The sequence below is a fragment of the Spirosoma profusum genome, assembly GCF_014699005.1.
GTDB classification, from domain to species: domain Bacteria; phylum Bacteroidota; class Bacteroidia; order Cytophagales; family Spirosomataceae; genus Spirosoma; species Spirosoma profusum.
This window is the reverse complement of record NZ_JACWZY010000037.1, coordinates 1-57,671: the sequence shown is the minus strand read 5'-3', so window position 1 is coordinate 57,671 and position 57,671 is coordinate 1. Positions and strand designations below refer to the sequence as shown.

Below are 57,671 nucleotides of genomic sequence, written 5' to 3'. Positions count from 1 at the left end.
AAACAAATACTTCACCGCGCTTGGCTTTCCCAACGAAGAGGGCGGCTTTGAACTGCGGAATCCTTTCTTTAAAGGCTGTTTACGGCCTAAAGCCATCAGCTTTATTCGGGGCAAGATACCGAAGCCGGAAGGCATTCACCTTTTTGAAGGCTTCATGGATTACCTGTCGGCCATCACGCAGTTACGCGGCAATGGTTTGGCTGATGATGCGATCATTCTTAATTCATTGTCCTGCCTCAAACAAGCCATCGCTTATATGCAGAATTACGGCTATCGCGTTGCCTATAGCTGGATGGACAACGACGAGGCCGGAGCCAAAGCCACCACCCTCTTGACCGAATTTTGCCAGACGCAAGCCGATTTGCGTCATACGCCGATGAACAAAGTCTACACCCCGCACAAGGATGTCAATGCGTGGCACATGCATCAGCTTAAACTGACGTTGTGAGGTGTGGTCGTGTCACAATTGGCTATTCAATCGCTCTTCACCGTTAACGAAGTTGAAATCAGCTACCGCAACAAAACGCCCTATCAGGATCGCATTCAAATCACCCGCTCGCTCACTGCTTACGAAATCCTGCATCACGCCTGGGATGAAAACAAACTGGAACTCCTGGAGCAGTTTAAAATCCTGCTTCTCGACCGCAAGAATAACTGTCTGGCGATTTCCGACATTGCGACTGGCGGCATGACCGCTTGCATTGTCGATCCCAAAGTCATCTTTGTAACGGCGTTACAGGCCAATGCAGCAGGTATTATTTTGGCGCATAACCACCCCTCCGGTAATCTCCAACCAAGCGATCAGGACTTAGCTCTAACCCGCAAACTCTCTGAATGTGGCAAACTGCTGGACATTGCCATACTGGATCACCTGATCGTCACACCGCGTAATTACTATTCCTTCGCGGACGAGGGATGCATGCCGCGCTGAAGGTTTGCTAGCGAACCAGTAGGTCATGTTTGCCCCATTGGTCGGAGTTGTTTTGGGTCTGTAACCGACGCCACTCGTTCACCAACCACAATTTTCTCCTGCTTCGCATTCCTCGCCCCACCAAAATTCTGGCCGCGCGACGTTCGCTGGTTCTATCGCTAAGCCGCCGTGTTGTTCATCCCCTATAACCCTAACCCCTGGAGCATGACACATGACCAAACCGATTTCCCGCAAAGCGACTGCGATCCCTACCAGACAACCGCAAGAGGATATTTACACTCGTATTACCACCAAGATTCTATCTGATTTAGAACAAGGCAATCTGTCCTGGCGCAAGCCGTGGCATTCCGAGCACATGACCAGTCAGGTCATGCGTCCGCTTCGCTGGAACGATATTCCCTACACCGGCATCAACACACTCATTCTATGGAATGAAGCCAGCGACAAAGGCTTTACCTCGCCCTACTGGATGACCTTCAAACAGGCCACCGACATGAAAACCAATGTCCGCAAAGGCGAGAAGGGGACACAGATTGTCTATGCCGACAAATTCACCAAAGAAGAGGAAGATGCCAATGGCGAACGCAAATCTAGCCAAATCCCCTTTCTCAAAACCTATACCGTCTTCAATGCTTCCCAGATTGACGGATTGTCCAACGCTTTCTACAAAACGCCCGAACCCGTTATTGCCAATCAACAAGAACGTAATCAGGAACTCGAACAGTTCTTTGTCCAAACCAAAGCCGATATTTATACCGGCACCAAGGCGTGTTACACGCAAAGTACTGACCGGATTCAGATGCCGCCGTTTGAAAGCTTTGAAACGGCCATACGTTACTACGCGGTGTTAGCCCATGAACTGACCCACTGGACGAAACATCCGCTTCGCTTGAACCGTGATTTGGGCCGCAAGCACTATGGCGATGAAGGTTACGCCAAAGAAGAGTTGGTAGCCGAACTTGGTGCTTGCTTTCTAGCGGCTGATCTGGGGTTTGAACCGATGCCAGAAGCGCATCACGCGGCTTATATCCAGTCCTGGCTGCAAGTGTTGAAAGACGATAAACGCTTTATCTTCCAAGCCGCATCCCATGCACAAAAAGCCACCGAGTATATTCAGAAGCTGGTTTGCCCGTAATGGCGTGTTTCATCAAAGCCGGACGGGTTGGCTTCTTATGTTTCGTTTGGTGCCTTCATGCTCACGCTTTCCTGTGTGGTTTGATTGGAGATGGCAGCCTAACGCAGCCGCTGGTGATGGCGCTCATCCCGCCTTTTGCAAAGGCTCTAACGACTTCGGCCAAAAATAGACATTGCACATCGATTTTTGGCCTACGGGGAGCTGTCACCGCTTAGCTGCGTCTGATTGCTTCCATCATCAACCAAACAGAAAAGGAGATCTGATGATGACTAACCAAACCGAAACCACTTCGAAAAAACCTACCCATTCGGCTTACATTCTCAAACCGAAAGCTGACTCCGAACAATCGGACTGGATTAAAGTAGGGGCTGCCTGGGATCACGGTGATAAAGACGGAATGAATCTATCGCTCAACATCTTGGGCCAGAACGTTCCGGTGATTATCCGCCGGAACAAACCTAAGACTAATTAACCAACCAAAAGCCGAGCGGCTCAAACCGCTCGGCTTTTTTTGTCTGGCTAAGACGTGTCGGCCGGAAGAGCAGCCAAACGGTAGCTTGTACTTCGACCACCGGAATCATCTTTAATCAATACACCTTGCTCAATCAATTGCTGAATATCCCGCAAGGCCGTATCCTGAGAACATTTGGCGATCTTGGCCCATTTGGATGTGTTTAATTTGCCCTCAAATCCATCTAATTGTTTATTGAGCATTAAGCGTTGCCGGTCGCTGATCTGTTTGGTGGCAAACCATTCCCAATAATGCGCTTTCTGTAAGACGCCAGCGAGTATCTCTTGGGTGGCTCCAACGGCCCGATCCAGACAACCTAAAAACCAGTCTAGCCATTCGGTGATATTCAAATCGCCTTTTTGCGTTTTTTCCAAAATCGCGTAATAGGCGTTGCGCTCTTTGCGAATTTGCGCCGACATGCTGTAAAACCGTTGGGCGCTGCCATCGGCTCTAGCTAATTGCATATCGGCAATCGTGCGGCCAATACGCCCATTCCCATCATCGAAGGGATGGATGGTCACAAACCACAAGTGGGCGATAGCAGCTTTAATAACTGGATCAAGGTTTATCTCACTATTGAACCAGTCGAGAAAACTTTGCACTTCGGTTTCTAACGTATCAGCATCAGGTGCTTGAAAATGCACCTGTTCCCGTCCGATAGCACCCGAAACGACTTGCATCGGCCCTGCATCATTAGTGCGCCAGTCAGCAACCGTAATTTTATGCATGCCGCTACGCCCTGTGGGAAACAAAGCCGCGTGCCAGTCGAATAATCGGGTTTTGGTGAGCGGATAGTCAAACGATTGGGTTGCATCAACCAGCATATCGACGACACCTTCGACGTTGCGGTCGGCTGGCACCAAGCCAAACGTATCAATGCCTAAGCGACGGGCAATAGAAGAGCGGACTTGATCGGGATTGAGGAATTCGCCTTCAATTTCGTTGGACTTGAGCACCTCCAACGTCATCGTTTGCAGCATGGCTTCGGAGCGAAGGGAAAAGCCTAAGCCTGTCATCTGGCCTATGAGCTTGCCCTGTTTATGCCGAACACTCGCCAGTAACGTAATAAGAGCGTTTTGATCCCACTGAAAATGCGGCCAAGCGCGTCGTTGATAGATATACATCAGTTTATTCTCCGCAATATATGCATCGAATATATCAGCTATTCACCGCACTGTCAAGTTTATTCTCCGTGATATATGCGGAGAATAAGCATTTTAATTGGCGTAAAAACCCTATATTATTCGGGTTAAGCTGTGTCTTAATTATTGATTAAAACACGTTTTTGGGTGCAAAATTAGGATTTCGAGCGGTCCTTATGTATCTGGTTGTAACTATAATCCTGCTAAGCAAGGAAGATCAAGTTGCACACTGCAGAAAGCGATATTCATTATCTGATTTACCAAAGATCGAACTATAATTAAAGATGGAATGTTGAAATTTGTATCTAAAATAAGAGATGGAATTTTAATTTTTATATTTAAGATATGAATACTGAACAACTAATTGATCCATTATATTTTGATACCGAAAGAGTAAAACACGAAAAGAAAATAGAAAGTTACTTTCGAAATGAGAATAGATGGAATACTGTTTTTAGGTATCTGCTCGTAGAATTTTCACCCTATAAAGATTTTTTCGCTCAAGTTGAAGTACATGATTTTAACTGGAACGGCGATGGTGAATGGGTTTTATTACTTGAAAAGAGCTCTAGAAAACATTGTTATAGAAATCAGTTTATAGCATCAGCCAAACTTAAATTTTTTGACAATACTGAAACGCATGAGCCTATAGAAATTGCCCATGTCTTCGAATTAAGATGTGAGTACCAATGTGATTTAGATAATGAAGATTCAATCCCAACTTTAGAAATATTTAATAGTAAACGTCAGCTTTTGAAAGATTATAATGATTATATCTTTCAGTTTTATAAAGACCAAAAACTACATGATGATACCTTTGTATTAAATAACCTAAGTTGTGTGGTATGATGTGGAGTAATTAAAAAAGCATGGTTTGAATAGTTTTGAGTCGCCAAACTTAAACTACCGACCATGCTCCACTTCGACACCGACGACCTACGCGATGTGTTCGTATACGCAATGATAGACGACTATCTCAAGACTTGCAACCACTGTCGCTCCACAGGGGCTTCCGCCAGCGGCCAGCCGCCCAAGTTGACCGATGCCGAGGTATTGTTCGTCTTCGTAATCGGCTGCTTAGATCATGGGGGTAACTGCCAGCAAGCCATGCGCGCCATGAAACGTGCACACAACATCACCGCACCGGCGGCCCGGCCACAAACTGAGCCGCTCTCAATTCAACCGCCGACTCCATAAGTTGCAAGACCGATTGTGCGAACTCTTGGCCCTGCTGAGCCAATGGGCCAAAGTGGAAAATACGCAGTTTGCTATTGACTCCTGTCCCTTACCAGTTTGTAAAAACATCCGCATCAGTCGCTGCCAGTTAGTCCAAGGTGAAGCCTTTCGAGGATATAGCGCTAGTAAACGCGAGTATTTTTATGGCTACAAAGTGCATCTAATCACAGCGGCTGATGGGCGTATCGTCGAGTTTGATTTTACACCTGGCAGTTGGCATGACCAGATTGGCTTTGACTTATTGAACTTCGAGTTAGCTGCCAACAGTGTCGTCTATGCCGATAAAGCCTATAACCACTATATGCAGGAAGACTTGCTAGCTCAGGCTGCCGGAATATCATTTGAACCCATGCGGCGCATTAACTCCCGTCAAGGGGACAATGACTACTGCACCAATTGGTTACGCAAGCAGGCACGACGTCACGTTGAAACTGATATCAGTCAGTTAGTGAGTCATTGGCCCCGTCGCATTCATGCGGTGACGGCGAAAGGCTTTCTACTCAAAGTAGTGGGCTTTGTGATGGCTCACAACATTTTGTTCTATTTCTAACCACACAACTTAAGTTTAAATAATGAAAAGCTTGACGAACGATTTAGGCAAGCCCTTTTCAAAGCTAAGTTCTCAGTAGATGTTAACCCGTTTGATTTATGGCTTGAAATCCATTACTGCTTACAGCGAGTACGCTTTTGTACAGCCAACTTAGCTTTATATCATTCATTATTAGACAATCCAGTGTGGCATGGTCATTGGTTTAATGATCATTACGTATATCCAAGTTATGCAACTCTATATGATGAAAGGTATTTCACATTTTGTGAATTTGCCTACCAAGCACTATACAACTTCTGGGGTAGGGTTGGGGATGCTTTATCTAAGACACATATTACAAAACTTAAACCAAGAGATATAGATTTTGCAAGAGTAATTGATGCTATCAACGTAGATCCAAACGTTAATAGTAATTCTCATTTTGTATGGCTGAAGAATTTTAAGGATAATGATTATAATTCAATGAATGATGATAGAAAGCAAACCGTACATTATGAAACAATAACTTCTAAGCTGAAACGAGACCATTTAAAAGCATTTTCAAATCGCAGTGATGTAGAAGTTCGTCAAAATTGGATTGAAAGTAGAGTTGATTATTTTGTCAATCATTTCCAATTATGCCTTGAAGGACTCAGAGAAGTCACTTTGTTTTGGGAAACTAAGTAAGAAGTATTTAATTAAAAAATAATATTCCATGAAATTCCCACTAGGCGATTTTGTTTGATTAATTTTGGATGGAGATGATTATTTATTGTAATAAAATTTATTCATTTTTGGTCAGAATTTCAGTAATGAAACTTCTCTCTACTTGATCTGGAGAATAGTAACGCGAATTGTCGGCCGTGATCGTTTTGGGGGCATGGTTCACTAGTAAATCAAACAGCAAGCTTAACTGATAGCCTTTCAGCGTAACGATTTGTCCACTGAAATAAAGCATCATCACGTTCAAATTATCGGTGAGTACTAAATCGACCGACACCAGATAGGCATAATTGTAAAAAGCCCGTCGCCCATCCTCCCACACCAGACAAAGATTCCGCACCTGACTTTCGGTATCATATAGTTCAACATTACCAACCGCATAGCTTGTCAGGCTATTACTGGCTGTATCCGTCACCTCATTATTCGTGAAATTCGCTCTAAAGTGTTGGACGGGGTGCATGAATAACCGGCTTTCGCTGAAGTGGCTTAGGCTCATTTGGTGTCTCAACACGTTTGATGGTTGGTTTCACGTTTGGCGACGCAGGACGAGAATTTCTTATCATATGCTCGACCGCTTTCTGGCTTGGCTTTGTGCGTTTTACCAACTCCAACGCGGACAGACGATCCCCTAATTCGGAAGCATGAGCCAGCAAAGCCGCTTTGTCATCCGTATAGATATGCACACCGTCTCGCGCTCGTGACACCGAAACGTAGAACTGATTCAGATTGGTGGCGGCAAAGGTGCTGGTCGGTTGTGCGATAAACACCTCATCGACGGTCTTGCCTTGTGCGGCATGAGAGGTCAGGCAATAGCCATGCGCGATATGACCGAAACTGGCCGGTACGTTATAGGTGGCTTTGCTTGCCTTGTTGTGTAGGCGCAAAGCCCCGTTTGATTCAATAGCGATCACGTCCAGCATTTGCCCGTTCGTCAATCGCTTTTTATTTGCATCATACCCATTACGGGTGATACGCACCTTATCGCCTTTGGACAGCGCGATTTCGGTTTTCCGGTACACGTCGAATTGCTCATATCGCTCAAGGGGCAGGGCATCCTTCTTCCCGTAGGCATCCTGAATATCCACTCTCCCATTGGTCATGGATTGGACTGACCAGCGCGAACCGCGCTCAATGCCGGCTACAGTCTGGTTGAACTGAATCACTTGACCGACGCGGTAATTGCGGTGATCGCTTTTTTCGGCTTGGGTCATATTAGTGTTGACTAATTGCGAAACCATTGTTTCCTCTACAGCAATCCGTCCAGCTTCGCGCAGTTTATCGCGAATGGCTGTGGTAACCCGTTCGCCTTCCTGATGCGTCGGTGAAATCACCAACGCGGAGTTTCCTTTTTTCAAGGCAGATAGATAATCATCGGCTAAGACGGCAGAGGGATTAACTGGATCAATGGTTCTGATCGCTCCCATGCTGTCCAGTACAGTGAACGCTTCACTTACCTTATTTTCTGCCAGGGCTTGTACGGCCTTGCGATAGTCCAGATTCCGTTGCCGGAAGATGCGACTCACTTCGGCGGATTTGATCCCCGCAATCGTATTGAGAATTCGCAACGCATCCCCACGGATCACACTGGCATGTTGCCGCGTATCCCCGCTTAAAACCAGCCGTGCCTTTTTCTGGATGACAAGTTGGAGCAGGGCTGTCATCTCTTGGGTGTTCAACAATCCGGCTTCATCCACCCACAACACGCCATCCAGCAGCCTATTTTGCAGTTCTGTTGAGGAGAGCAGTTTGGCGACGGTATCAGCCTCGCTAAACCCTTCCTCCCGCAAGACACCACGTGCGGCTTGAGCCGTTGGTGCTACAACAGTGACCTTACGCTCTGTTTCCGCAATCAACCGAACGGCTTCTTTCATCAGGGTGGTTTTGCCCGTTCCGGCTCTTCCTCGAATAATCGACACACGGTGCAGGGTGGTCAGCACATGAGATACGGCTTCATATTGTTCGCCTTCTAATGCGATTGTGGGAGCAGCCATATAAAGCGGAGGTAGTTTACCTTTGCCTTGTTGGGCTAAAGACACCATATGTTTTTCCTCACGTAACACCTCTTTGGTGGTGCAAAGTGTCTTGGTGCCATCCTTCACCCGAATAATGCGCTTGTCGCTGGCAAAGCGTTCGGTAATCTGATCAACGGTCAGAGATGGATGACCAAGACTCTGCCGATAAGCCACTTCAAGGATGCGCCGATCGTGCATAACTGATACCCGCTCAAACCGCATAGACAAAGCGTGATCGACACACTGTTTAGAGGAGGGAGCTGCCATAGGCTTGATAGAAGCAAAGCGGATGGGTTGCTCATCTTCGCCTTTATCACGCATGCCTAATTCATGTATCTGTTTCCGCCACGCCTGCTTGAGCTGGGTCATGGTCAGACCTTTTTGCTTCTTGGCGCGGGTTCGCGCTCCCAATTGGTCTAATTCGGCTGGGGTGGTAATACCAAGATCTTTGGCAATCTGGCCGATTTCATTGGTGCGTTTGGAAAACAGATCGATGATATGCTCTGGCACACCGGCGATTTCAAACGCTTTATCGGTGCGCCGGATACGGTAACCGAGTTCGACCAACTTATCAGCCAGCCGTTTGTGAAACCGTGCCTGGTAATACGGCATGTCCTGTTTGATCGCCCGGAACTGTCCAGCCTTAAATTGATTTTCGACCGCATCCCATGTCACGTTAAAAACAAAGGAGTGGCAGTGCAGGTGAGGGTCAGGCACAGCGCCATCAACCGGCCTTGCGGTTTGGTGGATAAAATCGGCCCACAGCAGTTCACCCGTTGGCCGGTCTTCGTCTTTACCGTTTTTGCGAACGCGCGTTTGGGCGTCAGTTTCAATATCCAGCATCGTTTCCTGAACACTTGCCTGAAACGCATCTAGGATATGATTGTCGTCTGTTAGCGCGTGAAGGATAGAAACAGATTTGGGACTGTGGAAATTGATGTCGTAGCCGACCGTGCGATTATCTTTTTTACGCGGGGTAAGGGATTTGCCCGTTATAGGATTAATGTGTTCGCAAAGAGCATGAAAGGTGTTTTTTGTAACAGGCCCTTCTATTCCAAGACGAGCCGCAACCCACCCGCACAACAGACCAGGGTGTTCCTGTCCGTTTAAATAATAGTCGGATCGACGCAGAGAGGAGTTGAAATACTCTCTAGCTTGACCGGCAGAACTGCTTTGAATCATGCGTATCATGCATGATTTTATACAGGACAAACCGGCTCAGGTAGGGTAGATAGTCGAGTTGTTAAAGTGCGTAAATAAAGAACAAACTAGCATAGGGAAGTAACATACTGAGAGGCAGCCTGTTATAATACCTGTCAGACATCTTCCCTAAACATTGTTAATAAGAGCTATCCATAATCTTATATAGATACTAATAGTTTTGAATCAGACAAATACATATGAACAGAGGAAATACCTTCAGGCTTACTTTTAAGCTAAAGGTCAAAATCCGAAAATTTTACACTATGCCCTGTAACATTAGCAAATCTAATTCTAGTTGGCGTAATAATAATTATTCCCTCCTGATCACCATGTTTATAATTGATAGCATCAGGATGTTCTAAAAAATATACTTGTTCTAATTGCACAAATTTAGACTCAGACGTCTTGATTTTAGTTACATAACCCTGCACTTGCACATAATCCTCCAAATGGATGAATCCAATAGCAATAGCAACATTGTGATTATCTAATAAAGCATTCCATTTTTGGGTCCAAGTGTTTGTATGCAATATAAATTTATTGTCTTGGAATGTAAACCCCATTTGACATACTAAAGGATCTCCATTTGGTAAGTTGTAGGCAAACGAACATACTTTATAATTGCAAGCATTTATAAAAGAGTTGAGCTTACTAAATATTTCACTTCTTTTCACAATATTATTTAGTTTTAATAAGATTACCTTTTTGTAATCTTATTGTGTCCGTTGCATAATCAAGTATTCGTTCATCATGGGTGGCAAGAAAGACTGTGGTACCGTCTTGAGTATATTTTTTTATGAGTTCAATAGAGATTCTTGCATTTTTCCAATCTAAATTAGCAGTAGGCTCATCGGCAATAAGGATCTCCGGTTGTTTATATAATGCCCTAGCCAATGAAACTCGCTGCTTTTCACCAAGGCTGATTTTACTTGGGTACTTATGCATAATATGACTTATATTAAAATAACTTGCTAGGTCCCTAACTAAACTTATATCAAAATTTAAATCAGGAAACTGAATATTTTCAAAACACATTAAATGATCAAGAAGACCAATGTCTTGAAATACAAAGCCATAATAATTCCGTCTAATTTCTGCAAGTTGAGCAGTAGTTAATTGAGAAAGGTCTTTATCTCGAAAGAAAACATTGCCTTTAGAAGGTTTAATAAGGCCACTAATAGTTTTTAATAACGTACTTTTGCCACTACCGCTTTCACCTAAAATTACTACAAAGGATCCCGCTTTAAATTCAACAGAAATATCATACAAGGCAAAAAATCCAGACTTAGAATCTCCATAAAACTTGTATAAATTTTCTATTTTTATAAAAGAGTCATTCGACATAAGGCGTATCAAATTTAGTGATTGCAATTTGCACCCCTATTAGAAGCAGAAGGTTTAAAATATATGGTACTAATATTAATCTTATTTTATGTAACAAATCTATATTATTGAAAATTGAAAAGTTTAAAAAAAGAAAAACAGAGAAGCCGATAAAATAGCCTAATATGAACATAATAAGCCAACGAAATAAAATGATAAATCCTAAGTATCGCTTTTTAAAGCCAGCAACGATTAAATAAGAAAACGAACGGAGTTCTATATTAGCTTCTCTGTAATAAATTACAGCCGAGATAATCAAAACAAAAAAAATCGCAAGAAAAAAATAGACCCAAATATATGTTTTGTTAAATGATAAACTGGTGACAATTGAGTATATTTGAGCAAATAAAAAGGTGAACATAATGGATGGAAGTAGTTTAAACAAAGAGCTTCGCCACTTTCTTTTGAAAAGAAGAATAGCATGTTGTAATAATACACTATTTAAGATATGATTCATAATCGATCGCTTTAGAAAACAGTAATAGAAACTGCATTATTACTATTATTGGGAAATATGGAATAATATAAAAAAATCCCCCAAGAGAATTAGTAAATTCAGTTTCTGAACTCGTAAAAATGAATAGGAATAATATTGAAATAGTTATTGAAATTACAAAAGAAACTAAATTTTGCAAGATACAATCAATAAATATAATTTTCATATTTTCATCTAAATATCCTTGCATGACAAGTATTGAAAATTCGTTGTGTCTTTCTTGAAAATATAGCACCGAAATATATAGAGTAAACAGTACAGAAAACAAAAACATCAACCTAGAGACTAATCCAGACTCGGAGGATAGTTCAGAACCTAGTATGAAGGCGGAAATTTGATTTTCAAATGAAAAAAAAGCAAATCTATTTTTTGTACCTTTAATATCATATAATATAGCATCATAAGATGAATCTGCATTTATATAGCTGTTTAAGTTTAGAATTTTTGATTCATTATTAAAATCTACTATTTTCTTTGGTATTGTTTTGCTAAAAATTATGAGATAGTTTACAGAGGCAAAATCCCTATCAGGATTTAATTTCCGATTAATTATAGAAAAACTGCCAGATTGTAAATTTGCCAAATAGTAATTTACGATTGAAGGTTTTAGGTAAGGCGTATTACTTAGCTTCCCTTTGTCATCAAATTTTATGCCTAATGGAGAAGTAAGAATAAAATTTGCTCCTTGAAAATAGTTATTATATGTTTGTTGAGCATCACTTTCAATAATAGAGCTAAACGAAAATACTAGTTCTATAGAAAGGTAACAAATGAAAAAGCATAATAATGAAACCAAGTATTTACCTTGATTAAATTTGTAGTACTTAAAGAGGTAATAGAAATATACTTTATACATTATATATCCAAGTTAGGATTTTCATATTTTTTTATTTCTTCTTCAATATTTATTTTTTTTACTTTAGATTCGCTTAGAAAATAAATTAATGCTCCCGAAACAATGAAGAATAAAGATATAATAGTGAGCCATTTACGCCATTCGCTAGCTGGGATATCTGTAGTAAAAGGATTAGCAAAAACAAAATATATAGCAACTACATTAAAAAATATCCCAAAAGTTATTGTTAACCAAAGACCAATTGATTTTCCAGGGATCTTCCAAACTAAATCCAAATTTTGATAGAGAGATCTGTATCTACTTCTTACAATTGGCAAAGCAATATATAAATAAAATAAAGCTGCTACCCATACTACTATTAATGAACCAATATATAATTGAAAAGTGGCTGCTAAGTTTTGTTGCGTTGTAAAAAAAATTATTATAAATATAGAAATAAGACTTTGAATTAAAATAGCAGGTAAAGGTACTTTATTAGCCGTTATATAACTGACTAAAGATGGTAAGCGCTTTTCAATACCAGATACGAAAAGTAATCTAGAATAAGAATTCATATAAGCAACATCTTGTGAAGAAACGGCGAAACATATCATAATAGCTATGATAATACCTAAACTGTGGGATACTGTACTTACTGCATCTGAGATACCTGTTATTGCATTTATGCTTCCGACAGGTAATAACTTTAAGACTCCATAAATGCCTAATATGTAAGCAATTAGTAAGGCGACAGTACCCCATAAGAACATAAAGCCTGCATTTTTTTTATGATCTTTTATTTCTGCGCCCATGTTAAAAGGCACTTCCACTCCCAATAACCACAGTATAGCAGCGGAGTACATTGCACCATGTTTAAAAACATCAAAGCTATTGATTATTGGCTCCCTAAAAGGAGTAGCTTGATTATTAGAGAATAAAGCGCAAAGAAATATAATTATGGCTGTTCCGAATGAAACAAAAAACATTAAGTTTATATATTTTTGGGAGAGAGCTAATCTAAAACATGAAATGATAGTAATGATTACAACTACAATGGCTTGCAAAGTAATATTAACTCCTAAAGTAAATTTAGTATTGAAAATGAACCCTATATGCGCTACAATTGTCGAAGCTCCTAGAGGTAGTAATAAAAATATTGGCACCCATGATAACCAACCCGATATAAAGCCATGAATTGGTCCTAAAGCTTTTTGTGACCATATATAAATTCCTCCTTCTCCTGGGAACAAAGTTCCTAACTCATATGATGCTAAAGCTGTAGGTAATAGGAATGTTAGTGCCGCCAGAAGCATCATTGGTATACCAGCCCAGCCTTCGGCAGTCATTTGTGCTGCTCCGTAAGATCCAAATATCAAAGCAAAGTATAACGACATTAAATCAAAACGCTCTAGCACCCTGTTCAAAAGGCGTTGCGGTATTAATTCAGCAAGCATTTTATTACTTTTCATAAATTATTATTAGCTTTTAAAAAGTTCAATTTCAAGCATTTCTTTAAGGGTCTTTATCGCATTCTGATATGGCATACTAATTATATCGTTGTTACGAGCATTGTCAAGAATTTTGGCAATTTTCATTCCGGTAATATATAACTCTTTAAAACTTTCTCGTTTATTTATAAAGCTTCTACTTTTGTTGTAATAAACTGACCAGATACATGGAATAAACGGATATTTACGCCAAAGGTCTAAAGATGATAGAAGGCTATTATGAACTGGAAGTCCGCCATTATTAATATAATCAATTTGATATCCAGGAGTTAAATATTTGTTAAGGAAATAGAATTTTGTATCTATATTCTCTTTAGAATCATGATTATTGATAGCTGACAACAACCAACATTCTTCGAAGTAGTGGAACGAGGGAGGAACTTCATATATGTATTCATCCTTGGCCCTCTCATTAATTGGAATAGAGTCTGGCCAAATAAATATCAAACTATTTTCTTGTGAAAGAAAAAAATTACTAATTAACGCATCCCAATCATATATATTAGATTTATTCTTATTTTTTGTATTCTCAGTTAAGTTCCTTAACCTTAAATACATCAATGTAGCATCTAGAGATTCTTCACTTATTATAAATTCTTTATATTGCAACAAGCTTTTATTTTCATTTATTTTGTTATGATCTTTATAGTGAAACATGCTTGTAATGGTTTGCCACTCATACCACATAGCAATGTTATTGGGATTACCACATAACAATACATTCTTTAAGAAGTCATTTTCATTATTACAGGCAAGTTCTGCATATTTCAATATATCGTCAGGAGCTTTGAACCCATTAAATTCACGATGAAAATGCTTCCTAAATAAATTTAATAAATTATCCGAGTTTTCAAAATAATCTTTTCTATACACTAGCAATTGAGGTGTAACAAATAGTGGAACTCCCACTACCTCTTTATTGGGACCAAATATGCTATATTCTTTCCATCTTAAAATATTGTGGTTATAATATTCAGGTGTTGTACCTATTAAAGAATCAATAACTTGTATATTTTGTGTGAATTCTTGACTGTTTCTTTTAATGATACTGTTATTACTTACAAGCTCTTTTATTAAATAGTATGGATAAGAAATGTAATCAAAGTCAGATAAATTTAAATTTATGCCTTCTTCTCTATCTTCGATAATTTCGTAAATACCAGATTGTAAATCTGATATACTGTCAATTTTTAGTTGCTTTTTATTTTTAATAAATTTTACTTTTAAAGTATTTTGCTTTATTAGTTTAGCGATATCTTCATGAAGCGCTGCAATTGAAATGATTTTTGTATTACTGAAATGGCTAACTAGTAACTTATAAATTGCATTAAATGGTCCAGAATATGTATTATTGAACTCTATCTTTTCGCCTAGAAAAATGATTTTTTCTAAATTTGAAAATTGAATACTGACTTCTTGCTTTGGTAAAAAACTTTCCTCAATTTGTGTAATTAATCTACTTAATACATTAATAGAAACATTATCTTTTTCATAGAAATGTTCCTTTTGGATTGCATTTTCGATGAATTCTGTAATGAAAATTCTATTTTCCAAATTTTTATTGTTATTAACTAGTACTTCAACATATTTTACTCTTTCTATTTCATCTAACTGCGAGAAGTTCTCATGAGGGTTAAGGGTATTGTTTATGGAAAATTGAAATATTTTGTCTCTAAGGTTATATTGGTTTAAAACTATCCAAGGTTGCATTTCAGTATATACGGAATAATAGCTTTTAACTAAAGCCTCTAAACCTATTTTATTTTGCTCATTAAATCCACCAACCAATATATGAGCATCAGCTAGTGACCGATTTATAGCTGCTGGAATTGATATACCAGCTTGTTGGTCAAGAAATACTCTTATAGGTTTATTTTGAATTTGTCTTTTGGCTTTTATATATTTAACTAAGTTGAATAGAACACAGTCAATTAAGTACAAACCTAGAAATTCATTTATAAAGGACTGCCAATTAAATTTAAGAGCAAAATCATTAAAATGCTTATTTTTTGGAGAACCCGCCACTAAAATGAAAATGGTTTCTGATGTTGCATTGTTTATTTCGACTAAATGATTTTGAGGGTTATAAAAATCATTTTCAAACATATCGAAAACGAATTCTCTAAAAGATTGTATAGCTTTTTTTGAATCGACTTTTATTAATTTTAGAATTTCACTACATTTCTTTTTATATCTATCGTTTTCTATTAATCGTATAAAATAAAATACTAAACCAATTTCGTTTGTGTCTAATTCGTGTTGGATGGATTTATAATTTAATTCAACAGATTTTGAAGTTTTATATCCCTTAATATTTTTATCTTTTAAAAAATCATAGTAATGGATTCCTGGTGCAGTAAAATCAAAATCAATTAATACTGTTACAGTTGGATCTATACCAGCCCAAATAATACCTTCAGAATATAATTTAGCACAGTTGCATAAAGTCATTGTTCGTCCAACTCCGCCTTTTGGAGAGGAAAAGGACAGTATTTTAATAGAGTCTTTCATTTTAAGAAGGGTTACTTTTTATTAAGAGGGGTTCGTCAACTACAGACTCTATTATTGCACGTTCATTATTAAGGTTTAAATCGTCATGAGTTTTATCAATAATCTCTTCTTGTAATAAAAATAATTTATTTGATGTATCTAAAGCTATATATATTGCGAATATAGATAATAATATTTGTATCAACTTTTTACACCAACTATTAAAAGGAGAGTAAATTGTTTGTATTACAAATAATGATGATGAAAATAAATATATAAATAATATACTTATTAATAGCTTCGTACGTATATTATCAGTCGGCAGACCTAATTTTTCTTCTTTTTGCTTATTATATTTTATTAGATAGCCTGAGGCGGCGACAAGTAAATTCACTGCTGTCAGTGGTAGTACACCATTGAATAGTAAATCTTGTAATTTATCTGCTATTTTAGCTTCAATAAATAATATTACTAATATTGATACTGAAACAGTAAAAAGTGGGAATCCTAAGTTTATAAGATTCCAAAGAAATAAAGAATCATTATTTTTTTCTTTTAAGCTATCAAAGAATGATAATTCGTCTTTATTATACATCTTAATATAGTATTAATTTCATTAAAAAAATTCAATAATAGGGGTTAGTAACATACTTACCTATTAACTCTTGCATTTTGTAATATGGCTGTTTTGCAAATATTGTAGGAGGGTTACCATCTAGGAAAGCAAAAATATTTTCCGCTGAACCACGCCTTACTTCATCGGGTGTCACTAATGGTCTTTGATTAGCATTTGCATCTTGTATACCAAACCAGTTACGTGTTGTAATCACATGAGAGGTTTGACCAATGGCCACACTCACATAGTTAGCAGTAAAGTTGTCATTGATGGTGAAGAACTGTCGAATAGCCGTATTGGCTGTAAACGTTTCCCAATTCTCGCCATACAGCCCTTGAAGTTGGATAAGCGATTGCAGGATTGGCCAGACCGTGATCTCAAATCCGGCATACGTACTCAACGCGGTCTCAATTTCAGGCAAATATCCCAGAGCTGCAAATTCATCCAGTAAAAATGTGACACGCTTATTCGGGTTTCTCACGACTGCTCGTAACGTCGTTGTTGCCATGAGCCGCAACCACCGTGCGTGGCTTTGCAATTTATCTGCGGGAATAATAATATATAGTGCCGTATCACCATCGGATAAAGTGGCTGGGTCGTAGCCGGAGCGTAAGGCTTTTTGTAGCGATGGGCTTTTCAAAAAGTCGGTTGCTTGCAGCACCGATGAAATAATACTCCCAAACGTTTCTTCTCCAGCTTCCATCAATTTGACGATTTCGTTGCCGGAATTGCGAATGATTTCCCCGTTCACAGGGTCATTATTCAGCCGCATTCGCGCGACTAATTCATCCCAATCATCACCAGCCAATCTTGCCCACCGCCAGAGCGTTTTCAGTGTCCGATCGTCACCTTCTTGCGTGGTGACAATCTGCATGATGAGGCCCGTCACAATCGACCGCGCCGTATCGGTAAAGAAGCGGTTCTTGTCATCGCGCTCGACGGGCACCAGCATTTCGGCGATCATGTGTGCGTCATCGACAAGGTGAATGCTGCTGGTATCAGCCAGAATGTCTAACGGGTTATAGCTTTCTGCTTCGCCGATATGGTCTTCAAGCAAGCCCCACGGATTGAGAATAACAACCTGCCGCCCACTCTCGCGCTGATACCGCGCCGTAATCGCAGCATTCTCGCCTTTCGGGTCGATGACGACCCACGAGCCGGTATAACCGCCGAGGCCCAGCAAGTTTGGAATAATCAAGTTCGTGCCTTTACCGCCCCGCGTACCGGCGACAGTCAGCACATGGCCTTTATCCTTGAAGACGTACCCACCACCAATATACAGACCTGGCCCCTGCCGGTAGGGGTTGAGTTCATCAGGTCTGGCAAATCGCGCTGAGCCAAACCGATTGCCTTCAATCAGCATGTTATTGATGCCGATTTGCCAGCGCCGGAAAATGCCAAAGAAGACCAGCGTAAAAAGCATATTAAAACCAACGTAAATCATGAAGGCATAGCCGGTTATGCCCATCAGCACGGCTACCTGCGCCATGCTCATCAGCAAGATAAAGAGCGCTATCCAGATCAGGACGCTGCCGACAACCATTGCAAAACGGACAATGGGCCGCAGGGGATAAAGCCGTGGATATTCCTCTAACGGCTTCATGAAGCGGTTGTAAGCGCGGGTGTAGCCCAGCAAGGCTCCTGCTAACGTTATGGGCGTCAGTAAGAGGCCGACCCCATACAGGATAACTTTGTTGAACGTGCTGGAATTCGAATTGAAGCGGAAGAGGTGGTCAATTTCTGCGGAGGTGACGCCAAACCAGTTTGTCGCTGGCCGCTTCACATCCATATTGCCGGATTCAGTAGGCATTCAAAAGTTCAGGTTAAAACAAGAGTGGATTGGCTCACAAAAAGGAAAAAACATCAGCCAATCACAACGGGACTTTTCCCGTATCTGCAACGGGGATTTCGCCCATTCACAAACGCAGTGCCTATAAAAAAGAAAAGAGAAGTCCGCTTAAAACCCGTGGTTTCCTTATCTTGCGGGTAAGTGTTGCAAGACGTGGTTTGTAGCTACAAAAACTATCGTAATTGTCGCTCTCAAACCGTTCTTGTAAGGGTGGGGATGCTCCCTCCCTTAACCCTCCCTGTAAACGCTACAGCGTATGGCACGACCCCAAAAGGACGGTGCGGACAAACGCGATTTGACCATTCGCGTTCGTGTCACGTCTGCCGAAAAACTCCGTATCTGGCAGATGGCAGCAGATAACGGTTACACGCCTAGCGACTTCATGCGCTTGCGGACGATGGCGGCAACGCAACCGTTGCGCCGTGTGCCGACACCGGAGCGTGAATTGCTGCTCAATGTCATGGCGGAGCTTGGCAAGATCGGCAGCAACGTCAACCAGATTGCTCGTCACCTCAACAGCCGTGATGAGACAGGGCACGGTATTGATCCTGAGGACATCAACCAAGCTATGCAAGGGTTGGATGCGCTGACAGCTCAGGTTCTTAAACTTCTAAGCTAATGGTCATCAGAGGAGGCACACGGGGCAATGGCAAGCAACTAGCGCAGTACCTCACGTCTGGTGAGGCCAATGAACGTGTCCAGATCGTAGAGGTGGCTGGACGCTTAAACGCCAAGGCTGATTACCTGCATCAGACTCTACAAAGTATGTCGCTGACCTCCGAACTGACTAAAAGCCAGAAGGGGCTGTATCACGCCCAGATTAATCCGGCCTACAGCGAAGACCGGAAAATGTCACAAAAAGACTGGCTGAAAGCGGCTGACATTCTGGGTAAAGAGTTAGGGTTGCAGGAGCAACGGCGCGTGATTGTCCTCCACACCAAGAAGGGGCGGACACACGCGCATGTGGTCTGGGAACGCTACGACCATAAACGGGGCAAGGTGATTTCAGATAGTTTCAGTCGGTTGGCGCAGGATCGCGCCCGTAAGGAGATGGAGCGCGTCTTTGAACATACGCCAACGCCCCACCGCAATCAACACCGTCCTGAACTGAAAGAAGCCCTCACAAACCTTTGGAACCAGACCAAAACCGGCAGAGACTTTGTGAAGGCCGTTCACGACAATGGCTATCTGTTGGCCGAAGGCGTCCCGCGTTATCCCTTCATGGTGGTAGACGAAAATGGCCGGTCATTTGACCTCGTGCGCCAGCTGAAAGGAGTACGCATTAAAGAGGTTCGCCAGCGTTTGCGCCATGAAAAGCTGATCCCTGAAAAAGAGGCCATCGAATTGATGCGGCAAAAGCAGGAAGGGAGCAGTGAGGCCAGTCATGCCGGACAGCAATGCGATCAGGAGAAGGCGAAACGAACGGCTAGTGTCTTCTGGGATAATAAACTGGAAACGACGGTAGAGAGCACAGAGGCACAGAGCCGCAAAAGAATGGAAGACATGGCTGAAAGCTTTCTTGATTCAAGCCAAGATATGACGAAGCCAACCGAAGAAAGTAATGGCCTTGAAAAGAAAAAAATACGGGCAGGGGAATATTTCAATAACGCGGACGAGTTAACCGGCAAAGTAGAACAGAATACAACTGATGAAAATGAACCACAATCAGTTGAGAATGAAACAGAAATAAAACAAGACATTAGCGCAGAGCCACAGAGTGACGAGAGCCGACAGAGACAACAAAGGGTAGCGGAGGAATTTTCGATCAGTAGAGAGGATACAAGCCAACCGAGCCTAAGCCCTGAGAAGAAACGGCAGCGGGAAAAGTTGAAAGAGTTTATGCACTCAGAAGATGAGCTGGTTGAGCAAGTACAGCCTACAAAAGAAGGAGCAAACATCCAACGTCAGCAGACAAACGCAAAACACTTCTTTGAAAATGAGGTAATGACTAGTCAAGAAACACCCGAGGATGAAAGCGAAATTCAACGACTGATGCAGGAGCAGAGGGCGATCCGAGAGCGCAATCAGCAGAAGGTAAAAAAGCAGGCTCGCTAAAGATATTCGTGGAAAAATCGATTATGCTGCTACCGATGAACCCAAATAGTGCAGGAGTTACACGCTACGTGTTTGGAGCCGACCTAAATTTCTTGTGCAAATCTTGTGCAAACAAAAAAGCACTTACAAGTTTTATCTCGTAAGTGCTTGATTATCAGGCTCCCGAAGCTGGGCTCGAACCAGCGACCCTCTGATTAACAGTCAGATGCTCTAACCGACTGAGCTATTCGGGAGTGTGTCGGTTAATCATGGGGCAAAAGTAGTGGGTTTTGGGCCACTACGCAAATAATCTTGGTGAAATTTTCGCCCCTACCTGCCAAATCCGTGGTAATCAACGATGAAAATATCTAGAATGCATCAGGACGGTGGCTCGGAACATTCTGCAAAATCAGTTCCTTTATCCGACGTGCATCGCCTTTCGTGAAATTTTGAATAACGATTTCAGGACGCGCACGGGGAATTACCCGGATCGTGGCAAAGAACAGACCATTATCTATTTCAACACCCGAAATATCAGAGTAAAATACAAAATTGTCTGTACCGCCAATCAGTTTACGGATACGAAATGTAACTCCTTTCTCATCAAAAATGACCTCATCGTAACGAATCGGGTCTTTAAAACTGCTGCTGCGGAATTTTTCTGCCATCATGTCTGAACCGGGATTTAGTAGATTTAGGGATTTTCTGGATTTTTGTTTTGCTTCTAAGAAGGGCTTAATCAATTAACAAAATCCAGAAAATCAATAAATCGGATAAATCCCGGTTATTTTTTAGGTATATAAATCACTTTCTTCGTTTCAAAAAAAGACTCGTCGAAATAGTCTGAGAGTTCGTAAACACGGTAACGATCAGGTACTTCGGCCAGCTCTTCAGTTAGGTCACCACCTTTTAGGTATAAAACACCATTGGGGCGGTCGTTGTTGCCCGCTTTATGAATTTTGTAACGTACCCATCCTAAAAACGGCTTCAGGCGTGTAACGGCCCGACTCACCACAAAATCGTACGTTGTCTTCAACTGCTCAACCCGAATTTGCTCAGCTTTCACATTAGTCAACCCAAGCGCATCAGCGACTTCCTGTACTACTTTAATCTTCTTACCAATGCTATCGACCAAATGAAAATCGGCTAACGGAAAAAGAATCGCCAGCGGGATTCCCGGAAAACCGCCCCCCGTCCCTACATCCAGAATTTCGGTACCCGGCTTAAACGAAACGATCTTGGCGATACCTAGCGAATGCAGAATATGCCTCTCGTATAGGGCGTCAATATCCTGCCGCGAAACAACGTTAATTTTCGCATTCCAGTCCCGATAGAGGCCATCGAGGGCGGCAAAACGCTCTTTCTGAATTGACGTTAAATCTGGGAAATAATTTAAAATAAGGTCAATATTCATAAATTCGGAGAATTACCCGACATGAAATGAAAGTTAGCATTATCTGCCTATCGTTTATCGCCAGTATATCCGCTTTTTCGGGCGAATAACAAGTGTTTTCAGTGATGCCAGTCCATAATACATTGCCAGTATTACGTCCATAAATGGCATGAATGTCCAGTGAACAGTATGAGCCAGCCGATAGCTGATACGTCCGACAACACCCCAGAAGGTAAGAAGTCGGAAGACAAACACGCCCGTGCCAAGTTGCAAAAGTAGCCATTCATTTGGGGAGAATGCAACAGCTTCTAACTCGTGATATAGGACGACCCCGCCAACCGCCAGTGCAAATATCCATGACAACAGATGCGATCCTACCAAAAAAGCCAGTCGAATCTTATTTCCGGGTTTATAATACCTCCCTACATGCAGGTGTCGATGTTTCTGCTGTCGCCACTCGGACCAGGTTGTTTTGGGCGCAGACCAAACGAACGTATCGGGATGTAGGCAAATCGCGGTGTTACGTCCAGTTGCGACTTCGTTGATGAATAGGTCATCATCGCCACCCGTTACGTTTATGTGTGAATAAAAACCTTTGTTTTCGAAAAAAAGGTTAGTTCGGTAGGACAGATTCCGCCCGACCCCCATGTAAGGTCGGCTTGCCAACGCCAATGAAAAATACTGCACCGCCGTAAATAGCGTTTCGGAGCGAATAAGCAGATTTAAAAAACCCGGCTGATAATAATAAGGGGAAAAACCTAACGTAATGGCTTTTTCAGCCCGCGCCAATGGAGCAATCATCCCAGCCAGCCAGCAGTTCGTTTCTGGGCGACAGTCGGCGTCGGTTAGTAGCACAACCGGGTTCGCTGTTTTTTTGAGGGCAATGGTCAGCGCATATTTTTTGGGCGTAATGTGCTCGTGTTCTTTTTCTATACGCATGTGTCGAACGTATCGGAACTGCGTAACGACACTATCAAGGTACTGCTGTGTGCCATCCGAAGAGCGATCATCCATCACCAATACGTCAAAATTCGGGTACTCTTGGGCATCCAGCAGGGGTAATAACTCTTTTAGATTTTCCAGTTCGTTGCGGGCACATACCACAATGGTTACTCCTAACGTAGCACCAGCGGCTAACGTACCGTTTTCATTACCTGAGACAATAATTTCCGGCTGTCGATAGAAAGCCGTTCGGGAATATATAAATAGAATATAAATAAGCTGAATACTGACCACAAGTAGCCAGGCGATCAGTAACGTAGTAATCACAAAGCGTAAAGTTTACCCGCTAATGCGCTGATTTTGACTGAAGCGGCAAAGATAGGGTGCATGGAGCAGAGGGCAAAGGGCAAATTGGCCTCATTCATACATGATTCAGTCTCTACGCACCTATCCTCTGCCCCCTACCCCTTATCTTTGCAATATGACATTTTCGATTACTGCCCACGATACGCAGTCGAAAGCCCGAACGGGAATTCTGACTACCGATCATGGGACAATTCAAACGCCAATCTTCATGCCCGTCGGCACGGCAGGAACGGTGAAAGCTGTTCACCAGCGCGAGCTCGAAACCGACATTAATGCCGAAATTATTCTGGGAAATACGTATCACCTGTATCTGCGGCCGGGTCTCGATGTGCTACGTCAGGCGGGTGGTCTACATGCATTTAACGGATGGAAACGGCCTATTCTGACTGATTCAGGTGGTTATCAGGTCTATTCCTTATCAGATACGCGCAAGATTAAAGAGGAAGGTGTTACGTTCAAGTCGCATATCGATGGCTCAAAACACATCTTTACACCTGAAGGTGTGATGGATATTCAGCGGATTATCGGTGCCGATATTATAATGGCGTTCGACGAATGCACGCCTTACCCCTGCGAATACGGATACGCCCGCCAATCGATGGAAATGACTCACCGCTGGCTCGACCGATGTATCAATCGTTTTGATGCAACTGAGGGGCATTATGGCTATCGGCAAACGTTGTTTCCGATTGTACAGGGCAGTACGTATCCCGATTTACGCCGACAATCGGCCGAATACATCGCCAGTAAAGAGCGAGAAGGTAATGCCATTGGTGGACTGGCTGTAGGCGAACCCGCCGAAGATATGTATACGACCATCGAACTGGTTAATGGCCTATTACCCGCCGATAAACCTCGTTACCTGATGGGAGTTGGCACACCTGCCAACATTCTGGAAGCCATCGCATTAGGGGTAGATATGTTCGACTGCGTGATGCCGACACGTAATGCCCGACACGGCATTCTGTTTACAACGGAAGGCATTATTAACATCAAAAACGAAAAGTGGAGCCGCGATTTCAGTCCTATCGACGCGAATCTGGGCGGCTATGCCAGTACGTTTTACTCAAAATCTTATCTCCGCCATCTGTTTAAGGCGGAAGAATTGCTGAGCGGTCAGGTAGCAAGCCTTCACAACTTAACGTTTTATCTGTGGCTTGTCCGGCAGGCTCGTATGCACATCGAAATAGGTGATTTTGTGTCGTGGAAGGCCGAAATGGTTGTCCGTTTGATGCAGCGGCTTTGAGGCAAGAACGTACCGAATAAAAAAAAAGTACAAAGTGTTTCTTTTTGTCATGCTGACCGGGCCGCCGGAGCGGGCACGAAGCATTTTAAAGCACCCAGACAATCAAGCGAGGAAACCTTAAGATGCTTCGTGCCCGCTCCGGCGGCCCGGTCAGCATGACAAAAAAAGCTACTAATTAAATTTTCAGGAGACTTTTTGCGCTCTTTACCGTCTTAGGTTGAGTTGTATAATTCTCCAGACTGGCTTGACGGCTAGCTGCAGAACGTAACTTGCTTAAAGAGAGACAGTAGTGATTGCTCGATTAACGTACCTGATTTTATTTTTCGTTCGGTTCATTGGTGGTCCTGCCTTCGCTCAGGCAGTGCAACAATTGACCGACGAACAGGTACAGCAGTTTGTGCAACAGGCCAAATCGTCGGGCTTGACCGAGGCCCAAATCGAATCGCTTGCACTATCGCGTGGCTTTACGACTGCCGACTTCAGTCGGATGCGTCAGCGAATCAGTCAGTTAGGATTAACTCAAAAGCAATCAGCTCAGCCATCTGAAAGTAACGTAACACGAACTCAGCCAATCACACCTACACCGCCTGAAAGTGCTACGTTGCCAGCCAAACCAGCAGTTTTTGGTGCTACGTTATTCACCAGTCCGAACCTATCGTTCGAACCCAACCTACGTATTGCTACACCCCGCCACTACGTTATTGGCCCTGATGATGAGCTTATTATCGACGTATTTGGTAACGCTCAGCAAACGTATCGACCGAAGGTGAGCCCGGAAGGCAGCATCCGGATTGAAAACTTGAGCCCTGTTTACGTCAATGGATTAACCATTGAGCAGGCTGAGCAACGTATCGTCAATCGGCTCCGAACGCTTTTTCGGGGATTGAATACGGCAGGAAGCGGGATATACGCTCAATTAACGCTGGGTAGTGTGCGGAGTATACACGTTACGTTGTTGGGCCAGGTGGTTCGTCCGGGAACATACACGCTTTCGTCGCTGGCTACGGTTTTCAATGCGCTCTATGCTGCCGGCGGCCCCGACACCAACCGGGGTTCGTTTCGCAACATTCGTGTATACCGTAGTAATCGACTTATCCGAACGATAGATTGCTACGATTTTCTGCTCCGGGCCGACCAGAAAGACAACATCCGTCTGCTCGACCAGGACGTAATTTTCATTGACCACTACAACGCCCGAATCGAAATGATCGGTCAGGTGAAACAACCCGGCATTTATGAGATACGCCCAAATGAAACGCTACGTAACGTACTGAATTTCGCTGGTGGATTTGCCGAACAGGCCTATTCGGCTTCCATCACACTTTACCGAAACACGTCCTCAGAACAACAAATTGTTACTATTTCTGAAAGCGAAAACGCTACGTTTATTCCCAAATCAGGCGACCGTTACGTTATTGGTTCCATTCTCGACCGAGTTGAAAATAGAGTAATCATACGGGGAGCCGTGTTTCGACCGGGAGAGTTTTCGTTGGAGAAAAATCAGACACTGAAAACACTCGTTAAAAGTGCCGAGGGCCTTCGGGAAGACGCTTTTCTGAATCGGGCCATCATTCACCGCTTACGCCCAAACCTGGACCCCGAACTAATTTCGGTTGATATCGGCAAAGTGCTACGTAGCGAAATTGCAGACGTAATACTTCAGCGCGAAGACGTAGTGCAAATCATTACGTTCAGTGAGTTACGCCAGCAACGTAGCGTTTCTATCCGGGGCGCTGTTAACCATCCCGGTACGTTCAATTTTGCTGACAGCATGACGGTCGCTGACCTTATTGTGATGGCGGGCGGCTTTTCGGAAGGTGCAATTTCGTCAAGAATGGAAATTGCCCGACGCGTGCGGTATGATACTTCAGGCTTGGCAAACGGACAGAACATTCAGCTTTTCGCCTTTACCATTGACCGGAATCTACGCTTAAATCCGGCCGATGCCCAACTAACGCTACGTCCCTTTGATCAGGTTTTTGTACGAACGTCGCCACATTACGAGCCTCAGAAAAGCGTTGTTGTACTGGGTGAAGTGAACTATCCAGGGTCATATGCTATCCGAACTCCCACCGACCGGATTACTGATTTACTCAATCGGGCAGGTGGCTTAAAATCAGACGCTTATCTTCCCGCAGCCCGCTTCCAACGACGACAGGAAGGCATTTCTATCAATCTGGGAAAACTGATGACCAACCCTGACGTATCAGGAAATCTATTGCTTGAAAATGGTGATACGTTAACCATCCCCCGCCGACCCGATATTGTTCGTATTCGGGGCGAAGTACTCAATCCAGCTACTGTTGATTTTGAGGCCGGAAAATCATTGCGAGCGTACATAAACGAAGCGGGCGGATTCACGAAAAAAGCGATCCGTCGGAAAACTTACACCATTTTGGCTAATGGCAAAATTCAGCCAAGCCAATCTTTTTTGGTATTCTGGCGTTTTCCGAAACCCGAACGAGGTATGGAAATCGTTATTCCTGCGCAGCCACCCGCCGAACAAAATCGGCTTGCCCCCACCGAGCGAGCCGCACTGCTGACTGTAGTTGGGTCAGGATTAGTAGTCATTCTCACCGCCGTACGCATCTTTACAAATTAACCCAATGGTCATGCCGCCCCCAAATCCAATACCACCGAAACTCTGGCTTGATTTGTCGGTGGAAAATATCTTCCAAACGGCCTGGCAGGGGCGCGTCCGACTGGTGAAAATTACAGCCTTTTTTGGCGTATTGGGGGTAATAGTGGCGTTGTTAACTCAACCTGAATTTACGTCAGAAGCCCGAATTATGCCCGAAATGAATGGTGGCTCAACTGATATGGTGAAACGGCTGGCATCGGTAGCAGGGTTTGCCGGACTGGACTTATCGGACGCCGACGATGTTGATGCCGTGCGTCCAGACCTATATCCCAACGTATTACAAAGTTCTCCGTTTGGACTTTACCTACTCAACCAGTCCGTAACGGTGCAGGAAAATCAATCAACTACCGTAGCTAATTTACTGGCGTATCACACAAACTGGCAATTCTTAAACTGGTTTCGTTCGGAAACCAGTTCTAATAGCCGATTTCCGACTCAAGTATCTGGAAAACCCGTACGGCTAACCAAACAACAACAGGATTTACTAGACGATGTCGGCCAACGGATAAGCGCCAAGCTTGATACACGGTCGGGAATCATTACCATCACGGCTCAGATGCCCGATGCGAATGTGGCGGCCAACGTAGCGCAGTTAGCCATGGCATACCTAACGAACTACGTAACGAGTTACCGGACAGAAAAGGCCCGGCAAGATTTACAGTTTTACACCCAACGGCTTCAGGAAGCGCGTCGACGTTTTCAGACTGCTCAATACGTAGCGTTTCAATACAACGATCAGCACAAATACTACGTAGTGCAGGCTGCCACCATGGAAAAACAACGTATTGAATCGGAGCTGGCGATTGCACAGACGGTTTATACGGAATTATCGAGACAGTTTGAGCAGGCAAAATTGAAAGTACAGGAACGAACCCCCGTGTTTAAAGTACTTGAACCAGCCAAAGTGCCCCTCAAACGAACCTCGCCTAAACGGACTGTACTGGTGTTGGTTTATACAGGTACCGGCTTATTGGTCGGATTGGCTAGCTTAATGATGCAGCAGGCAGCTTTCTTGCCCAGATTGCGTGCTACGTTACAATCCTCATCAACCTAAACACACCTATGTTCGACGCACTTATAACAAAGAAAAAACAAATTGCGGTTATCGGGCTAGGTTACGTTGGCCTCCCGGTTGCGCTGGCTTTTGCCCGGCAATTCCGAGTGATCGGCTACGACATTAACCCCGGCAGGATTGCCATGTTGCAACGTAGTGAAGACCCGTCACGGGAAATGGTTCACGCTGATTTTGAGGAGGTTGACATTCGATTCACGGCCAATGCTGATGACCTAAAAGAAGCGAATTTCTTTGTAATAGCGGTTCCGACGCCCGTCGACGAATACAAGGTCCCTGACCTGAAACACCTCCAGCGAGCATCCGAAGCAGTAGGCAAAGCACTAAAAAAAGGCGATTTTGTTGTCTATGAATCAACGGTTTATCCGGGATGTACCGAAGACGATTGCCTGCCCATTCTGGAACAAACGTCGGGTATAAAGCTGGGGCAGGGTTTCAAAATAGGCTACTCCCCCGAACGTATCAACCCTGGTGACAAGGAACATAAACTAGCTGATATTCTGAAGATTGTATCGGGCAGTGATCCGGAAGCCTGCCAGGAAATTGCGCAGGTGTATAGGGCTATTATCCGGGCGGGCGTCTACGAAGCGCCATCCATCAAGGTGGCCGAAGCGGCTAAAGTGATTGAGAATGTACAGCGCGACCTGAATATCTCGCTCATGAACGAGCTGTCCATCATTTTCGATAAAATGGGCATCGATACGCACGAAGTGCTAAAAGCGGCCCGCACAAAGTGGAATTTTCTGCCGTTTACACCCGGTCTGGTGGGTGGTCACTGCATTGGAATCGATCCCTATTACCTGCTCTATAAAGCGCGTCAACTCGGCTATGATCCGCAAGTGATTCACTCTGGCCGACGTATCAACGACGGTGTTCCGGCTTATATCGTGACCCGATTACTGCAAATGCTCATCCGGCAGAACAAAGACCCGCGACAAAGCAAAGTGCTGGTTATGGGGCTGACTTTCAAGGAAAACGTATCAGATATCCGAAATTCGAAAGTAGTCGAATTAGTAGGTGAATTGATGAAATACGCCATCAACGTTCATCTGGTCGACCCGCGCGCATCCCCGAACGAAGTAGCACACGAGTATCGCATGACACTCATGGATTCGCCGTCTTCCCACTACGACGCCATTATCGTAGCCGTCGGTCATGAAGAGTACCGAACGCTGGACGTAGCCTATCTCAAATCGTTAATGAACAACAGTCCTATATTATTGGATATCAAAGGATTGTACAACGTATCACCTGACGACAACATCGATTACTGGCGAATGTAAACAGCACAACGTAATGAAAATTGGGATGATAGGCAGCAAGATTTTCGATTCGCTGGAATACAATCTGGCCGATTCATTACGTGTACTGGGCCACGAAATTCAGCTTCTCGACGTAACCGATGCCAGTGTATTTCCAGAAAAAATTACGTATTGGGCATCCCGGTTTATCGAATCTTATGAACGGTCTATTGCCTTGACGCTAGCGCGGAAACTAAGTGCTTGGCGACCAAACGTAGTGATTATTGTATATCGAAATCTGCACCCGGTATTGATCGATGAATTGAAGCAGAAGCTTCCTGACGTAGTGATTGTGCAGGTCAATCCGGATGCGCTATCGAACCTGGAAAAACAACAGATTCTGGCGGCTGATTTCGATTATTATTTCTCAAAAGAACCATACATCGTCCATTTTATGCGCGATAAAGCAGGTTTGAACGCCCACTATCTGCCCGAAGGTTTCAACCCGCGCATTCATAAAAGACCCGCTATTGACAAAGCCGAAGCGGAACAGGCGACCAATATTGATGTGCTGATATTCGGTAGTTTGTACGCTTACCGGGCACGTATGATTGAGCAGCTAATGCGAGCGGGACTGAACGTAGCAATTTTTGGAACTGCCGGTCCTTACTTAAGACCGTACAGCCAATCAGCCTTCCGAAAGCAATACCTCACTGGAGACGCGAAAAATCAACTGCTTTTTGGCGCACGCATTGTCGTCAATACCTTCCACTACGCCGAAGTTACATCGGTCAATCAGAAATATTTTGAGATAAACGGGATAGGTGGTTTTCAACTCTCCGATTATAAGCCAACGCTGGATGAATACACCGCTGTGCCCGCAACAGCCATCAGTTACCAGACTATAAGTGAGGCTGTTGATAAAATTCGCTATTACCTCGCTCACTCTACCGAACGCCATGAATTGGCTGACCGACAATATCAGCATTTTCAGCAACATCATACTTTTGACAAGCGTGTACTAGAGATGCTACGTATTGTCCAACAGCCAGCCCCTAACGTAGCACAATGAATAACGGTAGTATTTTGCTGAAATCGCGACATCATCCACTGGCAGTCCTGATACGTGGGCAGGCGCTGGTTGCACTAGCGAACCTAGCATACGGGAAACTCACTGCTCTGTATATTTCGCCAGCCGAATGGGGCAATTATAGCCTTGTGCTGACGTTCGTGATGTTGTTGCACGGGTTCGTTATTACGCCAACAATTCAATCTTTCAAAGCTTCCTTGACAGGGCCGTCCCCAAAGATAGCCGTTTCTTCATACAGTCAAATCCTGGCTCTCATTTACGCCGTTTCTCTGCTCGTTGCCGGCTTTGTGGCAAGCGTTCATCACAATGGTTTTCTTTGGATTGCAGCCTGGTTATCCCTTGTGGGTCAGGGAGTTTACAACTTTAGCAATGACTATTTGAACGTAATGGGTCGTTACCGAGCGTATTCGGGAATACTACTGCTATATGCGCTTGGCAACCTGATCTTATTCGGTATCGTTGTCGTTAGTTTTGGGCAGTCCACTACGTTGGGATTGTTCCTGAACCTGGCTTTACTGAACGTAGCGTTGGCTATAGTGGCGGTAAGGCAAGCTATACAATCGGACACTACATTTCGCTTTCGAATTCAAAGGCTTTCGAACAGGTACTCGCCCGACTTGCTACGTCAATACCAACGTTACGTCTGGCCATTAATGAGTCTGGCCGTTTGGAACTGGCTCATCAACTACGCTGATCGTCAGTTGATTAAATACTATATGACCGATACAGATGTGGGCCAGTACGTCATGGGCTACAGCCTCGGTTCGAAACTATTGCTGTTGGTGGCTCCCCTGATTGCCTTTCTGTCTCCGATCGTTTTTAGGTTTAAATCAGACGGCTATTCGGATGGGCACGTGAATAAGTTCCTGGTACCCTATCTCAAACAGTATGCGGCTGTAGTTGGTAGCGTATGCCTGCTATTCGTGGGGTTGCATAGGTTGATAGGTGCTACGTTTCTCTCGTCGACTTATGAATCAGCTTATGTGGTGGGGCCAATTGTGGCCGTTGGCTACCTGTTTCTGACCTGCATTCAGGTACTGGAAATCAAATGGTATGCCTACGGACAGACACGCTTCATCCTTTGGCATACGGTGGTGGGTGCCATCGTCAACGTACTGCTAAACATCGTTTTAATTCCTCGTTTGGGTATCGTCGGAGCCGCACTGGCTACGTTGCTGGGGTTCGCTATTCAGTTTTTGGCTGTACTGTACCTGTTTTTCAGGAAGCAGCTATGAAGAGTCTTACAAGTTGCCTTACAATTTTGCTGGCTCTGGTTTTGATCGAGAGTGCTACGTTGTGGGAAGCCGTTGCTGTCGGGCTTTCTACACACAGTTTTCTCACTTTTCTCCAACGTATTGGCGATCGATTTGCCCTGCCTGAATGCATGGGTTTTATTGCTGCTCTGGAAATTCTGCTTATTCCCGCCATTACATACTGGGTATTCCCGATATCGATGCCTATCGAATCAGATACCTATTTTCGCTACGCCTTACCAGCCTACATAGCATTTGTTGTTGGCCTTAGCTGGTCGCAGCCTGGTCATTCCACACGTCCGCACTACGTGTATATTCAGGCAGTTGCTACGTATCTACAAGACAAACAGCAAGCCAGCCTCATACTGTTTTTTATCGGTCTGGGCGGATTTACTGTTAAAATGATCGTTCCATCAGCACCTACATTTATTAGCCTACTCCCCTCCAATTGCTTGTTTATCAGCGCCTTGTACGCATATTATTCCAAAAGTGCATTTTTTCTGCTCATAAGTGTAGCTGCCCTGCTGGTTATAAGTACCTACACTATTCAGCAAGGCATGTTTGGCGACCTGTTTTTGTGGACTATGCTCCTTACGCTGCTGGTCGCAGCCGGTAGTACGTATCGGATAACGGCTCGTCAAAAAACAGGTTTCGTGGTACTGGCTTTTGCTACGTTACTGGTTATGCAGTCCATTAAAGTTGAATATCGTCTGAATACCTGGGGCCACCAACGTAATGAACGAAGCGGTAATGCCAATTTGATGGGTGAACTAATTACCGATCGACTGGCGAATCCAGAGAAAGTCATGAACGTTCAGCACCTTTTCAGCGCCTTTATCCGGTTCAACCAGGGTCTGCTCATTGGTAGTGCAATGGCGAAAGTACCTGTACATGAGAATTTTGCGAATGGCGAAGTACTGCTATCGTTCCTTCATCCATTAGTACCGCGATTTATCTGGGCGGATAAACCACAGACTGGTGGTTACGAAAACATCCGACGCTTCACAAGTCTGCGACAGAACGAAAACACCAGCATGAATCTATCGCCGTTGGGCGAAGGCTACGTCAATTTTGGGTATGGAGGTATACTTTTCTCGCTGGCATGGGGCACGTTGCTTGGGTTTGTGTTCCAGTTCCTGATCCGCTTATCCGACAAAATACCGTCGGTTCTGCTCTGGATACCCGCCTTATTTTTCGGCTGCCTGACCATGGAAACCGACATTCTATCGGCCTGGGGTAGTTTATTGAATACCAGCGTGTTTGTGGCACTTCTATATTGGTCGCTTCGGCAAGTAAACATCTTCCTTTAAATGCTCGTCCAGTTCTTTTTGCGGAGTTTGGGAACGGGTCACAGCCTCGAAACTGTTTTCGACACGCTTCAAATGGAGTTGGCTAGTCATACCAATATTACTACGTCTAAAATCCGAATGCCTCATATCAGCAAAGGGATTCGGTCGATCTGGAAAAACCTTCGTTTTGCCGCCCGACAGCAACGTAACGGTCTGTTCCATATAACCGGCGACATTCATTACGTGGCCCTGGCCTTACCCTGCAACCGTACTGTTCTGACTATCCACGACTGTATTCTACTTGAGAAAAATCGCCGATCCCCCTTCCGATACGCTTTTTTCTGGCTATTCTGGTATTACTGGCCTATCCGCCGGGCAGGCATCGTTACAGCCATTTCCGAAAAAACCCGGCAGGAACTACTACGTTTAGTCGGACGTAGCGCCGAAAAAGTACGAGTAATTCCTAATGCCATTCATCCCGCTTTCACGTACCAACCGCGCCCGTTTTGCGAAAAACAACCGACTTTCTTACAGATCGGTACGGCTCCACACAAGAACGTACTTCGTCTGATTGATGCCCTCGAAAATTGCCCTGGAAAATTAATTTTGGTTGGTCCCCTCTCTGATACCATTACCAAACGGCTTCTTCTCCGTCCTATAGCTCACGAACACTACCAAAACCTGAATCAGGAAGAAATCGTGAGTTTGTATCAACGTTGTGATATGGTCTGTTTTGTTTCGCTTTACGAAGGTTTCGGAATGCCAATCCTTGAGGCTCAGGCTGTTGGGCGGCCCGTTTTGGCGAGCCAAATTACTCCATTAACAAACATCGGTGGATCAGGAGCTTGCTACGTCGACCCAACCAACGTAACGTCGATTCGGAAGGGTATTGAACAAATTTGTCAGGACGAAACGTACCGAACCAATTTGATTCAGGCAGGCCGGAAGAACGTAGCAAATTTTTCCGCCGAAGCGGTCGCAGCAGAATACAAAGCGCTCTATAGAGAATTGTGTAGGCAACAATGAGAAAGCCAACCTTACTGATTTTCGTCGAATATTTTTTACCCGGCTATAAATGGGGCGGTCCCATTCAGTCGGTGGCGAATCTCATTGGCATTCTGCATCCGCATTACGACATTTCCATAGTTACCCGTGACCGGGATTTTCTGGACGTAAAGCCCTACCCAGCTATCGTTAATAATGAATGGCTAATTAAAGAAAACTATCGAATTATGTACTGTTCGCCAGATTTGCTTACTCGACGTTTAGTGTATACGTTAGCACGATCTCCGGCCTTCGATTTTGTTTACGCAAATAGCTTGTTCGGAAAGCTTTCACACGGTTTACTACTTCTTTCGTGGTTAACCGGTCGACATATCGTTATCGCTCCGCGTGGTGAATTACAACCGGGGGCATTACGTTTAAAATATTACAAAAAGTATCCCTTTGTACGTATTGTAAAGGCGATTTCACGTGGGCAAATTACCTGGCACGCAACAAACGAAGCTGAACAAAAAGCCATCCGACAACTTTTCCCGGCCTCGCGGATAGGTATAGCACCCGTTGTGCTGGCGCCTGATACGCCCAGACAGTTACAGCCACGCTTAACGTATCAGAAGCAGGCTGGATTGGTAAAACTGGTTTTTATAGCACGAATTACGCCCGTAAAAGGTCTTTTGTTTTTATTCGAGATACTGGCCTCTATCCGTGACCTCTCCATCGAACTGGACATTTTCGGGCCTATTGACAATGAATCGTACTGGCGTAGCTGTCAGAACGTACTGGCAAAGCTCACGCCTAACTGTTCCGCAACGTACCGAGGTGTTCTGGCGCATCCTTTGGTCAATGCTACGTTGAGAAATTATGATTTCTTTATTCTCCCAACACACAGTGAGAGCTTTGGGCATTCAATTTTCGAAGCATTATCCGTGGGAGTTCCTGTCATCATCAGTGACCAGACTCCCTGGCAACAATTAGTCCTCCAGCAGGCTGGCTGGGATATTCCTCTCCAAAAACAACACTGGCTCTCCGTACTGAAACAAGCTGTCGACATGGGCGATGACGCCTATACGACACTTTCAGAGGGTGCCCGCTCAATCGTCGAAAAGTACGTTAATGAGCAACAATTAGGCGAAAAGTACCGGCTGCTATTTTCCTGATGTTGTTGCTCAATTTTCTATTGAGCTGAATGTTGATTTATTACTTAAAAAAGTTTTTTCGCTTTGCTGAGATTCACGGCTGGTCGAGGGCATTGACCAAGGCCATGGCTCGCTCACGACTGCGTGGGTGGCCTGTACCAGTCAGTCAATTTGGCAAAGTGAACGTCGGCCTGATTGGCTGCGGACAATTTGCGTTTAGTACGGTCTGTTTCTATTTAAAAAAACAGCGAAGTACTACGTTCCTGTCTGCCTTTGACCCACTTGTTGAACAAGCGCAATCACTGGCTCACTATTACGGTTTCCGGGAGATAGCCCCCTCTCCAGATGCGCTTTTGAATCATGCCGAACTAGCCGTTTTATACGTAACGTCTAATCATGCCTCGCACACACCATACGCTATTGCGGGCCTGAAACGTAACAAAATCGTCTATATCGAAAAGCCAATTTCGGTCAGTCGCGAGCAACTTGTGCAACTTACACAAGCGATCCGTCAGTCAACGGGAAACGTATTTGCAGGCTATAACCGACCGTATGCAAGAGCCATCCAGCTGTTACATCGCTACGTAGCAAATTCCGCTCAGGCGGGCCCGTTCAGTCTCTATTACGTAATCAATGGGCATCTAATTCCACCCGATCATTGGTATCGCCACCCCAACGAAGGCACACGTATCTGCGGTAATCTTAGCCATTGGATTGACCTGACCATACATATATTAGCCTGGCGTAATCTACCCGAATGGCTTGATATTCAGTTAATCTGGGCGAATCCGACAGAACTCGACGATAATCTGAATGTAACGCTCACGACCGACAAACACGACCTCATTTCCATTCAGCTAACATCTCGTTCAGAGCCTTTCGAAGGCATCCGCGAATTCATTAATATTCAGTACAACAACGTTATCGCCCAAATCGACGATTTCAGGCAGATGACCGTTTGGCAGGGAGCGCATCGAAAAACGTGGCGCTTTTCGCCGAAAGATGTTGGGCACGAACGGGCCATTCTACAACCTTTCTGCCAACAGAACCGGCCATGGGCAGAAGTCGAATTATCGACTTTGCTAACGCTCTTTATCTGCGACAAAATACGCCAGCGTCAGTCGGCTTCCCGCTTCTGGACACGGCAGCAAGTAGCTAATCTAGAAGCTGACAGTCAACGAAGTAGTACGTCCCTATCCACGATCAACCCATGAAAATTCTGAACGTAGTGGGGGCGCGGCCAAACTTCATAAAGATCGCTCCTCTCCACCGTGCTTTCGGGAAATTCCCCGATATCGACTCGAAAATCGTGCATACTGGCCAGCATTACGACGCATCCATGAGCGACGTTTTCTTCGCCCAACTTGATTTGCCGAAGCCAGATTTTTACCTCGACGTAGTAAACGGTTCGCAAACCCGACAAATGGCCGATATCATGCTCAAATTTGAGCATGTGCTGACTAACGAAAAACCCGACTGGGTATTGGTTGTCGGCGACATAACAAGTACGCTGGCCTGTGCGTTGGTGGCAGTTCGTATGGGCATTCGGGTGGCTCACGTAGAAGCGGGCCTGCGCTCAGGAGACCGGCAAATGCCCGAAGAAATCAATCGGATAGTGACTGATAGCCTGTCAGATCTATTGTTGGTTACCGAGCCCGCCGGACGGAAAAATTTGTTACGGGAAGGTGTGGCTGAAGAGCGGATTCATCTGGTTGGTAACGTAATGATTGACGCGCTGGTACACCATCGCCCCAAAGCATCGGCTTTGAATATTGTTGATACGTTGGGGCTTTCCCAACGTCCGTACGCGTTCATGACCATGCACAGACCTGCCAATGTCGATACGTTATCGAGTCTCCAGCAGCTTATTTCTGTTATCGAAAGGGTGGCCCAACAGCTACCAGTTGTCTTTTCACTGCACCCGCGAACTCACGCAAACCTGGTCAATTTCAACATCTTACCTCAGCTTATCTCCATTCCCAATACCTATCTATTAAAGCCGCAGGGGTATCTGGAAAGCCTGAATCTGATAGAACGAGCGGCTATTGTTCTCACCGATTCGGGTGGCATTCAGGAAGAAACAACGTATTTGAATATCCCCTGCCTTACCCTCCGCACTTCAACCGAACGTCCGATTACTATCGAACTGGGTACCAATCAGTTGATACCAGAATTAAATCCAGAATTGATAGCCGAAAAAGTAATCCAGTTGCTGAATAATAAGCCTGCACGAGGGACAAGTATTCCGTTTTGGGACGGTCGAGCGGCTGAACGTATCGCCGACATTATTCGAGCCAGTTAGCCAAACGCAGCGTATTTACCCGAACAATGTAGTATGAAACAACTCATTCAAGACCTTAATACCGGTGAAACCCGACTCGAAGACGTACCGGTGCCCCAGGTAAGCAGGGGTCAGGTACTGATCCAGACGCATCGGTCGCTGGTATCGCTCGGGACGGAGCGGATGCTGGTAGCATTCGGCAAAGCGAATCTGCTTGTGAAAGCCCGTCAGCAACCCGACCGCGTAAAACAGGTATTCGAAAAAGTGCGATCGGATGGGTTGCGTCCTACGTTAGAGGCCGTTTTTCGGAAACTTGATCAACCATTACCATTAGGTTACTGCAACGTAGGAACTGTGATGGCTATAGGTGAAGGCGTCAACGACTTGCGTATCGGCGACCGGGTAGCCTCTAACGGCCCCCACGCCGAAGTCGTCTGCGTACCGCGAAATTTAGTAGTTCCAGTACCTGACAATGTGCCCGACGATGAAGCCGTTTTTACGGTTATTGGCGCTATTGCCTTACAAAGTATCCGGCTGTTAAATCCAACATTAGGCGAAACCGTTGTGGTGATTGGCCTGGGGCTTATCGGCCTATTGACGGCTGATTTACTACGTATTAACGGCTGTCGGGTTATTGGCGTGGACATCGACACAGCCAAATGTAAACTTGCCGAAAAACGGGGTATTACGGCCATTAACCCAACCACAGATGTAGACGTAGTAAAACGTATCGGGCTGTTAACCAACGGCGTAGGCAGTGATGGTGTCATCATTACGGCGTCGGCTCGAACCGATGAATTGATTGCTCAGGCTGCTCAGATGAGCCGGATGCAAGGACGTATTGTTCTTGTTGGCGTCGTCGGACTGAATTTGAACCGCAACGATTTCTATAAAAAAGAATTGACGTTTCAGGTATCCTGTTCCTATGGCCCTGGTCGGTACGATGATACATACGAACAACAAGGACACGATTATCCACTATCCTACGTGCGCTGGACTGAAAACCGTAATTTTCAGACGATTATCCAGTTGTTAGCGAACCGTCAACTGGATGTGAAATCGCTCATTACGTCGCGTGTTCTTCTAGCTGAATTCGGCAAAATATATAACCATCTGAACGTATCGAATCAGATTGCGTCGCTATTGTGCTATCCCGAACAACCTGACATAAAGACAATTATCCAAATTTCTAATTCACCTCACCAGCTTGGCTTTGCTACCGTAGGTCTGATTGGTGCCGGCAATTTCACGCAGGCAATTCTACTACCAGCACTAAAAAAAACAGGTGCTACGCTGAAAACTATTGCCAGCGCGAAAGGGCTGAATGCTACGTTACTGGCCAGAAAATACGGAATTTATCAAAGTACGTCCGATTACCGACGTATCATCAACGATCCCAAAATCGATCTGTGCATCATCACAACCCGGCATAACAGTCACGCTCAACTGACCATCGAAGCCCTGCGAGCGGGCAAGCATGTTTTCGTTGAAAAACCCCTTGCCATTTATGAGCATGAGCTTCCAGAGCTGATTCAAACGTTCCAATCTGCACGAAATACAGTATTAGTTGGATTCAACCGCCGGTTTTCGCCGTATGTCCAGAAAATGAAGAGTCTTCTGAGTGGCCATCATACGGTTTCTATACCTATGAACGTAGTGATAACCGTAAATGCAGGTGCTATTCCCGTCGACAATTGGGTGCATGACCGAGCAATTGGCGGAGGGCGTATTTTAGGGGAAGCCTGCCATTTCGTCGACCTGATTACGTTTCTGACGGGCAGTCGCGTAGCACGTGTGTGTATGAATGCGATGGGCCAGTACCCCACGGAAACTACGGATTCTGCGTCGATGCTGCTACGGTACGAGAATGGTTCTACCGGCGTTGTAAACTATTTCAGCAATGGCAGTAAAGCGTATGCGAAGGAACGTATTGAGGTATATTCGCAGGAACTAACGCTGGTGCTGGACAATTTTCGCCGGTTAACTGGCTATGGTTTTCGCGGTTTTTCGCGAATGTCGGGGAGTCAGAATAAGGGCCATACCGAATTAATAAGGCAATTCATTCGACAGATTCAGCTAGGCGAAGAGCCGCTGATTTCTTTCGCCGATATTATCAATACCACCCAAACCACACTGGCCGCTTTACAGAGTTTGCGCGAAAATAGCTGGGTCAACGTAGCGACAGTTGGCCTGACTTCTCCACCAATCTCAACTCAACTATGAACAATCTGGGCCGGTTATGGCGTACCTTAAAACATCTCACGTTTCGACAAATTCTATTTCAGGTGATACACCGACTTCGGAGACCAGCGCGGTTAAAACTGCCCCGGCCATTTCCACCGGCCTATTTTCTCCTAACCCTTGAAGCCGATAAACCTGTATCGTGGACAATCAGACCTTTACATTCCTGAATCAATCCGTTCGTTTTGTTGGTCCCATCGATTGGAATTACCCATCTCACGGCAAACTCTGGACGTATCATCTCAATTATTTTGATTACCTGAATCAACCGAACGTAGTACCGGACGATGGTCTTGCGCTGATACGTGATTTTATGGCCCAAACGAACGTCGTACGCGATGGACTCGACTCTTATCCAACTTCACTACGTATCATCAACTGGGTGCAATTTCTGAACCGACATCGTATTCAGGATGAGGCTATTAACGCTCATCTGTATGCGCAGGCAACCTTACTTCGCCAGCAACCCGAGTATCACCTGATGGGAAATCACCTCCTCGAAAACGGTTTCGCCCTATTGATTGCGTCGCTGTATTTTCGACAAATAAGCTGGTATCGTTACGCCAGTAAACTCCTTAGAAATGAGTTATCAAGCCAGATTTTGCCAGATGGAAGCCACAACGAACGGAGCCCAACGTATCACCAGCTTTTGCTAAACCAGCTACTCACCGTCTGGGCGATGGTTCATAACAATACATGGCAACGTGACGAGTCACTCAGTGATTTTCTGGTAGACAAAGCGAATCAGATGCTGAGTTGGCTCGATAGCATTACGTTCCGAAACGGTGACGTACCAATGGTCAATGATGCTACGTTCGGTATGGCTCCAACGACAGCGCAAATCCGTCGGAAAGCTGCGCAACTCAATCTGCCCAATACCGACCCAGTTACTAAACAAAACAACGTAGCATCCGAAATTAATACAGACCGTATTGATAGCGGCTATCGTCTGGTTCGTCGGCCATCTTACGAAGTGTTTATTGATGTGGGGCCGGTTGGTCCCGAACATCAGCCAGGTCATGCCCATGCCGATACGTTCTCTTTTATTCTCTACGTCCATGACCAACCCGTATTGGTAGATACCGGATTATCGACGTATCAAATTGGCTCTACTCGCGATTGGGAACGTAGCACGATGGCTCACAATACGGTCAGTATCAACGCCATGAATTCGTCAGAAGTATGGGCTGGTTTTCGGGTAGGGCGTCGGGCGCAGGTTAACGTATTACTCGATACGCCTACTTTTTTAGTAGCTTATCATACTGGTTATCAGTCATCAGGTATTCTCCACGAACGAAGCTGGACAATTGGCGACAACCGGATACGTATCGTGGATCGTTTACTTACTAAAAACAGTGAGGTTGCTTACGGGCAATCGGGTACTGCCCATTTTCATGCACACCCGTCAGTTTCTATTCAAACAGAGGGAAATGTGGTAAGAATAGGTTCCGTGAAAATTTCCTTCAACCATGTCACTAAATCAAATTTTCGCGTCATAGGCTATGACATGGCGCAGAGCTTCAACCAACGACAATCGGCTCAATGCCTTGAGGTTGCATTTAAAGGTCAGCTGGAAACCGTGCTCGTTATTCCTGAATGAAAATTCTTTATCTAACCTTTTATTTTGAACCCGATATTGGCCCCGGCCCATTCCGGAACACAGCGCTTGTTCATGAGCTGGCTCGTCAATTGTCGCCCAATGATTCGATTCATGTTATCACGACATTTCCAAATCGCTACGATTCCTACAAACCCGGTGCCTTTGATCAGGAAATCAGACAAGACCGAGGATGTCCAATTACGATTAAACGAATTCGAATTTCGAACCATAAAAGCGGTTTTTTAGATCAGATACGTTCATTTTATGGCTATTTTCGCTCGGTTCACCAGTTGACATATCAACAACCTTACGACTTGGTAGTTGCCTCATCGTCGCGCTTATTTACGGCTTTTCTGGCTGCTATTCTGTCGAAGCGTGGGCAAATTCCTTTATTTCTGGACATTCGCGATGTATTTCGTGAAGCGATTTTGGGAGTCATTAAAAATCCGCTGATTCGCCTTCCGTTAAATCCACTTTTACGACTGGTCGAACGCTACACATTCAACTCAGCCAGCCATATCAATCTGGTTTCGGAAGGTTTCCGCTCTTATTTCCGGGCATTTTCAAAAGCGACCTATAGCTATTATCCGAATGCCATCGACGATATGTTTCTCGCTCTACCCGCGAGTCGTTCTGAGTCAGCAGAAATCTATCGACCGAAGACATTACTGTATGCCGGCAACATTGGCGATGGTCAGGGCCTGCATACCATTATTCCCCAGGCCGCCCGCCAACTGGGAACAGCGTATCAATTCGTCATTATTGGTGATGGAGGAGCGCGGCAAAAGCTGGAAGAAGCCATTCGAAAAGAACGGCTTACAAACGTTCACATTCGCCAGCCGACCAGCCGCCAATTGCTGTTGGATGAATACCAAAAAGCCGATTATCTATTTGTGCATCTGAATAATCTGGAGACCTGCAAACGAGTCTTGCCCTCAAAACTTTTTGAGTACGGAGCCACAGACAAACCCATTCTGGCTGGCGTAACGGGGTATGCGGCCTCGTTTATGAACCAGCATATCCCCAACAGCCTGTTATTCAAGCCGGGAGACGTAGCATCGCTCGTGTGCCAACTACGTAATACGCCTTATCGCACCGAGTTTCGCCCAGAATTTATCCGGCGATTTCAACGGCGTACCATCTGCGAAGCCATGGCGCAACTTATTCGTGTTACGTTAGAAAATGCGCAGAAAACATAAAAAACCGGCGTCGATTTCTGAGAAATCGACGCCGGTTTTAACGCGGCCGGGTTGGTGTCCCAGCATTTTGCCCGCGTTAAATGTTTACTGACTTTACGCTTTTACCAATGGCTATTAAATCTTCTGGCGACTGGTAGCCCAAAACTTTCTTCAGGACACGGCCGTTGCCATCGATGAAAAGCAAGGTTGGATAGGCTTCAAGCGGGTACACCTGCGACAGTGCAGGACCTTCGCCTTTTTCCATATCCATCTTCACGTTGATGAATTTACCATTGTAAAAATCACCAACGGCTTTTTTGGTGAATACGTTTTTCTGCAACATTTTGCAGGGGCCGCACCAACTCGCGTAAGCGTCCAGAAAGATGACTTTCTTTTCCGCTTTCGCTTTTTTCAGGATGTCACGCCAGGCCGCTTCGGTAAACTGAATGCCTTCCTCAGTGGGTTTAACGGTTGGTTTAGTATCACCGCCCCCATGAATTCGGCCGGGAAGAGCAACCGCTAATGTCGATGCAGTGTAAAATCCGAGCAGTACGGCCATCAGCCAAAATACTTTTTTCATAGTCGAACCGGCATTCCGGTGGTCTTTAGGTTTTTCGTGGTAATAACGTCCTAACTCCTTATTTTCGTTTCCTGTGCCTGCACTAGTTTGGCCGCAGGTTACCGAACAGAGTCACAAATTACAAATCATGTGCCATTCTGCATAATCTTTCCGAACTTTGCGCCCGATTTAGTCGATAATTATGCCTGTTAAACAAGCTGAATTTCTGGTCAGCAACTCCGATCCGGCCAAGTGCCCCCCACCCGACCGGCCCGAATACGCCTTTATTGGTCGCTCGAACGTAGGAAAATCGTCGCTCATCAATATGCTGACGGGACGTACGTCGCTGGCCAAAACATCAGGCAAACCTGGTAAAACGCAGTTAATCAATCATTTCATTATTGATAATGCCTGGTACCTGGTCGATTTACCCGGCTATGGCTACGCACAGGTCAGTAAAACGGAACGTGAGAAATTTGCAGCTCTCATCGACGGATATCTGACAAGCCGCCCGAATTTGCTATGTATTTTCGTGCTGGTCGATTCGCGGATTCCCCCGCAAAAAATTGACCTCGATTTTATGACTAATTTGGGCGAACGGGGTCTGCCATTTGTTATTGTTTTCACAAAATCTGAAAAACTCGGCCCTATGAAAATTGGGCAAACACTCGATACGTATCGCGCCAAATTGCTGGAAAGCTGGGAAGAAGCCCCGCCATTTTTCGTTACGTCGGCGACCACGGCTGCGGGTCGTGAAGACATTCTTTCGTTCATCCGACCTCTCAATGAGGACTATGTGAAAGAGCGAAAGACTGAAAGAGCGAAAGGGCGGAAATGAGAGCCAGACGTCTATTCACTCGTTTCTTTTAACAGTTATTAAACTTTAAAAAAGGCAATACACCCACTCACAACCACGTTACCTATTTACAAAGTCACTTTATGGAAGCATTAAAACAGATTGCAAACGTTGCCGGTTACAGCGGCCTTTATCGAATTTTGAAACCCGGTCGGGCTGGTGTTATCGTCGAATCATTGGACGATAAAAAGGCCAAAACCATGATGGGACCAACAGCTCGGGTATCGGTGTTGAACGATATTTCGATCTACGTAACCGACGACGATGAGCAGTCTATACCGCTTAGCAACGTATTGCTATCAATTCAAGAGAAATACGCTGACAATCTGCCGGTTAATTCAAAAAGCGAAAACAATGAGCTCGCCGATTTCATGGAAGCCGTTGTGCCAAATTACGACGTAGAGCGGGTTCGTTCGAGCGATATTAAAAAACTGGTAAGCTGGTACGGCATACTACGTCAGTACGCTCCAGATGTATTCGACGTAGTAGCCGAAGAGCCTAAAGCAGAAGAAGTTGTGGAAGCTGAAACATCCGGCGTAGTAGAAGCGCCGGTAGCTGAAACACCTAAAAAACAGAAAACACAAAAGGCATAAATCAGTTAGTTATAGTATAGATAGGCTATAACACTAAAAAAATTTCATTTTCAGTGAGGACAAAAAAGCCGCGATGACCCTTGGTTTCGCGGCTTTTTAGTTTTTTGTCATTCTGAGGAACGAAGAATCTTAAAGCACCCAAACGTATAGGTTGGGAAACATTAAGATTCTTCGTTCCTCAGAATGACAAAAAATGACAAGAAACCTATCGTTGCGTATAATCCGAAAGTGGCAAACCGTCGCCGTCTTCCCGAATGGCGTTGAGAATTTTATCAACTTCTTTTACCCGCTCCGTATCGCCATTTTTTTCGAAGGCAAGCATCAGATTACGTAGCACCCGCCGAACAATATCGGTGTTGGTGCAGGGCTGGTAGAACGTATCTAAACGCTTGATGTTCAACTGATCGATGTATTGATCGATGTCTTTGGTAGTGAAAATCAGGCCACGATTGAATACGTTGATGTAAAACTGAACGCCACTGTTGTTTTTATAGGTAAGCACAAACAGATTCGGCAGATTAACCCCGTACACGGGCAAATTCAATCGTCGGGCGATGAGCATGTACAGTACACAAAGCGTAATCGGATTACCCCGACGCGATTCGAGCACCTGATTGATCATCGAATTGGCTGGCGAATGAAAATGCTTGGTATTCGGAGCAAACTTCAGCTTTGAAAAAAAGGCGCTGTTCATCGCCTTTATTTGCTCATCCGGGTGCATGTCTGTTTTAAAATCAACCCACACATCGTAAAACAACTGCTCTACGTCCTGCCGGAGCTTGGGCAGTGACAGATCCGGATACTGATACGTTGCCACAATCCAGAGCCCTTCCAGCAGGTCCATTGCGCCCCCATTTTTCCAGTCACGGATGCGTTCAAGAACGGCTTCGTATTGAAGATCGTGAATAATTTCCTCGATACGTTTTTGCAATGACGGATTAAAGCTTCCTTCCCATTCCGACTCCAATAATGGAATCATTTGCCCGCCCATTTGGCGGATTCGCTGTTCAACATGTTCTACAACTTCCTGATCCTCGTCGTCTAAGAGCGAAATAAGTGCTCTCAATTCATTGTCATTCATATACTTGTCCCCCATGACGAGATAACCCCACAATAAAAACTGGTTGAAGATACCTCCTGAATATACTACTTTTGTGTGGTTTTACGAGTTGCTACGCTAAAGTAGCAACAAAATTTTCATAAAAAACGGTTTGACTTCCTCAGGCAATTCTTCCAAAATCGTGGTGACGGGTGGAGCTGGTTTCATTGGTTCTCACACGGTTGTCTCGCTGATTAACGCTGGTTTTGAACCAATTATCGTCGACGATTTTTCCAATTCCGAACGGTCGGTTCTTCAGGGTCTAAAAACAATTCTGGGTCGTGACGTGACGTGTTATGCCATCGACTGCAACGATGCCGCTGCCTTGGCCGATGTTTTCGAACGCGAAAAACCCATTGGCGTCATTCACTTTGCGGCATTTAAGGCTGTTGGTGAATCGGTGGCGAAACCTCTCAAGTACTACCGCAACAACCTTGACTCCCTCCTGTTGTTGCTGGAGTTGATGCCGAAATACAAAGTACGAAATTTGGTATTTTCGTCGTCCTGTACGGTTTATGGGCAGCCCGAACAGTTGCCCGTTACGGAAGAAACGCCCCGGCTACCGGCACAGTCGCCCTACGGTAATACGAAAGCCATTGGTGAAGACATTATTCGTGATGCGGTGAGGGCACAAATTCCGGTCAAAGCGCTGGCGCTACGTTACTTCAACCCGATTGGCGCGCATCCATCAGCGGAGATTGGGGAGCTTCCTCTGGGCATTCCCGCCAATCTGGTGCCGTTCATTACGCAAACGGCCGCCGGTATTCGCCCAAATCTGACGGTTTACGGCGATGACTACGATACTCCCGACGGTACGTGTATACGTGACTACATCGACGTAATGGATTTGGCCGACGCGCACGTAGAAGCGCTACGTAAGCTGAATGAATCGGACGATACGTCTAGCTACGATGTAATCAATATTGGTACGGGGCGGGGCGAAACGGTACTCAATGTCATCAAAACCTTTGAACAAACAACCGGCGTTAAGGTGAACTATCAAATTGGCCCGCGCCGTCCTGGTGATGTAGAAAAGGTGTACGCCGACGTAACAAAATCGAAGAACGTATTGGGCTGGACTGCACAGCGTACGCTGGCCGAATCGCTACGTGACGCCTGGCAGTGGCAGCAGAAAATCAGTGTAAAAGTTTCCGAATCGTAAAGTCATGCTGCCAGACGTATTGGTACGTTTTTTGGCACTCTTGACTAGTATAAATTAATAACATACAAAAAATGAAACTTCTTATTACCGGCGGGGCTGGATTTATTGGATCGCATGTTGTCCGGCTCTTTGTCACAAAATACCCTGAATATCAGATTTATAATCTCGATGCGCTCACTTATGCCGGTAACCTGGCCAACCTGACCGACATCGAGAGTGCTCCTAATTATACATTCGTCAAAGGCGACATTACCGACGCGAAATTCCTGGAAGACATGTTCGCCGAAGTGGGCTTCGATGGCGTTATTCACCTCGCGGCTGAGTCGCACGTAGACCGCTCTATTACCGACCCAATGTCGTTCGTGATGACTAACGTAGTGGGCACGGTCAATCTGCTAAATGCTGCGAAAAATAGCTGGGTGGGTAGCTTTGAAGGCAAACGGTTCTACCACGTATCGACCGACGAAGTGTACGGCTCGCTGCACAATCCGGAAGAATTCTTCACCGAAGACACTCACTACGACCCACAATCACCTTATTCGGCATCCAAAGCCGCATCAGACCATTTTGTACGGGCCTACGGCAATACATATAAACTGCCGGTTGTGCTCTCAAACTGCTCCAATAACTACGGCCCGAATCACTTCCCCGAGAAGCTGATTCCGTTGATGATTCACAACATCCAGACGAATAAACCATTACCGGTTTATGGTAAAGGAGAAAACGTTCGCGACTGGTTGTTCGTAGTTGACCACGCCCGCGCTATCGACACGGTTTTCCACAAGGGGAAACTGGGCGAAACGTATAACATTGGCGGCTTCAACGAGTGGAAAAACATCGACCTCGTGCATCTGCTTTGCCAGATCATGGACCGGAAGCTAGGTCGTCCAGAAGGAACGTCAGCTAAACTCATTACGTATGTTACCGACCGCGCAGGCCACGATCTTCGCTACGCTATCGACGCCAACAAAATCATGAAGGAACTAGGTTGGGAGCCTTCGCTCCAGTTTGAGCAAGGTCTCGAAAAAACCGTTGACTGGTTCCTCGACAACCAGCAGTGGCTCGATAACGTTACGTCGGGCGCTTACCAGAGTTATTATCAGGGAATGTACGCGAATCGATAAATTGTGAAGTTTCAAAGAGCGAAAGAATGAAAGCCATCCGGCAGAAATTCTTGCGCCAGCCCATTCGCTCTTTCATTCTTTCGCTCTTTGAAACTGCTCATTCAGAACCATGAAAGGAATCATCCTCGCCGGGGGCTCCGGCACTCGTCTTCATCCGCTCACGCTGGCGGTTTCCAAACAACTGATGCCGGTTTACGACAAACCGATGATTTATTATCCGCTGTCGATTCTGATGCTGGCCGGCATTCGCGAAATTCTTATCATTTCGACTCCGCACGATCTACCGCATTTCGAGAAATTACTCGGAGATGGCGAACGAATTGGCTGTAAATTCAGCTATGCCGTACAGCCCAGCCCCGACGGACTGGCACAAGCGTTTATCATCGGTGAGGAATTCATTGGTAACGACAAAGTTGCTCTCGTTCTCGGTGATAATATTTTCTACGGTTCGGGCTTGTCGAAACTGCTTCAGGCCAATAATGATCCAGATGGTGGCGTTGTGTATGCCTATCAGGTACACGACCCTGAACGTTACGGCGTTGTTGAATTCGACGATGCCTTCAACGTATTATCCATCGAAGAAAAGCCCGAAAAGCCAAAGTCGAATTATGCCGTACCGGGTTTGTATTTCTATGATAACGACGTAGTAGATATCGCCAAAAACATCAAACCATCACCACGGGGAGAGCTGGAAATCACAGACGTAAACCGGGTTTATCTGGAACGAGGTAAGCTGAAAGTCGGCGTACTGGACCGGGGAACGGCCTGGCTCGACACCGGTACGTTCGAATCATTGATGCAGGCTGGTCAATTCGTCCATGTTATTGAAGAGCGGCAGGGGCTTAAAATTGGCTGTCCCGAAGAGATTGCCTACCGCATGAAATTCATCGACGCTGATCAATTGAAAACAATCGCTAAGCCATTGGTTAAGAGCGGCTACGGTGCTTACTTGTTGAATTTACTGAAATAGATCTATTTAAATACTTTTTTGTCATGCTGAGGCACGAAGCATCTTAAAGTGTCCTTACTTCTGGGTCATGATAATTTAAGATGCTTCGTGCCTCAGCATGACAAAAATTGATATAATTTCCTGCCCCAGTCTAGACAATAGCCTGGGGCTTTTTCATTTATGACAACCCATTAATACGTTTATTTCGCCGAATTTCGTAAATTTACGTAGTATGATTCCGCCCTTAATTCCTATGAAAACCCTTTTCCTCTTCAGTCTAATTTTTCTGCTAGCTCAGATGGTCTGGGCGCAGCCAGCCGTACAGAAACGCTATCAAACTCAGTTAATCATGGCCGAAAACGGCAGTACGGTTGATTTGGATCAGGGGACGTTTACCTTCACGGGAAGTTTATCATTACAGGATAAAAAACGTATCGTGATACGTGGCAAAGGGATTGATAAAACTATTTTGAGTTTCAAAGGTCAGACCGATGGTGCCGAAGGGCTACGGGTTTCCAACGCCGAAGAAATTGTTATCGAGAATCTGACCGTTCAGGATTCAAAAGGCGACGGTATCAAGACTATGAACGTAAAAGGCATTACGTTCCGAAACGTGAAAGTAGAATGGACAGGGCAACCCAAAGCTGAAAATGGTGGCTACGGCCTCTATCCGGTGCAGTGCGATAACGTAGTGATTGATGGCTGTACAGCCATAGGCGCTTCCGATGCCGGTATTTATGTTGGGCAGTCGCGCGGGATTGTGGTGAAGAACAGCAAGGCATATCACAACGTAGCAGGCATCGAAATCGAAAATTCACGTAACGCTGATGTTTTCGATAATGAGGCTTACGAAAATACAGGTGGCATTCTGGTATTCGACTTACCCGATTTGGTGCAGAAGCAAGGTGGAAATGTGCGCGTTTTCAACAATTACGTACACGATAACAACTTCCCGAATTTCGCACCGGCTGGTAATATTGTTGCCAGCGTATCGGATGGAACAGGACTTATGATTCTGGCAGCTAATGGTGTTGAAGTATTTAATAATCGCTTCATCCGAAATCAAACGTTAGGCACAGGTATCATCAGTTACCTACTCACCGAACGGCCTATCACCGACAAGGCGTATTATCCCTTTACGTCAGCCATTTCTATTCATGATAACGTCTACGAACGTAACGCAGGGCCTGTCAGTCAACGGGGGCGATACAACAAAATTTTCGATATGGTTTTAAAACCGGGCCAGGACGTACCGCACATCATTTATGATGGCATTGCCGATCCTGCTACGTTAGACAAGACCGGCCAGCCCGTGCCCGAGAAGCGCATCTGCATACGTAATAACAAAAACCAAAGCGTCGTCAATCTGGACGCCGGACGTGGCTTTAAGAACGTATCGTTCACTATGGCCTCGTTTGATTGCCAGTTGGAACCTCTCAAAACAACGGTGTCTACTCCTCGCTGATTCAATGCGTATCTGGTTATTCTGGGCTTCATTACTGACGTTTGGCTGGCTTACGTTGGGAAGTTGGCGAACAGTAGCCGTTCCCGAAAAATTATCCGATTACGGCTTTTTTACTGGTTCTATTGCCGGACAGAAACCAGCCGCTGGTGTAGTTCCATACGCCCTCAATACGCCTTTATTTTCAGATTACGCCGAAAAACTACGTTTTGTCAAACTACCCGAAGGAGAGACAGTCGCCTACAATGATACGTCGGTTTTGAATTTTCCGGTTGGAACGACGCTCATCAAAACGTTTTACTATCCCAACGATTTCCGGGACGTAACGAAAGGCCGTCGATTGATGGAAACGCGGTTACTAATTCATCAGTCGGAAGGTTGGAAAGCGTTCGATTACGTTTGGAATGACGAGCAAACGGATGCCTTTCTCGAAGTTGCGGGTGATACGAAAACAGTACGCTACGTTGATGCAAATGGTAAAAGTCGTCAGCATGAGTACACTATACCGAATTTAAATCAATGTAAAGGCTGCCATAACCGAAACGAGGCATTGGTACCTATCGGCCCATCCATACGGCAGCTTAATGGCGAATTGGCTTATAACGTAGCGGGAAAGCCAGAAAATCAGTTAATGCATTGGCAGCAAGCAAAAATACTTTCGGGAATGCCATCGTTGGATAAATGCCCCAAAACCCCCATTTGGAACAAACCTGAAACCGGCTCCCTCAACGACCGGGCACGTGCCTGGCTCGATATCAACTGCGCCCATTGCCATAACCCTAATGGACCAGCCATGACTTCTGGCCTGAATCTGAGCATCTCAGCCACTGATTTAACAGCTCTCGGCATTCGGAAAACACCTGTTGCTGCTGGACGTGGATCTGGAGGGCGCCCTTTCGACATTGTACCAGGCAAACCGGAAGAATCCATTCTAACATATCGATTAGAGTCAACAGATCCTGGTGAAATGATGCCGGAAGTTGGTCGTAAAACAGTTCATGCTGAAAGCCTTGAACTGATTCGTGAATGGATCAAGGCCATAAAATAAGTAAGCCGGTTTCAACAGCTGGTATTTTTTTCATGCTAATCACAAATAAAAAAGCGGGGCCAGTTTTCACCAGCACCGCTTTTAATCAACATTTGTTACATTCCAAATAAATCCGTCTGCCTTAGTCATCGAGCAAGCCCTCGTCGTCAGCAGCAGTGCCTTCGAGAACAGGGTCGAGCAGGGCGTTTTCGTCTTCGGCAATTTTCGCACGAATTTTGCCTTCTATCTCGCCCATTAACTCAGGGTTATCGAGCAATAATTCTTTAACGGCGTCACGACCTTGAGCTAAGCGACTTGTACCATATGAGAACCAGGAACCTGATTTTTTCACGATTTCCATCTCAACAGCTAAGTCAAGTACTTCGCCAACTTTCGAAATACCCTGACCGTACATGATGTCGAACTCAACGACTTTGAACGGAGCCGCCAGTTTGTTCTTCACCACTTTCACTTTAGTCCGGTTACCTACTACGTTGTCGGCACCTTCTTTGATCTGACCGATACGTCGGATATCCAGACGTACCGATGCGTAGAATTTCAGTGCATTACCACCGGTGGTCGTTTCGGGGTTACCGAACATCACACCAATTTTCTCCCGCAACTGGTTAATGAAAATGCAGCAGCAACCGGTTTTGTTGATGGTACCAGTCAGCTTACGTAGTGCCTGCGACATAAGCCGCGCCTGCAAGCCCATTTTGCTTTCGCCCATTTCACCTTCGATCTCGGCTTTTGGAACAAGGGCAGCTACGGAGTCAATAACGCAGATGTCGATAGCGCCGGAGCTAATTAGGTGTTCGGCGATTTCAAGAGCCTGTTCACCATTGTCAGGCTGGGAGATAAGCAGATTTTTCGTGTCAATACCAAGCTTTTCAGCATAAACGCGGTCGAAAGCGTGTTCAGCGTCGATGAAAGCCGCCAGACCACCCGCTTTCTGCGCTTCAGCGATGCAGTGCATCGTGAGCGTGGTTTTACCAGACGATTCAGGACCGTAGATTTCAACGACACGACCCCGGGGCATACCGCCAATACCGAGGGCTAAATCCAAACCCAATGAGCCAGTCGAGATAACCGGAACGTCGACAACTTTGCTTTCGCTCAGACGCATTACGGTACCTTTGCCGAACGCTTTGTCCAATTTCTCAATGGTGGTTTGGAGGGCTTTTAATTTACTGTCATTAGCAGATGCTGTGGCTTGCGCCGTATCTGTTTTTGCCATGTTAGGATGGTTGTTTATAAGCATATAAAATTACCCAAAAATGACCGGATTACCAAACAGTTTTGCAAAATAGTTAGGGGTTTTTAACGCTGATTTTCTACCGAAAAAACAACTGCCTCAATCTATAGATAACATATTGATAATCAAGTGATTATTTTCGATATTTTCACATCTACTTTACCGTGTCGAATCGGGAACTGCTGGCTGTGGAATTGGGGTCGATTGGGAAGCTGGTGGCGATGCCTGACCTGACTGTGGCTGGGCTGTCTGGTTGCCCGGATAAGCGGACGTATCACCATACGGACGATTAGGCGGACCAACGATTTCGACAGCGGTGATGTAGTATTTTGTTTCCCCGTTCCAGGGAAATTTAACAATTTTTTCTTCGTAGTGTAGTGTTACGCGCTGACCGGTTTTAACGGCATCCGTAATTTGTTTTGCTACGTTCTCGTCTTTCACCGAAAAGTCGAAATATTGGGGCGTCAGCGAACCGGTTTCTCCCGAAAAGCCGCCCACGTTCAATACACCCTCGTACGTTTTGAAAACAAAGCCCCGACGGCTGAATTTTGAGACAGTCCCGGCTCGTTCGCCATCGCTGTAGCTCCAGCCCGTCAGCGCATATAAGACCCCGAAGATGATTAATAGAAACAATAGAAAATAGAGTAGTGCTCGCATGGGTATGGTTGGTTTAGTTGCGGCTTAGACGCACGCAAATAGACAAAATTTTTTGAATACGTTCGATTTCAGCAATAGGTAGACTTTAATTTAATACGTTCGTCACCCTTGTAGAAACTCACTTTTCGAGTTCCTGTTCTAAAGTTTGCCCCCAATTTCGTTACTTTGCGCCCGAATGGCGCTTAACCTAAGCGCTTGGTTGTCAAACCTGATAAAACGAGCAATTCGTTGTTAACCCCTTCTTATTCTCTAAAATGAGTACCATTCAAAGCATTCATGCCCGACAGATTCTGGATTCGCGCGGTAACCCGACTGTAGAAGTAGACGTTCGTACCGAAACCGGTTTTCTGGGCCGCGCAGCCGTCCCGTCGGGCGCATCGACCGGTACCCACGAAGCCGTTGAGCTTCGCGACGACGACAAAAAGGTATACATGGGCAAAGGCGTCCTGAAAGCCGTATCTAACGTTAATGAACTGATTTACCCAGAACTAGTCGGCATTTCGGTTTTCGACCAGAGCATGATCGATAAAATTATGCTTGAACTGGACGGTACGTCGAATAAAGGTCGTCTGGGCGCCAACGCCATTCTGGGTGTTTCGCTGGCCGTTGCCAAAGCTGCTACTCAGGAAGCGGGTTTGCCGCTCTATCGCTACATCGGTGGCGTAAATGCCAATACGTTGCCCGTGCCAATGATGAACATCCTGAATGGTGGTTCACACGCGGATAACTCGATTGATTTTCAGGAGTTCATGGTTATGCCTGCCAACGCGCCTAGCTTCTCGGAAGCGCTACGTATGGGAACCGAGATTTTCCATACGCTGAAGGGTGTACTGAAGAAAATGGGGCTGGCTACCAACGTTGGTGATGAAGGCGGTTTTGCACCAAACATCAAATCGAACGACGAGGCTATTCAAACCATTATTCAGGCTATTGAAAAAGCTGGCTATCGGCCGGGCGAAGACGTCTGGATTGCGATGGATGCCGCTTCCTCGGAGTTCTACGATGCTGAAACGGGCGTTTATCACTTCAAAAAATCGACGGGCGACAAACTGTCTTCGAGCGACATGGCCAACTTCTGGAAAGAATGGGTGAATAAATACCCAATTCTGTCGATTGAAGACGGTATGGCCGAAGACGACTGGAGCGGCTGGAAAGCGCAGACGGACCTGCTGAAAGAGGCCAAAACGCAGCTTGTGGGCGACGATCTGTTCGTAACGAACGTAACACGGCTTCAGGAAGGTATCGATAAAGGTATCGCCAACGCGATTCTGGTGAAAGTAAACCAGATTGGCTCGTTGACCGAAACCATCGATGCCGTTAACCTGGCGCACCGCAATTCCTACAAAAGCGTAATGTCGCACCGCTCGGGTGAGACGGAAGATGCTACCATTGCCGACCTCGCCGTGGCCCTGAACACTGGCCAGATTAAAACCGGTTCGGCTTCACGTTCTGACCGGATGGCGAAATACAACCAGTTACTACGTATCGAAGAAGAACTAGGCGAAACCGCTTATTTCCCAGGCTTGAAATTTTAATGCACAGGGCAGAGGGGTAAGGGCAAAGGGCTAAAGATTTCCCCTATGCCCTGAACCCTATGCCCTATGCCCCTGCCCTATGCTACAAAAACTGCTTCGTTACTGTCAGAATTTTTATGTGGCCTCGGGGCTGTGCCTATTGGCCTGGATGACCTTTTTTGATGCCAACGATCTGCCAACCCAAGTTCGGAATTGGTGGAAACTGCATAAACTGGAAAGCGATATTCGGTTTTATAAGGAGAAAATTCAGTTGATTCAGAAAGAAAGACGGGAAGTTTTTGGCAACGCCCAACTTCGTGAAAAATTCGCCAGGGAGAAGTACCTGATGAAGAAGGCCGACGAAGACGTCTTCGTGATTGTCGACGAAAATAACGAGCCTCTGGAGAAGTAGCATAGGGCAGAGGGTTTTGGGCATAGGGTAAAACCTGTCCCAATCCTTCTGCCCTATGCCCTTACCCCTATGCCCCTATGCTACACGTTCTCTTCGTTTGTTTGGGAAATATATGTCGGTCGCCAGTAGCAGAGGGCGTATTCCGACAACTAATTGCCGAAGCAGGGCTGGAGAAACAAATCCAGTGCGATTCAGCCGGTACGTCGTCGTATCACATCGGGCAGCTTCCTGATCATCGTACGCGTGCTAATGCGCTGGAGCATGGATTAACGCTCACACACCGCGCCCGACGCGTTACGGGCGACGACCTGGCTCAGTTCGATTATTTCGTGGCGATGGATGAACAAAATCTTGAGGCCATCGAAAAACTGAACTACCGAAGTACAGGCTTATATACAAACGACACGATTTTTCTGCTACGTGAATTCGACCCGGACATCAGCGATCAACCCGACGTACCAGATCCTTATTATGAAGGCCCCGACGTATTTGAAGAAGTCTATCAGATTTCGTTACGTTGCTGCCGACAATTACTAACCTATTTAGTTCAACAGCATGTCATAAAGAGCGAAAGGATGAAAGAGTGAATGAGTGAAAAATAGCCTGTGTCAGCATTTCGCTCTTTCAATCTTTTGCTCTTTCGCGCTTTAACTCCTCTACAACATGAATAAAAAAGTAATCCTCATTATTCTCGACGGTTGGGGTATTCCACTCAAGCCGGAAGTGTCGGCTTTAAATGCGGCTAATACGCCTTTCATGGATTCGCTGTATCCGAAATACCCGCACAGCACGTTGGAAGCGTCGGGGTTGGCGGTTGGATTGCCAAAAGGACAGATGGGCAATTCTGAAGTGGGTCACATGAATCTGGGTGCTGGTCGGGTAGTGTATCAGGATCTGGTGAAAGTCAATAAAGCTGTTGAGGAACACACACTTGATAAAGAACCCGTACTGGTCGATGCACTGAATTACGCCAAGGACAACAAGAAGAAAGTTCACTTCATCGGACTGGTTTCCGATGGTGGCGTTCATGCGCATATCGACCACGTGAAAGGATTGCTTTCCATTGCACATGCTCATGGGTTAACGAACGTTTTTGTACACGCTTTTACCGACGGCCGTGATACCGATCCTAAAGGTGGAGTTGGCTATATTACCGATTTACAGACACATATGGCGGCTACTACCGGGCAGATTGCCAGCGTTGTAGGCCGGTACTACGCTATGGATCGCGACAATCGTTGGGAGCGTGTTAAAGTGGCTTATGATGCCATGGTACACGGTATGGGCAAAAAAGTGGCAGCTACCGACGTAACAAAAGCGCTACAAGATTCTTATGACGCCAACGTAACAGACGAATTTATCCAGCCCATCATTGTCGAAAATCCGGACGGTTCGCCTGTGGCTGTTATTGAAGACGATGACGTAGTGCTGTGTTTCAACTTCCGCACCGACCGGGGGCGCGAAATCACCCAAGCACTGACGCAGAAAGATTTCCCGGAGCAGGGCATGAAAAAACTCTCGCTCAACTATATCACTATGACCAATTACGACAATGATTTCGTCGGTGTAAATGTCATTTTCGATAAAGATAATCTGGTTAATACCTTGGGCGAGGTTGTAGCCAGCGTAGGACGGAAACAGATTCGCATTGCTGAAACTGAAAAATATCCGCACGTTACGTTCTTCTTTTCGGGCGGTCGTGAAGAGCCGTTCGCGGGCGAAAAACGACTTCTTTGTCCGTCGCCGAAAGAAATGGTGATACGTGACGAAAAAGGCTTCGAAATGACCGTACCCGTAAAAACGTACGACCAGATTCCCGAAATGTCGGCATACTACATACGTAATACCATCATACCGGAACTGGAAAAGGAAGAGGTAGATTTTGTTTGTCTAAACTTCGCCAACACGGATATGGTCGGGCATACGGGTGTATTCGAAGCCGTAGTCAAAGCCGCCGAAGCCGCCGACATTTGTGCAAGAGACGTAACGGAAACGGCGCTCAAACATGGTTATTCAACAATTATTATCGCCGATCATGGTAATGCAGAATACATGATTAACGACGATGGAACGCCAAATACGGCTCACACGACGAACCTGGTTCCCTGTATACTGGTCGATAAAGATTACCACCCAACTCTAAACAATGGAAAACTGGCCGACATAGCGCCAACCATTTTAGAGCTCATGGGTATTCCACAACCGGCCGAAATGGGTGGTGTGAGTTTGATTAAGAAGTAGTCATTTAGATGTTAACATCTGCCCTCACTATTAGGTATAAAAAAGCCGCCCTAGAAATTCCAGAGCGGCTTTTTTATATAGAACCTGTTTAGGGTTTCTTCTTTTTAGGGATCTTGCGAAAGAAAATGATAAAGAAGGCCATAAAATGCAGCGCCTT

50 protein-coding genes, 1 tRNA gene and 1 pseudogene (1 of these 52 running past the window's edge) are annotated in these 57,671 nt (G+C 45.2%); 34 read left to right on the top strand and 18 right to left on the bottom strand.

The window, feature by feature from the left end; all coding sequences use genetic code 11:
* The 4 genes from IC229_RS29630 to IC229_RS29615 all read left to right on the top strand — a co-directional run.
* Positions 1 to 448: the 3' portion of a toprim domain-containing protein gene (locus IC229_RS29630; protein ID WP_190891715.1), read on the top strand. The gene continues 467 nt to the left of window position 1, outside the view; only the last 448 of its 915 coding nucleotides appear in the window; its start codon lies beyond the left edge, outside the window; it ends in the stop codon at positions 446 to 448.
* A gap of 9 nt (positions 449 to 457) precedes the next feature.
* A complete protein-coding gene (locus IC229_RS29625; RefSeq protein WP_190891730.1) occupies positions 458 to 931 on the top strand; it encodes a JAB domain-containing protein in 474 nt (157 codons plus the stop codon).
* Between the two features lie 211 nt (positions 932 to 1,142).
* A complete protein-coding gene (locus tag IC229_RS29620; protein ID WP_190891713.1) occupies positions 1,143 to 2,066 on the top strand; it encodes an ArdC family protein in 924 nt (307 codons plus the stop codon).
* 262 nt (positions 2,067 to 2,328) lie between these two features.
* A complete protein-coding gene (locus IC229_RS29615) occupies positions 2,329 to 2,538 on the top strand; it encodes a hypothetical protein (RefSeq protein WP_190891712.1) in 210 nt (69 codons plus the stop codon).
* Between the two features lie 47 nt (positions 2,539 to 2,585).
* On the opposite strand, the gene IC229_RS29610 is transcribed toward IC229_RS29615, so the two are convergent.
* Positions 2,586 to 3,701, bottom strand: coding sequence for a Fic family protein (locus tag IC229_RS29610; protein WP_190891710.1), 1,116 nt, complete (start codon positions 3,699 to 3,701; stop codon positions 2,586 to 2,588).
* 363 nt (positions 3,702 to 4,064) lie between these two features.
* On the opposite strand from IC229_RS29610, the gene IC229_RS29605 reads away from it, so the two are divergent.
* The 3 genes and pseudogenes from IC229_RS29605 (at position 4,065) to IC229_RS29590 (ending at position 6,171) form a co-directional block, all read left to right on the top strand.
* On the top strand, positions 4,065 to 4,568 hold the full coding sequence (locus IC229_RS29605) for a hypothetical protein (RefSeq protein ID WP_190891708.1): 504 nt from the start codon (positions 4,065 to 4,067) through the stop codon (positions 4,566 to 4,568).
* Positions 4,569 to 4,631: 63 nt separating this feature from the next.
* Positions 4,632 to 5,505, top strand: a pseudogene (locus IC229_RS29595) (IS982 family transposase).
* Positions 5,506 to 5,688: 183 nt separating this feature from the next.
* Positions 5,689 to 6,171 (top strand): Cthe_2314 family HEPN domain-containing protein, encoded by a 483-nt coding sequence (locus IC229_RS29590; protein ID WP_190891705.1) that lies wholly within the window; start codon positions 5,689 to 5,691, stop codon positions 6,169 to 6,171.
* Between the two features lie 97 nt (positions 6,172 to 6,268).
* Here the strand turns inward: IC229_RS29590 and IC229_RS29585 are convergent, their stop codons facing one another.
* From IC229_RS29585 to IC229_RS29545, 9 genes are all read right to left on the bottom strand, one after another.
* The gene (locus IC229_RS29585; RefSeq protein ID WP_190891703.1) at positions 6,269 to 6,667 is read right to left on the bottom strand and encodes a hypothetical protein; all 399 of its coding nucleotides are present in this window, start codon (positions 6,665 to 6,667) and stop codon (positions 6,269 to 6,271) included.
* A complete protein-coding gene (gene mobF / locus IC229_RS29580) occupies positions 6,645 to 9,410 on the bottom strand; it encodes a MobF family relaxase (protein ID WP_223834264.1) in 2,766 nt (921 codons plus the stop codon). Before mobF ends, IC229_RS29585 begins: the two co-directional genes overlap by 23 nt.
* Before the next feature lie 245 nt (positions 9,411 to 9,655).
* Complete coding sequence (locus IC229_RS29575; RefSeq protein ID WP_190891701.1) at positions 9,656 to 10,096, bottom strand: pyridoxamine 5'-phosphate oxidase family protein; 441 nt, start codon at positions 10,094 to 10,096, stop codon at positions 9,656 to 9,658.
* A gap of 4 nt (positions 10,097 to 10,100) precedes the next feature.
* Entirely contained in the window at positions 10,101 to 10,766 is a 666-nt protein-coding gene (locus IC229_RS29570; protein WP_190891700.1) for an ABC transporter ATP-binding protein, read from the bottom strand.
* Positions 10,767 to 11,242: 476 nt separating this feature from the next.
* Positions 11,243 to 12,157: a hypothetical protein gene (locus IC229_RS29565; RefSeq protein ID WP_190891698.1), complete on the bottom strand. Its 915-nt coding sequence runs from the start codon at positions 12,155 to 12,157 to the stop codon at positions 11,243 to 11,245.
* Positions 12,157 to 13,605, bottom strand: a complete 1,449-nt coding sequence (locus IC229_RS29560) for an APC family permease (protein ID WP_190891696.1) — start codon at positions 13,603 to 13,605, stop codon at positions 12,157 to 12,159. The genes IC229_RS29565 and IC229_RS29560 overlap by 1 nt, the downstream gene beginning before the upstream one ends.
* 9 nt (positions 13,606 to 13,614) lie before the next feature.
* The gene (locus tag IC229_RS29555; RefSeq protein WP_190891695.1) at positions 13,615 to 16,155 is read right to left on the bottom strand and encodes a hypothetical protein; all 2,541 of its coding nucleotides are present in this window, start codon (positions 16,153 to 16,155) and stop codon (positions 13,615 to 13,617) included.
* A 1-nt stretch (position 16,156) separates the two neighbouring features.
* The gene (locus IC229_RS29550; RefSeq protein WP_190891693.1) at positions 16,157 to 16,729 is read right to left on the bottom strand and encodes a hypothetical protein; all 573 of its coding nucleotides are present in this window, start codon (positions 16,727 to 16,729) and stop codon (positions 16,157 to 16,159) included.
* A gap of 31 nt (positions 16,730 to 16,760) precedes the next feature.
* The gene (locus IC229_RS29545) at positions 16,761 to 18,560 is read right to left on the bottom strand and encodes a type IV secretory system conjugative DNA transfer family protein (protein WP_190891691.1); all 1,800 of its coding nucleotides are present in this window, start codon (positions 18,558 to 18,560) and stop codon (positions 16,761 to 16,763) included.
* Positions 18,561 to 18,855: 295 nt separating this feature from the next.
* On the opposite strand from IC229_RS29545, the gene IC229_RS29540 reads away from it, so the two are divergent.
* Entirely contained in the window at positions 18,856 to 19,218 is a 363-nt protein-coding gene (locus IC229_RS29540) for a MobC family plasmid mobilization relaxosome protein (protein WP_190891690.1), read from the top strand.
* Positions 19,218 to 20,654, top strand: a complete 1,437-nt coding sequence (locus tag IC229_RS29535) for a relaxase/mobilization nuclease domain-containing protein (protein ID WP_190891688.1) — start codon at positions 19,218 to 19,220, stop codon at positions 20,652 to 20,654. Before IC229_RS29540 ends, IC229_RS29535 begins: the two co-directional genes overlap by 1 nt.
* Positions 20,655 to 20,813: 159 nt before the next feature.
* Here IC229_RS29535 and IC229_RS29530 read toward each other — a convergent pair.
* The 4 genes from IC229_RS29530 to IC229_RS29515 all read right to left on the bottom strand — a co-directional run bounded on the left by IC229_RS29530 (position 20,814) and on the right by IC229_RS29515 (position 23,295).
* A tRNA-Asn gene (locus IC229_RS29530) sits at positions 20,814 to 20,887 on the bottom strand.
* A 114-nt stretch (positions 20,888 to 21,001) separates the two neighbouring features.
* On the bottom strand, positions 21,002 to 21,301 hold the full coding sequence (locus IC229_RS29525) for a hypothetical protein (protein ID WP_190891727.1): 300 nt from the start codon (positions 21,299 to 21,301) through the stop codon (positions 21,002 to 21,004).
* A 116-nt stretch (positions 21,302 to 21,417) separates the two neighbouring features.
* A complete protein-coding gene (gene rsmG / locus IC229_RS29520; protein ID WP_190891686.1) occupies positions 21,418 to 22,047 on the bottom strand; it encodes a 16S rRNA (guanine(527)-N(7))-methyltransferase RsmG in 630 nt (209 codons plus the stop codon).
* 54 nt (positions 22,048 to 22,101) lie between these two features.
* Positions 22,102 to 23,295, bottom strand: coding sequence for a glycosyltransferase (locus IC229_RS29515; protein WP_190891684.1), 1,194 nt, complete (start codon positions 23,293 to 23,295; stop codon positions 22,102 to 22,104).
* A 154-nt stretch (positions 23,296 to 23,449) separates the two neighbouring features.
* Between IC229_RS29515 and tgt the strand changes: the two genes are divergently transcribed.
* The 14 genes from tgt (at position 23,450) to IC229_RS29445 (ending at position 42,625) form a co-directional block, all read left to right on the top strand.
* On the top strand, positions 23,450 to 24,580 hold the full coding sequence (gene tgt / locus IC229_RS29510; protein ID WP_190891683.1) for a tRNA guanosine(34) transglycosylase Tgt: 1,131 nt from the start codon (positions 23,450 to 23,452) through the stop codon (positions 24,578 to 24,580).
* Positions 24,581 to 24,869: 289 nt separating this feature from the next.
* Positions 24,870 to 27,182, top strand: coding sequence for an SLBB domain-containing protein (locus tag IC229_RS29505; protein ID WP_317171663.1), 2,313 nt, complete (start codon positions 24,870 to 24,872; stop codon positions 27,180 to 27,182).
* A gap of 10 nt (positions 27,183 to 27,192) precedes the next feature.
* Positions 27,193 to 28,275 (top strand): Wzz/FepE/Etk N-terminal domain-containing protein, encoded by a 1,083-nt coding sequence (locus IC229_RS29500; protein WP_190891681.1) that lies wholly within the window; start codon positions 27,193 to 27,195, stop codon positions 28,273 to 28,275.
* Between the two features lie 8 nt (positions 28,276 to 28,283).
* Positions 28,284 to 29,576, top strand: a complete 1,293-nt coding sequence (locus IC229_RS29495) for a nucleotide sugar dehydrogenase (RefSeq protein WP_190891679.1) — start codon at positions 28,284 to 28,286, stop codon at positions 29,574 to 29,576.
* A gap of 13 nt (positions 29,577 to 29,589) precedes the next feature.
* A complete protein-coding gene (locus IC229_RS29490) occupies positions 29,590 to 30,606 on the top strand; it encodes a CgeB family protein (protein WP_190891672.1) in 1,017 nt (338 codons plus the stop codon).
* Positions 30,603 to 31,859, top strand: coding sequence for a lipopolysaccharide biosynthesis protein (locus IC229_RS29485; RefSeq protein ID WP_190891670.1), 1,257 nt, complete (start codon positions 30,603 to 30,605; stop codon positions 31,857 to 31,859). Before IC229_RS29490 ends, IC229_RS29485 begins: the two co-directional genes overlap by 4 nt.
* A complete protein-coding gene (locus tag IC229_RS29480; RefSeq protein ID WP_190891669.1) occupies positions 31,856 to 33,187 on the top strand; it encodes a hypothetical protein in 1,332 nt (443 codons plus the stop codon). Before IC229_RS29485 ends, IC229_RS29480 begins: the two co-directional genes overlap by 4 nt.
* Positions 33,188 to 34,192: a glycosyltransferase family 4 protein gene (locus IC229_RS29475; RefSeq protein ID WP_190891668.1), complete on the top strand. Its 1,005-nt coding sequence runs from the start codon at positions 33,188 to 33,190 to the stop codon at positions 34,190 to 34,192. It begins immediately after the preceding gene.
* A complete protein-coding gene (locus IC229_RS29470; RefSeq protein ID WP_190891667.1) occupies positions 34,189 to 35,325 on the top strand; it encodes a glycosyltransferase in 1,137 nt (378 codons plus the stop codon). Before IC229_RS29475 ends, IC229_RS29470 begins: the two co-directional genes overlap by 4 nt.
* 104 nt (positions 35,326 to 35,429) lie before the next feature.
* Positions 35,430 to 36,518 carry a Gfo/Idh/MocA family protein gene (locus tag IC229_RS29465; protein ID WP_190891666.1) on the top strand — a complete coding sequence of 363 codons (1,089 nt, stop codon included), beginning with the start codon at positions 35,430 to 35,432 and terminating at the stop codon, positions 36,516 to 36,518.
* A complete protein-coding gene (gene wecB / locus IC229_RS29460; RefSeq protein ID WP_190891665.1) occupies positions 36,515 to 37,606 on the top strand; it encodes a non-hydrolyzing UDP-N-acetylglucosamine 2-epimerase in 1,092 nt (363 codons plus the stop codon). The genes IC229_RS29465 and wecB overlap by 4 nt, the downstream gene beginning before the upstream one ends.
* Positions 37,607 to 37,639: 33 nt before the next feature.
* Positions 37,640 to 39,808 (top strand): bi-domain-containing oxidoreductase, encoded by a 2,169-nt coding sequence (locus IC229_RS29455; RefSeq protein WP_190891664.1) that lies wholly within the window; start codon positions 37,640 to 37,642, stop codon positions 39,806 to 39,808.
* A gap of 160 nt (positions 39,809 to 39,968) precedes the next feature.
* The gene (locus tag IC229_RS29450; protein ID WP_317171662.1) at positions 39,969 to 41,426 is read left to right on the top strand and encodes an alginate lyase family protein; all 1,458 of its coding nucleotides are present in this window, start codon (positions 39,969 to 39,971) and stop codon (positions 41,424 to 41,426) included.
* On the top strand, positions 41,423 to 42,625 hold the full coding sequence (locus tag IC229_RS29445) for a glycosyltransferase family 4 protein (protein WP_190891663.1): 1,203 nt from the start codon (positions 41,423 to 41,425) through the stop codon (positions 42,623 to 42,625). Before IC229_RS29450 ends, IC229_RS29445 begins: the two co-directional genes overlap by 4 nt.
* Positions 42,626 to 42,701: 76 nt before the next feature.
* Here the strand turns inward: IC229_RS29445 and IC229_RS29440 are convergent, their stop codons facing one another.
* Positions 42,702 to 43,184: a thioredoxin family protein gene (locus tag IC229_RS29440; RefSeq protein ID WP_190891661.1), complete on the bottom strand. Its 483-nt coding sequence runs from the start codon at positions 43,182 to 43,184 to the stop codon at positions 42,702 to 42,704.
* 181 nt (positions 43,185 to 43,365) lie between these two features.
* Between IC229_RS29440 and yihA the strand changes: the two genes are divergently transcribed.
* Together yihA and IC229_RS29430 are read left to right on the top strand one after the other, a co-directional pair.
* On the top strand, positions 43,366 to 44,001 hold the full coding sequence (gene yihA / locus IC229_RS29435) for a ribosome biogenesis GTP-binding protein YihA/YsxC (RefSeq protein WP_190891659.1): 636 nt from the start codon (positions 43,366 to 43,368) through the stop codon (positions 43,999 to 44,001).
* A 101-nt stretch (positions 44,002 to 44,102) separates the two neighbouring features.
* Positions 44,103 to 44,612 (top strand): DUF5606 family protein, encoded by a 510-nt coding sequence (locus IC229_RS29430; protein ID WP_190891657.1) that lies wholly within the window; start codon positions 44,103 to 44,105, stop codon positions 44,610 to 44,612.
* Positions 44,613 to 44,817: 205 nt separating this feature from the next.
* Here the strand turns inward: IC229_RS29430 and IC229_RS29425 are convergent, their stop codons facing one another.
* Positions 44,818 to 45,693: a transglutaminase-like domain-containing protein gene (locus tag IC229_RS29425; protein WP_190891723.1), complete on the bottom strand. Its 876-nt coding sequence runs from the start codon at positions 45,691 to 45,693 to the stop codon at positions 44,818 to 44,820.
* Between the two features lie 130 nt (positions 45,694 to 45,823).
* Between IC229_RS29425 and galE the strand changes: the two genes are divergently transcribed.
* The 5 genes from galE (at position 45,824) to IC229_RS29400 (ending at position 51,456) form a co-directional block, all read left to right on the top strand.
* Positions 45,824 to 46,873, top strand: a complete 1,050-nt coding sequence (galE, locus tag IC229_RS29420) for a UDP-glucose 4-epimerase GalE (protein ID WP_190891655.1) — start codon at positions 45,824 to 45,826, stop codon at positions 46,871 to 46,873.
* Between the two features lie 71 nt (positions 46,874 to 46,944).
* Positions 46,945 to 47,997, top strand: coding sequence for a dTDP-glucose 4,6-dehydratase (rfbB, locus tag IC229_RS29415; RefSeq protein ID WP_190891653.1), 1,053 nt, complete (start codon positions 46,945 to 46,947; stop codon positions 47,995 to 47,997).
* A 109-nt stretch (positions 47,998 to 48,106) separates the two neighbouring features.
* Positions 48,107 to 48,967, top strand: a complete 861-nt coding sequence (gene rfbA, locus IC229_RS29410; RefSeq protein WP_190891651.1) for a glucose-1-phosphate thymidylyltransferase RfbA — start codon at positions 48,107 to 48,109, stop codon at positions 48,965 to 48,967.
* A gap of 232 nt (positions 48,968 to 49,199) precedes the next feature.
* On the top strand, positions 49,200 to 50,411 hold the full coding sequence (locus tag IC229_RS29405; RefSeq protein ID WP_190891650.1) for a parallel beta-helix domain-containing protein: 1,212 nt from the start codon (positions 49,200 to 49,202) through the stop codon (positions 50,409 to 50,411).
* A 4-nt stretch (positions 50,412 to 50,415) separates the two neighbouring features.
* Complete coding sequence (locus IC229_RS29400; RefSeq protein WP_190891648.1) at positions 50,416 to 51,456, top strand: SO2930 family diheme c-type cytochrome; 1,041 nt, start codon at positions 50,416 to 50,418, stop codon at positions 51,454 to 51,456.
* 121 nt (positions 51,457 to 51,577) lie between these two features.
* Here the strand turns inward: IC229_RS29400 and recA are convergent, their stop codons facing one another.
* Both recA and IC229_RS29390 read right to left on the bottom strand, forming a co-directional pair.
* Positions 51,578 to 52,672 (bottom strand): recombinase RecA, encoded by a 1,095-nt coding sequence (gene recA, locus IC229_RS29395; RefSeq protein WP_190891646.1) that lies wholly within the window; start codon positions 52,670 to 52,672, stop codon positions 51,578 to 51,580.
* A gap of 177 nt (positions 52,673 to 52,849) precedes the next feature.
* The gene (locus IC229_RS29390; protein WP_223834263.1) at positions 52,850 to 53,347 is read right to left on the bottom strand and encodes a hypothetical protein; all 498 of its coding nucleotides are present in this window, start codon (positions 53,345 to 53,347) and stop codon (positions 52,850 to 52,852) included.
* 254 nt (positions 53,348 to 53,601) lie between these two features.
* On the opposite strand from IC229_RS29390, the gene eno reads away from it, so the two are divergent.
* The 4 genes from eno to gpmI all read left to right on the top strand — a co-directional run bounded on the left by eno (position 53,602) and on the right by gpmI (position 57,514).
* Complete coding sequence (eno, locus tag IC229_RS29385) at positions 53,602 to 54,882, top strand: phosphopyruvate hydratase (RefSeq protein ID WP_190891645.1); 1,281 nt, start codon at positions 53,602 to 53,604, stop codon at positions 54,880 to 54,882.
* A 79-nt stretch (positions 54,883 to 54,961) separates the two neighbouring features.
* Positions 54,962 to 55,273 carry a septum formation initiator family protein gene (locus tag IC229_RS29380; protein ID WP_190891643.1) on the top strand — a complete coding sequence of 104 codons (312 nt, stop codon included), beginning with the start codon at positions 54,962 to 54,964 and terminating at the stop codon, positions 55,271 to 55,273.
* A 77-nt stretch (positions 55,274 to 55,350) separates the two neighbouring features.
* The gene (locus tag IC229_RS29375) at positions 55,351 to 55,860 is read left to right on the top strand and encodes a low molecular weight protein-tyrosine-phosphatase (protein ID WP_190891641.1); all 510 of its coding nucleotides are present in this window, start codon (positions 55,351 to 55,353) and stop codon (positions 55,858 to 55,860) included.
* 76 nt (positions 55,861 to 55,936) lie between these two features.
* Positions 55,937 to 57,514, top strand: a complete 1,578-nt coding sequence (gpmI, locus tag IC229_RS29370; RefSeq protein ID WP_190891639.1) for a 2,3-bisphosphoglycerate-independent phosphoglycerate mutase — start codon at positions 55,937 to 55,939, stop codon at positions 57,512 to 57,514.
* Positions 57,515 to 57,671 lie beyond the last annotated feature (157 nt).

Coding starts and splice junctions, on each gene's coding strand:
- IC229_RS29620 (WP_190891713.1), top strand. CDS start 1,143: ATGACCAAACCGATTTCCCGCAAAGCGACTGCGATCCCTACCAGACAA.
- IC229_RS29615 (WP_190891712.1), top strand. CDS start 2,329: ATGATGACTAACCAAACCGAAACCACTTCGAAAAAACCTACCCATTCG.
- IC229_RS29610 (WP_190891710.1), bottom strand. CDS start 3,701: ATGTATATCTATCAACGACGCGCTTGGCCGCATTTTCAGTGGGATCAA.
- IC229_RS29605 (WP_190891708.1), top strand. CDS start 4,065: ATGAATACTGAACAACTAATTGATCCATTATATTTTGATACCGAAAGA.
- IC229_RS29585 (WP_190891703.1), bottom strand. CDS start 6,667: ATGCACCCCGTCCAACACTTTAGAGCGAATTTCACGAATAATGAGGTG.
- mobF (WP_223834264.1), bottom strand. CDS start 9,410: ATGATACGCATGATTCAAAGCAGTTCTGCCGGTCAAGCTAGAGAGTAT.
- IC229_RS29570 (WP_190891700.1), bottom strand. CDS start 10,766: ATGTCGAATGACTCTTTTATAAAAATAGAAAATTTATACAAGTTTTAT.
- IC229_RS29565 (WP_190891698.1), bottom strand. CDS start 12,157: ATGTATAAAGTATATTTCTATTACCTCTTTAAGTACTACAAATTTAAT.
- IC229_RS29560 (WP_190891696.1), bottom strand. CDS start 13,605: ATGAAAAGTAATAAAATGCTTGCTGAATTAATACCGCAACGCCTTTTG.
- IC229_RS29555 (WP_190891695.1), bottom strand. CDS start 16,155: ATGAAAGACTCTATTAAAATACTGTCCTTTTCCTCTCCAAAAGGCGGA.
- IC229_RS29550 (WP_190891693.1), bottom strand. CDS start 16,729: ATGTATAATAAAGACGAATTATCATTCTTTGATAGCTTAAAAGAAAAA.
- IC229_RS29545 (WP_190891691.1), bottom strand. CDS start 18,560: ATGCCTACTGAATCCGGCAATATGGATGTGAAGCGGCCAGCGACAAAC.
- IC229_RS29540 (WP_190891690.1), top strand. CDS start 18,856: ATGGCACGACCCCAAAAGGACGGTGCGGACAAACGCGATTTGACCATT.
- IC229_RS29535 (WP_190891688.1), top strand. CDS start 19,218: ATGGTCATCAGAGGAGGCACACGGGGCAATGGCAAGCAACTAGCGCAG.
- IC229_RS29525 (WP_190891727.1), bottom strand. CDS start 21,301: ATGGCAGAAAAATTCCGCAGCAGCAGTTTTAAAGACCCGATTCGTTAC.
- rsmG (WP_190891686.1), bottom strand. CDS start 22,047: ATGAATATTGACCTTATTTTAAATTATTTCCCAGATTTAACGTCAATT.
- tgt (WP_190891683.1), top strand. CDS start 23,450: ATGACATTTTCGATTACTGCCCACGATACGCAGTCGAAAGCCCGAACG.
- IC229_RS29500 (WP_190891681.1), top strand. CDS start 27,193: ATGCCGCCCCCAAATCCAATACCACCGAAACTCTGGCTTGATTTGTCG.
- IC229_RS29495 (WP_190891679.1), top strand. CDS start 28,284: ATGTTCGACGCACTTATAACAAAGAAAAAACAAATTGCGGTTATCGGG.
- IC229_RS29490 (WP_190891672.1), top strand. CDS start 29,590: ATGAAAATTGGGATGATAGGCAGCAAGATTTTCGATTCGCTGGAATAC.
- IC229_RS29485 (WP_190891670.1), top strand. CDS start 30,603: ATGAATAACGGTAGTATTTTGCTGAAATCGCGACATCATCCACTGGCA.
- IC229_RS29480 (WP_190891669.1), top strand. CDS start 31,856: ATGAAGAGTCTTACAAGTTGCCTTACAATTTTGCTGGCTCTGGTTTTG.
- IC229_RS29475 (WP_190891668.1), top strand. CDS start 33,188: ATGCTCGTCCAGTTCTTTTTGCGGAGTTTGGGAACGGGTCACAGCCTC.
- IC229_RS29470 (WP_190891667.1), top strand. CDS start 34,189: ATGAGAAAGCCAACCTTACTGATTTTCGTCGAATATTTTTTACCCGGC.
- IC229_RS29465 (WP_190891666.1), top strand. CDS start 35,430: ATGGCTCGCTCACGACTGCGTGGGTGGCCTGTACCAGTCAGTCAATTT.
- wecB (WP_190891665.1), top strand. CDS start 36,515: ATGAAAATTCTGAACGTAGTGGGGGCGCGGCCAAACTTCATAAAGATC.
- IC229_RS29455 (WP_190891664.1), top strand. CDS start 37,640: ATGAAACAACTCATTCAAGACCTTAATACCGGTGAAACCCGACTCGAA.
- IC229_RS29445 (WP_190891663.1), top strand. CDS start 41,423: ATGAAAATTCTTTATCTAACCTTTTATTTTGAACCCGATATTGGCCCC.
- IC229_RS29440 (WP_190891661.1), bottom strand. CDS start 43,184: ATGAAAAAAGTATTTTGGCTGATGGCCGTACTGCTCGGATTTTACACT.
- yihA (WP_190891659.1), top strand. CDS start 43,366: ATGCCTGTTAAACAAGCTGAATTTCTGGTCAGCAACTCCGATCCGGCC.
- IC229_RS29430 (WP_190891657.1), top strand. CDS start 44,103: ATGGAAGCATTAAAACAGATTGCAAACGTTGCCGGTTACAGCGGCCTT.
- IC229_RS29425 (WP_190891723.1), bottom strand. CDS start 45,693: ATGAATGACAATGAATTGAGAGCACTTATTTCGCTCTTAGACGACGAG.
- rfbB (WP_190891653.1), top strand. CDS start 46,945: ATGAAACTTCTTATTACCGGCGGGGCTGGATTTATTGGATCGCATGTT.
- rfbA (WP_190891651.1), top strand. CDS start 48,107: ATGAAAGGAATCATCCTCGCCGGGGGCTCCGGCACTCGTCTTCATCCG.
- IC229_RS29405 (WP_190891650.1), top strand. CDS start 49,200: ATGAAAACCCTTTTCCTCTTCAGTCTAATTTTTCTGCTAGCTCAGATG.
- IC229_RS29400 (WP_190891648.1), top strand. CDS start 50,416: ATGCGTATCTGGTTATTCTGGGCTTCATTACTGACGTTTGGCTGGCTT.
- recA (WP_190891646.1), bottom strand. CDS start 52,672: ATGGCAAAAACAGATACGGCGCAAGCCACAGCATCTGCTAATGACAGT.
- IC229_RS29390 (WP_223834263.1), bottom strand. CDS start 53,347: ATGCGAGCACTACTCTATTTTCTATTGTTTCTATTAATCATCTTCGGG.
- eno (WP_190891645.1), top strand. CDS start 53,602: ATGAGTACCATTCAAAGCATTCATGCCCGACAGATTCTGGATTCGCGC.
- IC229_RS29380 (WP_190891643.1), top strand. CDS start 54,962: ATGCTACAAAAACTGCTTCGTTACTGTCAGAATTTTTATGTGGCCTCG.
- IC229_RS29375 (WP_190891641.1), top strand. CDS start 55,351: ATGCTACACGTTCTCTTCGTTTGTTTGGGAAATATATGTCGGTCGCCA.
- gpmI (WP_190891639.1), top strand. CDS start 55,937: ATGAATAAAAAAGTAATCCTCATTATTCTCGACGGTTGGGGTATTCCA.